General features: G+C 70.2%; 41 protein-coding genes. 22 read left to right on the top strand and 19 right to left on the bottom strand.

Going from position 1 to position 52,883, the window contains the following annotated elements:
• The first annotated feature begins 389 nt into the window (after positions 1-389).
• Positions 390-1,202, top strand: a complete 813-nt coding sequence (locus ADL03_RS35910; protein WP_053738072.1) for a hypothetical protein — start codon at positions 390-392, stop codon at positions 1,200-1,202.
• A 6-nt stretch (positions 1,203-1,208) separates the two neighbouring features.
• Here the strand turns inward: ADL03_RS35910 and ADL03_RS35905 are convergent, their stop codons facing one another.
• The 6 genes from ADL03_RS35905 to ubiA form a co-directional block, all read right to left on the bottom strand.
• Positions 1,209-1,712, bottom strand: a complete 504-nt coding sequence (locus ADL03_RS35905; RefSeq protein ID WP_197288941.1) for a VanZ family protein — start codon at positions 1,710-1,712, stop codon at positions 1,209-1,211.
• Between the two features lie 86 nt (positions 1,713-1,798).
• Positions 1,799-3,259 carry a class I adenylate-forming enzyme family protein gene (locus tag ADL03_RS35900; protein WP_053738070.1) on the bottom strand — a complete coding sequence of 487 codons (1,461 nt, stop codon included), beginning with the start codon at positions 3,257-3,259 and terminating at the stop codon, positions 1,799-1,801.
• A gap of 1 nt (position 3,260) precedes the next feature.
• The gene (locus tag ADL03_RS35895) at positions 3,261-3,650 is read right to left on the bottom strand and encodes a nuclear transport factor 2 family protein (protein WP_053738069.1); all 390 of its coding nucleotides are present in this window, start codon (positions 3,648-3,650) and stop codon (positions 3,261-3,263) included.
• Positions 3,647-5,029: an NAD(P)/FAD-dependent oxidoreductase gene (locus tag ADL03_RS35890; protein WP_053738068.1), complete on the bottom strand. Its 1,383-nt coding sequence runs from the start codon at positions 5,027-5,029 to the stop codon at positions 3,647-3,649. Before ADL03_RS35890 ends, ADL03_RS35895 begins: the two co-directional genes overlap by 4 nt.
• A 7-nt stretch (positions 5,030-5,036) precedes the next feature.
• Positions 5,037-5,576, bottom strand: coding sequence for a hypothetical protein (locus ADL03_RS35885; protein WP_053738067.1), 540 nt, complete (start codon positions 5,574-5,576; stop codon positions 5,037-5,039).
• Between the two features lie 17 nt (positions 5,577-5,593).
• The gene (gene ubiA / locus ADL03_RS35880) at positions 5,594-6,448 is read right to left on the bottom strand and encodes a 4-hydroxybenzoate octaprenyltransferase (RefSeq protein ID WP_053738066.1); all 855 of its coding nucleotides are present in this window, start codon (positions 6,446-6,448) and stop codon (positions 5,594-5,596) included.
• Between the two features lie 457 nt (positions 6,449-6,905).
• Here ubiA and ADL03_RS35875 point away from each other — a divergent pair, with 457 nt between their 5' ends.
• The 12 genes from ADL03_RS35875 (at position 6,906) to ADL03_RS35820 (ending at position 21,655) form a co-directional block, all read left to right on the top strand.
• Entirely contained in the window at positions 6,906-7,790 is an 885-nt protein-coding gene (locus ADL03_RS35875; protein WP_053738065.1) for a hypothetical protein, read from the top strand.
• Positions 7,791-8,044: 254 nt separating this feature from the next.
• Positions 8,045-9,259 (top strand): MFS transporter, encoded by a 1,215-nt coding sequence (locus ADL03_RS35870; RefSeq protein ID WP_053738064.1) that lies wholly within the window; start codon positions 8,045-8,047, stop codon positions 9,257-9,259.
• 13 nt (positions 9,260-9,272) lie between these two features.
• Positions 9,273-10,454, top strand: coding sequence for an acyl-CoA dehydrogenase family protein (locus tag ADL03_RS35865; RefSeq protein ID WP_053738063.1), 1,182 nt, complete (start codon positions 9,273-9,275; stop codon positions 10,452-10,454).
• Positions 10,447-11,646, top strand: coding sequence for a hypothetical protein (locus ADL03_RS35860; RefSeq protein ID WP_157529596.1), 1,200 nt, complete (start codon positions 10,447-10,449; stop codon positions 11,644-11,646). Before ADL03_RS35865 ends, ADL03_RS35860 begins: the two co-directional genes overlap by 8 nt.
• A gap of 8 nt (positions 11,647-11,654) precedes the next feature.
• Complete coding sequence (locus ADL03_RS35855) at positions 11,655-13,013, top strand: aminotransferase class I/II-fold pyridoxal phosphate-dependent enzyme (protein ID WP_231642695.1); 1,359 nt, start codon at positions 11,655-11,657, stop codon at positions 13,011-13,013.
• A gap of 277 nt (positions 13,014-13,290) precedes the next feature.
• Positions 13,291-14,316, top strand: a complete 1,026-nt coding sequence (locus tag ADL03_RS35850) for an iron-containing redox enzyme family protein (protein WP_053738060.1) — start codon at positions 13,291-13,293, stop codon at positions 14,314-14,316.
• A 40-nt stretch (positions 14,317-14,356) separates the two neighbouring features.
• A complete protein-coding gene (locus ADL03_RS35845; protein WP_053738059.1) occupies positions 14,357-15,064 on the top strand; it encodes a 2OG-Fe dioxygenase family protein in 708 nt (235 codons plus the stop codon).
• 5 nt (positions 15,065-15,069) lie between these two features.
• Positions 15,070-15,933, top strand: a complete 864-nt coding sequence (dapF, locus tag ADL03_RS35840) for a diaminopimelate epimerase (protein WP_053738058.1) — start codon at positions 15,070-15,072, stop codon at positions 15,931-15,933.
• 8 nt (positions 15,934-15,941) lie between these two features.
• Positions 15,942-18,059, top strand: coding sequence for a molybdopterin-dependent oxidoreductase (locus ADL03_RS35835; RefSeq protein ID WP_197288940.1), 2,118 nt, complete (start codon positions 15,942-15,944; stop codon positions 18,057-18,059).
• Positions 18,056-19,513 (top strand): aminotransferase class V-fold PLP-dependent enzyme, encoded by a 1,458-nt coding sequence (locus ADL03_RS35830; RefSeq protein ID WP_053738057.1) that lies wholly within the window; start codon positions 18,056-18,058, stop codon positions 19,511-19,513. Before ADL03_RS35835 ends, ADL03_RS35830 begins: the two co-directional genes overlap by 4 nt.
• Before the next feature lie 140 nt (positions 19,514-19,653).
• Positions 19,654-20,241 (top strand): N-acetyltransferase, encoded by a 588-nt coding sequence (locus tag ADL03_RS35825; RefSeq protein ID WP_053738056.1) that lies wholly within the window; start codon positions 19,654-19,656, stop codon positions 20,239-20,241.
• 184 nt (positions 20,242-20,425) lie between these two features.
• Positions 20,426-21,655: a hypothetical protein gene (locus ADL03_RS35820; protein WP_053738055.1), complete on the top strand. Its 1,230-nt coding sequence runs from the start codon at positions 20,426-20,428 to the stop codon at positions 21,653-21,655.
• Positions 21,656-21,671: 16 nt separating this feature from the next.
• On the opposite strand, the gene ADL03_RS35815 is transcribed toward ADL03_RS35820, so the two are convergent.
• From ADL03_RS35815 to ADL03_RS35785, 7 genes are all read right to left on the bottom strand, one after another.
• On the bottom strand, positions 21,672-22,547 hold the full coding sequence (locus ADL03_RS35815) for an SAM-dependent methyltransferase (protein ID WP_053738054.1): 876 nt from the start codon (positions 22,545-22,547) through the stop codon (positions 21,672-21,674).
• 84 nt (positions 22,548-22,631) lie between these two features.
• Positions 22,632-24,032 carry a glutamate decarboxylase gene (locus ADL03_RS35810; protein WP_082373760.1) on the bottom strand — a complete coding sequence of 467 codons (1,401 nt, stop codon included), beginning with the start codon at positions 24,030-24,032 and terminating at the stop codon, positions 22,632-22,634.
• A 31-nt stretch (positions 24,033-24,063) separates the two neighbouring features.
• Positions 24,064-25,044, bottom strand: a complete 981-nt coding sequence (locus ADL03_RS35805) for an aldo/keto reductase (RefSeq protein WP_197288939.1) — start codon at positions 25,042-25,044, stop codon at positions 24,064-24,066.
• A complete protein-coding gene (locus tag ADL03_RS35800; protein WP_053738052.1) occupies positions 25,041-25,352 on the bottom strand; it encodes an L-rhamnose mutarotase in 312 nt (103 codons plus the stop codon). The genes ADL03_RS35805 and ADL03_RS35800 overlap by 4 nt, the downstream gene beginning before the upstream one ends.
• A gap of 38 nt (positions 25,353-25,390) precedes the next feature.
• A complete protein-coding gene (locus ADL03_RS35795) occupies positions 25,391-26,278 on the bottom strand; it encodes a sugar phosphate isomerase/epimerase (protein ID WP_053738051.1) in 888 nt (295 codons plus the stop codon).
• 19 nt (positions 26,279-26,297) lie between these two features.
• Positions 26,298-27,629 carry a D-arabinono-1,4-lactone oxidase gene (locus tag ADL03_RS35790; RefSeq protein ID WP_157529593.1) on the bottom strand — a complete coding sequence of 444 codons (1,332 nt, stop codon included), beginning with the start codon at positions 27,627-27,629 and terminating at the stop codon, positions 26,298-26,300.
• 2 nt (positions 27,630-27,631) lie between these two features.
• The gene (locus ADL03_RS35785; RefSeq protein WP_053738049.1) at positions 27,632-28,663 is read right to left on the bottom strand and encodes an NAD-dependent epimerase/dehydratase family protein; all 1,032 of its coding nucleotides are present in this window, start codon (positions 28,661-28,663) and stop codon (positions 27,632-27,634) included.
• A gap of 396 nt (positions 28,664-29,059) precedes the next feature.
• On the opposite strand from ADL03_RS35785, the gene ADL03_RS48985 reads away from it, so the two are divergent.
• The 3 genes from ADL03_RS48985 to ADL03_RS35770 all read left to right on the top strand — a co-directional run bounded on the left by ADL03_RS48985 (position 29,060) and on the right by ADL03_RS35770 (position 36,865).
• Complete coding sequence (locus tag ADL03_RS48985; protein ID WP_053738048.1) at positions 29,060-29,599, top strand: NUDIX domain-containing protein; 540 nt, start codon at positions 29,060-29,062, stop codon at positions 29,597-29,599.
• A gap of 201 nt (positions 29,600-29,800) precedes the next feature.
• On the top strand, positions 29,801-35,884 hold the full coding sequence (adhE, locus tag ADL03_RS46105) for a bifunctional acetaldehyde-CoA/alcohol dehydrogenase (protein WP_197288938.1): 6,084 nt from the start codon (positions 29,801-29,803) through the stop codon (positions 35,882-35,884).
• 63 nt (positions 35,885-35,947) lie between these two features.
• Positions 35,948-36,865 (top strand): LysR family transcriptional regulator, encoded by a 918-nt coding sequence (locus ADL03_RS35770; RefSeq protein ID WP_231642692.1) that lies wholly within the window; start codon positions 35,948-35,950, stop codon positions 36,863-36,865.
• A 30-nt stretch (positions 36,866-36,895) separates the two neighbouring features.
• Here the strand turns inward: ADL03_RS35770 and ADL03_RS35765 are convergent, their stop codons facing one another.
• The 4 genes from ADL03_RS35765 to ADL03_RS35750 all read right to left on the bottom strand — a co-directional run bounded on the left by ADL03_RS35765 (position 36,896) and on the right by ADL03_RS35750 (position 41,307).
• A complete protein-coding gene (locus ADL03_RS35765; RefSeq protein WP_157529591.1) occupies positions 36,896-38,095 on the bottom strand; it encodes a cytochrome P450 in 1,200 nt (399 codons plus the stop codon).
• Between the two features lie 61 nt (positions 38,096-38,156).
• On the bottom strand, positions 38,157-39,395 hold the full coding sequence (locus ADL03_RS35760; protein ID WP_053738046.1) for a beta-ketoacyl synthase: 1,239 nt from the start codon (positions 39,393-39,395) through the stop codon (positions 38,157-38,159).
• Positions 39,392-40,381 (bottom strand): enoyl-CoA hydratase-related protein, encoded by a 990-nt coding sequence (locus ADL03_RS35755; protein WP_053738045.1) that lies wholly within the window; start codon positions 40,379-40,381, stop codon positions 39,392-39,394. Before ADL03_RS35755 ends, ADL03_RS35760 begins: the two co-directional genes overlap by 4 nt.
• Positions 40,378-41,307 (bottom strand): beta-ketoacyl-ACP synthase III, encoded by a 930-nt coding sequence (locus ADL03_RS35750; protein WP_053738044.1) that lies wholly within the window; start codon positions 41,305-41,307, stop codon positions 40,378-40,380. Before ADL03_RS35750 ends, ADL03_RS35755 begins: the two co-directional genes overlap by 4 nt.
• Here ADL03_RS35750 and ADL03_RS49990 point away from each other — a divergent pair.
• Entirely contained in the window at positions 41,195-41,467 is a 273-nt protein-coding gene (locus tag ADL03_RS49990) for a hypothetical protein (protein WP_231642697.1), read from the top strand. The genes ADL03_RS35750 and ADL03_RS49990 overlap by 113 nt on opposite strands.
• 610 nt (positions 41,468-42,077) lie before the next feature.
• A complete protein-coding gene (locus ADL03_RS35745; protein ID WP_082373752.1) occupies positions 42,078-44,939 on the top strand; it encodes a LuxR family transcriptional regulator in 2,862 nt (953 codons plus the stop codon).
• 13 nt (positions 44,940-44,952) lie between these two features.
• On the opposite strand, the gene ADL03_RS35740 is transcribed toward ADL03_RS35745, so the two are convergent.
• A complete protein-coding gene (locus ADL03_RS35740) occupies positions 44,953-46,245 on the bottom strand; it encodes a salicylate synthase (RefSeq protein WP_053738042.1) in 1,293 nt (430 codons plus the stop codon).
• Between the two features lie 571 nt (positions 46,246-46,816).
• Between ADL03_RS35740 and ADL03_RS35735 the strand changes: the two genes are divergently transcribed.
• Complete coding sequence (locus ADL03_RS35735; RefSeq protein ID WP_053738041.1) at positions 46,817-47,653, top strand: IclR family transcriptional regulator; 837 nt, start codon at positions 46,817-46,819, stop codon at positions 47,651-47,653.
• Between the two features lie 116 nt (positions 47,654-47,769).
• On the opposite strand, the gene ADL03_RS35730 is transcribed toward ADL03_RS35735, so the two are convergent.
• Positions 47,770-48,753: a hypothetical protein gene (locus ADL03_RS35730; RefSeq protein ID WP_053738040.1), complete on the bottom strand. Its 984-nt coding sequence runs from the start codon at positions 48,751-48,753 to the stop codon at positions 47,770-47,772.
• 368 nt (positions 48,754-49,121) lie between these two features.
• On the opposite strand from ADL03_RS35730, the gene ADL03_RS35725 reads away from it, so the two are divergent.
• Genes ADL03_RS35725 through ADL03_RS35715 form a run of 3 tightly spaced genes read left to right on the top strand, consistent with a single transcriptional unit; the run spans position 49,122 to position 52,687 of the window.
• The gene (locus tag ADL03_RS35725) at positions 49,122-50,801 is read left to right on the top strand and encodes an acyl-CoA dehydrogenase family protein (protein ID WP_197288936.1); all 1,680 of its coding nucleotides are present in this window, start codon (positions 49,122-49,124) and stop codon (positions 50,799-50,801) included.
• Positions 50,802-50,813: 12 nt separating this feature from the next.
• Positions 50,814-51,689 (top strand): alpha/beta fold hydrolase, encoded by an 876-nt coding sequence (locus ADL03_RS35720; RefSeq protein ID WP_053738074.1) that lies wholly within the window; start codon positions 50,814-50,816, stop codon positions 51,687-51,689.
• Positions 51,686-52,687 (top strand): zinc-binding dehydrogenase, encoded by a 1,002-nt coding sequence (locus ADL03_RS35715; RefSeq protein ID WP_053738038.1) that lies wholly within the window; start codon positions 51,686-51,688, stop codon positions 52,685-52,687. The genes ADL03_RS35720 and ADL03_RS35715 overlap by 4 nt, the downstream gene beginning before the upstream one ends.
• The last annotated feature ends 196 nt before the right edge of the window (positions 52,688-52,883 follow it).

Genomic DNA, 52,883 nt, shown 5'->3' with positions numbered 1-52,883 from the left:
GCGCTGTCGTACCAGGCGTTGTCGCCGCAGGCCCGATCGGTGTTCCGCCGGTTGGCCGTCGTGCCCGGCGTGCACTTCGACGACGATCTCGCCGCTGTGACGACCGGTGTGCCGGTGGCCGAGGTCGGTCTGGTGCTGGACGAGCTCGTCGAGATGTCCTTGCTCAACATCACGACCGAGTCAGTGCGCTTCCAGTTCCACGACCTGATCCGCATCTTCGCCCGTGAACGCTGGCTCGAGGAAGAGCCGCAGGACGTGCGCGACCAGCTGCGCGACGCTTTCGCCGCGCACGTTCTGGGGCTGGCGGGCGCCGCGGGCAGGTTGTTCTTCCCGGAGGTGCGGGACGTGCCGCCGGACTGCCCGTTCCGGTCGTACGAACAGGCGGCCGAGTGGCTCGCGGCCGGCACCGCCAGGTGCTCGACCTGGCCGGCTCGATCCACCGCTATGCCTTCGGCCGCGAGCAGAAGCACCGCTGGGACGAGGTCTTCGAACTCGGTCTGCAGGCTGCCAGGGCGCTCGGTGACCGGCGCGGTGAGGCCGAGATGCTCAGCCTGCTCGGCTGGACGCAGGACCGCTCCGCCGACGACCCCGAGCTCGCGCTCGCGACGCTGCGAGAAGCGGTCGCACTCGCAGAGGAAATCGGTCACCGCCGGATCGTCATGTCCGCCAACGCGTCCATCGGACTGGCGCTCACGCGCCTCGGCAGGACCGAGGAAGCGCTCGAACACAACAACCTCGCCTACGAGGGATCCGGGGAGTTCGCCTACTTCCAGCAACGGGTCTGGACGTCCCTCGCCCTGGGCACCTCCCTGCTGGGCGCTGGGAGGTTCTCCGACGCGTTGGAACTGTTCGCGAGCACACTGGAGCAGACGAGGCAGAACCGCGACCAGACCAACCCGGAAACGGCGCGCAGGGTCATGGCGCTGCTGTTGACGCTCATGGGCGACTGCCTGTCGGCGTTGGGGCGCTGGAGGGAGGCGGCGGACAGCTATCACGATGCGAGAACGACGATCGGTGCGCTCCAGATGAGCTACCGCACCGAAGCCGAACTGGCGCTCAGCGAAGGTGTCGCGCGGCGTCGCACGGGTGAGGTCGAGCAAGCTCGGGCCTGTCTGGTGTTCGCTCTGGGGAAGCTCGACGCTCTGGGCAACCGCGCGCAGCGGGACATCGCGGAAGCGGAGCTCGAGCTCCTGCCCGGCTGATGCGGGTCAGCTCCAGCGGAACCGGTCGATGAGAGCGGCAGCGGCCGGCACCTTGGACAACGCGGAGAACACGCCCATCCCCAGCGCAGCGCCGACCACGTTGAAGAACAGGTCGTTCACGTCGGTCAGGTGGCCGCCGCCCAGGAGGTTGCCGGTGAAGAACTGGGTCACCTCGATCGCCAGGCTGAACGCCGCCGCCACGGCCAGCACACGCCACCACGAAGCCTTGGCCAGGAGCAGCGGCAAAATCACCCCGACCGGTACGAAGACCACGATGTTCTGCAGCGCGTCTTCGACGCTGTAGCCGTGGACGAGTCCGAAGTAGACCTTCCACTGCGGATCGCCCGCGGGCATGTTCAGGAAGATCGGGAACACCGTGTTCGCCACTACTCCCGCAACGTACACGCAGAGCACGAGAGCGACGGCGGCACGAGGTGCCGTGAGGCGGTCGCGGCGGCGCAGGTGCGCCAGCAGGGCCAGGAAGACCACCGCTGCCAGGGGAATGACCACCGGGAGCACCGGCACCTCTCGAAACACTCCACACCACTTCCTCTCGTGAGTGAGCCGGAGAAGGACTCGACCGTCCCGGAGACCGCTCAGGCGAACTGGCCTCCTCGCTCGCGGAGCACCCGGCGCAGCAGCTTGCCGTTGGCGTTGCGCGGAAGCGCCTCCAGCCACACGACGTCCTGCGGCACTTTGTACCACGACAGCTCAGACCGGGCGAGCTCGACCAGCTCGTCCGCAAGTACGTCCTTTTCGGACTGCTCCGCCGTGGTCACGACGTACGCGCGCAAGCTGGTGTCACCCGCAGGGCGGCGTACCGAGCTCACTGCCGCCTCCAGCACACCGGGATGGCGCTCCAGCAGCCGCTCGACCTCGGCCGGTACCACGTTCTGCCCACCCACGACCTCGACGTCGTCGAGCCGTCCGTGCACGTGCACCACGCCATCGTCGTCCACGGACGCGAGGTCGCCGGTCGGCCACCACACGTCGGTCACGACGTCCGGTCCGCGGCTGCAGCGTTCGACACCTCGGGTGCCGAGCGGCACGAAGACGTTCAGCTCTCCCCTGTCACCGCGCGGGAGCTCACGTCCTCCAGCGTCGAGGACGCGCACGGGCTTGCCCGGCAAGGGCATGCCGACCGCGGAGGGTGAGCTGTGCGCCGCGGGCGCGCCGAAGGCGATCCCGCCGATCTCCGTGGCGCCGTAGATGTTCAGCAGGCGGTTTCCCAGGATCGGCACCAGTTGTGCGCGCAGCCGGGCGGTGAGGACCTCACCCGCGCACAGCACCAGGCGCACTCCCCCGAGCGCGTCCGGACCACCGGGTTCGAGCAGCATCCGCGCGAGGAAGCTGGGCTGGGCGAACAACACCGACACGCGGTGCCTGCCGACGAGCCGGACCGCCTCGGCCGGGGTCGCGCGCGGACGGGACAGCACCGCCACCTGACCGGTCGCCAGGGTCGTCAGGACCGAGGCGCTCAGCCCGCCGACGAAGTACATCCGCGACAGCGAGAGCCCGACGCTCTCCGGCCCGACCGGTAGCCCGCCCAGGTCCGGAGCGCCCAGGTCGCGATGCCGGAAGAAGCACAGCCTGGGCACGCCGGTGGTGCCGGACGTGAACATCGCCAGCGCGGGCGCGTCGCCACCGGCGGCGAACTCACCGCTGGGGTCGGCCGCGGACAGCACCCCGGCCTCGACGGCGTCGGGCAGGAGCCATCCGGCGGTCTCCGGATCCGCCACCACGAGTGCGGCTTCGGCCGTGCGCACGTCACGGCTCAGGTCGTCCCGGCTCATCTGCACGTTCACCGGGATCGCCACCAGGCCCGCCTGCCACGCGCCGAGCAGGCACCACACCAGTTCCACGCTGTCGGGCAGCGCGAGCAGCACCCGGTCGCCGGGACGCAGGCCGCGCGAGCGGTAGCCGGTGGCGGTTCTGGCCGCACCGGCGAAGACCTCGGCGAACGTCCAAGCCCTGCCGTCGGCGTGGAACGCCGTGCGGTCGCCCCAGTTCCGTTCGTGTGCGTACAGCGCCCACCGGCGCGTCAGGTTCTCGTGCACCTCAGCCGGACCTCTCCGTGCCGGTGGGCTCGAACTCGTTGCGCAGCGCGGTGATCAGCCCGCACGCGTCGACGGTCGCGTGCTCGGTCCCGGAAGCGGCCATCACCGCTCCCCCCGTTCGCCGGCCCGCCACGGCCCACCGCGCCCTGAGCGTGCCGTCCGCGAGGACCTCGGTGTTCCAGAAGTGCTTGGTCTCCTCGAAGGTCGCGGCGAACGTGCGGTAGAACTCGGTCAGCGCCTCGATGCCGACCACGTCCCGGTCGTGCAGCCGCACGACCGCGCCGGCCGCGAAGACCGTGCCCAGCTCCGCCAGTGCGGCGGGATCGGCCACCAAGCGGTCAGCGAGCTCCAGGTAGCGGTCGAGCGCCGTCGTAGTAGTGGGATCGTTCATCGGTCCTCCACGCCGTTGCCGTTCGCCGCTCGTGCCACCAGTTCCGGTGACAGCAGCGTCGCCGGATGAGCGGTCATGAACCCCACCGCCCGGACAGCGGTGGCGATCTCCACGTCCTGGGCCGCTGCCCGGTGCACCAGGCGCATTGCCCGTGCCTGGCGCTGCTCGGCCTCGGTCCGCGCGCTCCCGGCCACCCCCAGCCGGACGGCGTCGGCCGCCGTGGAGGTGCGCCACGCGGCTTCCGTGACGACGCCCTGCAGGTCGAAGAACGACCGGGCGGCGGCGTCGAGGTCCGTGTCGGAGCGCAGGAACTCGGAAAGGCAGGACGCGTGCAGTGCGGCCGAGGACATGCCCTGTCCGTACACGGGGTTGAAGGACGCGACCGCGTCCCCGACGACCGCGAGCCGGGCGGGGAGGCGTTCCAGCGCGTCGAAGCGCCGCCACCGGCTGTGCGGGTGCCGGTGCGGCACCACCTCCCCGATCAGCTCGCCGCGCACCGCCTCGGCGAAGACCGGTGGCAGCTCACGGCACCGCGCCGTCAACGCGTCAGCGGTGAGGCCGTCACCTCCGGCGCCGTACCGCGCGAGCATCACCGCCCACTGCCCCGCTTCGACGGCGTTGACGGCCGCTCCCGCGATGTCCGTCGGAAATCCCGGTGTGTACCTGGCGATTCCGCACAGCGGTCCGTCCCAGGTGGATGATCGGGAGAACCTCGCGGAGAAGTACCGGACATCCGCCGCCAGCCGGTCGGTCTCCGGGCGAGGCCATCCGCCGCGGTGCAGCCAGTCGGGGATCCTGCTGGCCCTACCGGTGGCGTCGACGACGAAGTCCGACGCCATCTCGGTCCGGTGGCCGTCCCGCGCCAGGTGCACCGCGTTCACCGCTTCGTGCGCGAAGCCGAGGGAGGTCACCCGGCCGTGGACCAGCGACAGGCCAGGCAGCGCCAGCACACGCCGCCACAGCAACGATTCCAGCAGTGGGCGGCTGCTCGCGAGGAACTCCGCGTTCGGTGTCGGGAGCTGCTCGGCGTCATCGAGGTAGGCGACCGTCCGCCGGGCTTCGCAGAGCACGGCCCCTGCGGCCACGGCCTCCTCGACGAAGCCGGGGAAGAAGCGTTCGACCTGCCTGCGTCCGCCGGGGAGCAGCAGGTGCACCTGGGAGCCCTGCGGGGCACCGGACCGGACCGCCCCGGACAGGAGTGACTCGCGCCGGTCGGGTTCCACCACCACGACCTGCTCCGCGTGGTCGGACAGGACCCGTGCCGCGAGGAGTCCCGCGACGCCACCTCCGAGCACGTGTGCGGTGCGCAGCCGGACCTTCGCACCCACCGGGGTGGAGCCGGTGCCCAGCCGGTCGAAGATCGTGATCGGTGAGTCCACTACGACCTCATCCCAGCGTCCGGCGCAGGAACGTCTCCCGCACGAGTGCGACGGGGACGGACTCGCGGCACAGCACAGCGGTCACGACCAGCACCGGGGCGTCGGCGGTCTCCGGCACGGTTCCCCTCGCCTGCGCGAGCTCGGGCGCGGCAGCCAGCCGACGCCGCACCCCACCCGCCGACAGGGCGAGCCCCAGCGGCGTGTCCGACGTGCGCAGCACCGCGACCTCGTCGGTGTTCACGCGGTCCAGCGCGACGACCGCCTCAGCCCTGACGAGGTCTCCCCCGCCCGCGCCGAGTCCGACCTCGCGGAGCTGCAGGTGCGCCCCGTCCGAGAGCCGGAGCAACCCAACCACCTCCGCGAGTGGGGGAAAAGCCGCGCTGACGACCGTGCCGAAGCCGGCCGCCGATGTGGCCAGCGACTCCTCCGAGCGGTGGCGGACCTCAGCGCGGACCGCTGTGCCGCACCAGTCTTCGAGAACGGTGGTGACCAGCCGGGAAGGATCCGCCAGGAGTGCGGTGAGGGTCGTCAGGCGTTCGACGTGCACAGGGGCACAAGACGCGCTCACAGCACCTGCCCGACGAGGATGGCGACGAACACGATCCACCCGAGGTAGCGGTTCGAGGTGAACTTCCGCCTGCAGTCGGCGGGGTCGTCGAGGTCCACCGTCCGCACCTGCCAGCAGAGCTGGGCAGCGGCCAGGCCCAGTACGGCGTAGAACGACCAGTGCAGCCCGGCGGCGGCCCCCGCGAGTGCGATCCCGGCGGTGGTGGCGGTGTAGAAGGCCAGCACCCAGACCTTGGTCGTGCCGCCGAACAGCAGCGCGGTGGACTTCACGCCCACCAAGACGTCGTCTTCCTTGTCCTGGTGGGCGTAAATCGTGTCGTAGCCCAAAGTCCAGAAGAACGCCGCACCGAAGAGCAGGACGGCGGGCAGCTCCACCGCTCCCGTCACCGCGACCCAGTTGGCGAGGACGTAGCCGTTGAAGACGACACCCAGCCAGGCCTGCGGCCAGTGGGTGATCCTCTTCATGAAGGGGTAGGCCACCACCAGCGGGTACGAAGCGGCCACCACCACGGCGGCCGGCACGCTGGTCGCCATCAGGACGCCGAGTGCTCCCAGTGCCTGCGCCACGGCGAACGCCACCGCCGCCCCGACACCCACCTCCCCCGCCGGGATCGGCCGCGTCGCGGTTCGCTCGACCTCCGCGTCGATCCGGTGGTCGACGATGTCGTTGACCGTGCAGCCGAACCCCCGCACGAGAACCGCAGCCACGGCGACCAGCAGCACCCGGCGCCAGTCCGGCAGCCCCGGCGTCGCGAGAGCGAGCGCCCACAGCCCGGGCAGGAGGTAGAGCCAACTGCCGATGGGAGCGTGAACACGCGCAAGCCTCAGGTAAGGGCGGGTGGCAGCGGGCATTCGCGGCACCAGTGCGGCAGCGAGGCTCGGCACCTCCCACACGGCCCGGCCGGTGCGCTGAGACGTTGAAGTGGAAATGTCGTTCACCCTGTCCGCTTGTGCACAGAACTCACCCGACGGCACTGCAGCGCCATCGCAGCACATGCGTGGTGGGTTCCGCGGTTCCTCGGCCCACCGGTTCACAGATGGCCACCCGATTCGGCACGACCGGCCACTGACGGCGCCCGGCACGTTCGAGCGGCGCCGGAGTTCGGTCCGAAGTGGACCGCGCACGGCCCCGTCGAACGCGCGAATGCTCGCCGTGTCGGCCGCGGCCGGGGTCGCCCGGTGCCCGAATCGTCACGGTCATCGGCCCGAAGGTGACACGGCGCGGGACAACACTTCGCCGCCGGACCTGCGGCGTGCTGTGATGCACGCCGTCCGCGGCACCTCTCCAGCCGAGCAGTCGGGATCCACCATGGCCATCACCGAACAACGCGCCCGGCCCCCGCTCGGCAACTTCGCCAGGACCCTGCGCATCGCCGTTCGCTGCGTCGACGCGGACCTCCGCCTCGCGACCGATCTCCGCACCGCCGGAGTGGCTCCCCCGTCGAGCGCCGAGCTCCTCAGGCAGGTGGAGCCGCCCCTGGTGTTCGCCCGGCTGTTCGCGGTCGTCACCGCGGCGGCCGCGGGAGGTTCTCCGCACAACGCCATGCCGGTGTCGGCGATCTCGGCGTTGTGGTGGGCCGGTGCGGACACGCGCACGGGCGCGGCGGCGGTCTGGTTGCCGTTGCGCTACCTGCGTTCTCTCGACATCGCGGAGGACCTCCGCAGGGGGTGGACCGCCGACCTCGAAGAGCCGGCGGTCGTTTCCGATTCGAGGTCAAGCGCTCGAAGCAACGCATACGCGCGCGAGGCGTTCATGGCGGCGCGGACCTGCGCGCCTTCGGACGGGCCGCAGTGGCGTGAGTTCGGGAGGCTGTACGGGTTGCTGGCCGACCAGGCCGCCGCGAACTCCGCCGGTGACGACCGCACACCACCGCTGCTGCTCGCCAACGCCTGCAAGATCGCGAGCACGCACCTCAGGCACCACATGATCCAGCTCGGCGAGGAGGCCGGCCGGAACGCCACCGCGAGGATGGTGCTCCGGGACCTCTCCAGCACCCCTGGTGCCGTGCGGCTGTACGACCGCGAGGTCCACGACATGCACTCGCGAGCCGTGACCACCCTGGCGGGTCTGTGCGGGCCGAACCCGTACCGCCTGTTCCTGCGTTCCCGGCTGGACGGACTGTTGCAGCACTCGCTCGTGCGCCCGCGCGAGATGGTGGGCTCGCCCGCCCCGCAACGCCCGGTCGCCCCTTAGCTCCGGGTACCGGCCGTCAACAACGGGCCGAAGAGGTTTGCCCGTTCGTCTTGGCGAGCTTCCCGTTCGGACACGGGCGGCACCATCACCGGCCTATTTCTCACAAAACCGTCCCGCCAGGCGAAACGAGTCTCGCATTCGCGACCACCCGCGGTGCACAGTGTCGGAGCGCTGCGGCGACGTGATCTCCCCGAGCGCGGTGAATTGTCGCTGTCTTGTTCAGCACCTCGTCCGACCGCCCCTGGAGGTCCGCTGTGTTCGCCGGTTATCGCAGCGCCTTCGCCAAGCGCGGTGCCACGTCCTTCTGCGTCGCGGGCGTGCTGTCGCGCCTTTTCGTCGGAATCTACCCGCTCGGCTTGCTCCTGTTGCTGGCCCTGCCCACCGGCCAGTACGGGAAAGCCGCGTTGGTGAGCGGCTGCTGGACGATCGGCAACGCATTCGGCAGTCCCGTCGCCGGGATCATCGCAGACCGTTTCGGGCAGAGCAGAACGCTGCTCCTGTCCATTTTCGCGCATTTCGTGCTCGCCACGGCGATGCTCGGATCGGTGGCGCTGAGCGCACCTCTTCCGGCAACCCTGCTCCTGGCTCTTCTCCTGGGCGCCTCAGGGGTCAACACCGGCCCGATGACGCGAGCGCGATGGGCGACCATGTGGCCGGACGACACCCCTGAGAGATCCGCCGCCTATTCGGTCGAAACAGTTCTGGACGAGGTCGTCTTCGCGATCGGCCCTCTTCTGACAGCGGCTCTCGCGATCCACGTCTCACCGTCCCTGGCCGTCGCTTCGGCGTTCCTCACCGCCTCCGGCGCGACCTGGCTGCTGTTCCAGCGCCACACCGAGCCGCCCAGGCGGCCTCCCGTCGCCCGAGTGGATCGACGCCTGGCCGCACGGTATCCGGGCATGCCGCTGCTGCTCGTCCTGCTCCTCGTGGTGGGAGCCACCTGCGGCGCAGCGGAGGTGCTGCTCGTCGCACGGTGCGCCGAGCTGGGGCAGCCGGGTGGCGCCGGCCTCGTTCTGACGTGCTTCGCGGTGGGCAGTGGCGTTTCGGCCGTCGTGTACGGCTCGCGGACGCGAAGCGGGCCGACGTCGCTGCGGCTTGCGTTGAGCGCCTCGGCGTTCGGCCTGCTCCCCGCCCTCTACCTGACCGCGGACAGCCTCTTCGTCCTCATGGCTTGCTCCGCGGTCAACGGTCTCAGCATGGCGCCGACCGTCATCAACGCCTTTCACCTGCTCGACGAGCTCGTTCCGGTGGCGATCCAGACCGAGGGGCTGAACTGGGTGTGGTCCAGTCTCTCGCTCGGCTTCGGTTCGGGCACCGCCACCGTCGGCAAGATCGCGGATGAGCTGGGTGCCCGGCCGACCTTCTTCCTCCCGGTCATCTGCGCGTTGTCGGCGGCCGCGACCGCACATCTGCTGCATTCGCGGCTGAAGCTCCGAACGAAGACAGAAGCACTCAACACTTCACGATGAAGGACCATTTCACATGGTGACCGATGTTCTGGAGAAGATCGAGGGTTCACGTGTGCAGCTCGGAACCCAGGCGGCTGAAGCAGAGGAGCTGGGGGCACTTCCCGCGCACACCGCGGACATCCTGCGGAAAACCGGTGTGATGAGAATGCTGCAACCCGCGAAGCACGGTGGTTTCGAGGCCGACCCGAGAGAGTTCCTGGAGGCGGTGATCCTCACGGCCGAGTCGTGCGGCGCTGCTGGTTGGGTCGCGGGCGTTCTGGGTTCCCACCCGTGGCAGCTGGCCCTGATGCCGGAGTCCGTTCAGGACGACGTGTGGGCGGCTGATCCGGACACCTGGATGGCGTCGCCGTTCTCACCGTTCGGCAAGGCGCGAAAGGTCGAGGGAGGCTACCTGCTGACCGGCAGGTGGGCGTTCTCGTCCGGCACGGACCACTGCGACTGGGCCTGGCTGGGTGCGACCGTGGTCGATGCCGACGGCAGCCCCGCCGGTTCCGACGGAACGCTGCACATGCTGCTGCCGCGCAGCGACTACACGATCATCGACGGGTCGTGGAACGCGGTCGGGTTGCGGGGCAGCGGAAGCAAGGATGTCGCGGTGAGCGGCGCGTTCGTCCCCGCCGAGCGCGTGATAGCGGAGCAGAAGGTCGTCAGCGGTGTCGCGGCCCGGGAAGCGGGCAGGAGCGAGACCCTCTTCCGCATGCCCTGGTCCGCCATCTTCCCCAACGCGATCACGGCATCCATCATCGGCATGTGCCGTGGCGCCCTCGCCGCGTCCTTCGACTACCAGCGCGATCGGGTCGACGAGTCCGGCCGGCTGGTGCGCGAGGACAGCTTCCTCCTGGCGCAGCTGAGCGAGTGCTACTCCGAGGTCGAGTCGGCGCGCGTCCAGATGATGGCCAACGTGGGCCGGATGTGGGACATCGTCGACTCCGGGGACGAAGTGCCGTTCGAGCTCCGCGCGGCGGCCCGCGTCGATCAGGTCCGCGGCAGCCGACGCGCTGTGGAGGCGCTCGACCGCCTCTACACCCATTCAGGCGGAAACGCGCTGCGGTCGGATCGGCCCATGCAGCGTTTCTGGCGTGACGCGCACGCCGGGTTGAACCACGCCATCAACGTCTACTCCGGACCGTACCAAGCCTATGCGCTGGCCAGGATGGGCGCGGCGGTTCCGCCCGGTCTCCAGCGTGATGTCTGAGCCACGGGGCACGACGGTGAGCGAGCGCGCGGCAGCCTCCGTCATCGACGCACAGCCGGCCGGAACGACACCGGACCTGGCGAGCGCGATACGCCTGCAGATCCTGCGGCACGGCAAGGACAAGCTCGGGAACGAGGCCCTGGACCAGGTCAGAGCGAGCCGCGCCGACACCGCGACCGGGCCGGTGGTCGCGGACTTCTACCACTGCGTGCTGGACAAGGCAGAAAACCGGTACTCCTACCGGAGCTACCTGGCCCTGGACGTCCTGAAGCCCCTGCTGCCGACGTCAGCGGACATCCACACCGGACAGATCCTCGTCTCGCACCTCCTGCGCGACCTGGCCGAGTTCGAGTGGACGACCTTGGAGAACGCGGACAGCACGGTGCTCCCGAGCGGCCGGCCAGGTCATCAGGTCGCCCTCAGGAGGATCCGCAAGGCAGCCGCGCTGAGCGAGATCACCGGCCCACCGAGCACAAGCCCTGGTTTCGCGGGAGAACTGGTCGAGGAAGTCGTCCGCTTCAGCGTTCTTCCCGTCTCGGACCACCACGACGAGTACCTCTTCATCCGAGTTCTGCAGTGCTACGAGACGGTTTTCACGATGATGGCGGCCACGCTGGAGGATGCGGTTGTGGTCGCGGCGTCCGGGTGCGTCTCCGAGGTCGCCGCCCGGATCGAGTCGGCCGCGACGGCACTGGACCAGGCGTCAGGGCTGTTCAGCCTGCTGGCCACCATGCCGCCCGCCCACTTCCGGGCCTTCCGCGCGCAGACCGACGGATCGAGCGCGATCCAGTCTGAGGCGTACAAGTTGGTGGAGATCTTCTGCGCGTTGCCGAGAAGAGGTCGTCTCGACTCCCCCGCCTTCCTCTCCGTTCCCCGCGTGCGGCTGCGCGCCTTGTCCGGGCACGACTCCCTGTCCTCCTGGCACCGTCGCCGGCACCGCAGCTGGAGCGACGCGGAGAGCACGATGGTGACGAACGCGTTGCAGCTGCTGGAACAGAGTCACCAGAGGTGGAAGCGCACCCACCACTCCGTCGCGAGATCGATGATAGGCAGCAGCAACGGAACCGGTGGCACAGACGGCATCGAGTACTTGCAGCAGTGCACGGAGAACCGGCTCTTCTGGCCGATCGGCGAGCAGCGCCCTCAGCACGATTCTTCCTTCGACGGAGGCCGACGATATCCGTGGATCTGATGAAGTGGATGACCCGGGCACTTGAGGAGAACGCCGAGTGGCAGGACTCCTTTCCACCGTTCTCACCCCATCCGTCGATGGAGGTCGACGAGGACGCGTTCACGACAGCCTTCGCCGACTTCGCGGAGAGGCTCAGGAAGAACTACCCCTTCTTCCACCCGTCGTACGCCGGGCACATGATGCGCCCGCCGCACTTCGCTGCCACCATCGGCTACCTGGCGACGATGCTGATCAACCCGAACAACCACGCGTTCGACGGCGGCCCGGCCACCGTCGAGATGGAGAGGGAGGTCGTCGCCCAGCTGTCCGGCATGTTCGGGTTCGGGACCTCGCTCGGCCACCTGACCTCCAGTGGCACGATCGCGAACCTCGAAGCCCTCTACGTCGCGCGCGAGCTCCGGCCGGGCCGGGGCGTCGCCTTCAGCGAAGAGGCCCATTTCACGCACAGCCGCATGTGCCGCGTCCTGGGCTTGGAAAGTCACGTGGTGCGGGCAGACCGCCGGGGCCGGATGGATGTCGAGGCGCTCGAGGAGCTGCTGCGGACGCAGCGGATCGGCACGGTGGTCCTGACCGCCGGCACGACCGGTCTCGGCGCGGTCGACCCGATCCACGAGGTCCTCGCGTTGCGGGAGCGCTACGACCTCCGCATCCACGTCGATGCCGCTTATGGCGGCTTCTTCACGCTGCTCAAGGGTGTGGACACCGCGGAGGCGCTGCCGTCAGAGCCGTGGCACGCGATTTCCCGGTGTGACTCCGTGGTCGTCGACCCGCACAAGCACGGGTTGCAGCCCTACGGCTGCGGCGCGGTGCTCTTCAACGACCCGGACGTCGACCGGTTCTACGCCCACGACTCCCCGTACACCTATTGCGCTCCCGCGGAGTTCAACCCCGGCGAGACGAGCCTGGAGTGCTCGCGGGCCGGTGCGGCCGCGGCGGCTCTCTGGCTCACCTTCCAGGTCCTGCCGCCGACGCCCTCAGGCCTGGGCCAGGTGCTCGGCGCCGGCCGGCGGGCCGCCCTGGACTGGTCGGCCAGGATCGCGTCGTCCGAGGCCCTTGAGCTGTACCAGGAGCCGGAGCTGGACATCGTGACCTACTTCCCGGTCGTCCGGCCCGCGAGCATGCGGAGGATGGACCAGGTCTCGGCCGCAATGCTGGAAAGCGGTACCACAGAGGCAGATCCGGTGTTCCTGAGCACGTTGAAGGTGCGGTCCGATGCGTTCGTCAGCCGGCATCCCGGTGTCGCCGCCGATGCCGCGGAGGCGCGGATCATCCGCAGTGTGCTGATGAAGCCGGAGTTCGAGCACTTCATCCCGCAGCTGCACGACCGGGTGGAGGCGCTGGCCGTCTCCCACACCAGGCTCAGATGAGCGCGGCCTGCCGTCGAACCACTCCGCTTCCGGCCCGATTTCGGACCCGCGGAGAACTCCGAATCCTGACATTCACCCGCAAAGCATTTGGGGCCACACAATTCCATGTGATTTTTGGGGCCGATCCGCAGGTCCGCAGGGGCAGTCCGCCTGTGCCGAACGCCACCCCGACCTGTCCGGGTGGTGTTCTGTCCTCGCCTGGGACGGCGGTCGGTGTCCGTCTACACCGGAAGGGCGCTCGTAGTCGTTCAGACCTGGCCTCCGGAAAGGGTTTCAAATGAGCGATGTGGTGGAGCGGGTGTCGGGTTGGCTCGGCCGATCCGCGGACGAGATCGATCGGTTCGTGCACCCGGCGGAGCTGGAACGGGTGCTCGGTGAGGTGCACGAGCTCAACCTCCGGGCCGCCACGGGCGACCGGGAGATGTTCTACCGGCAGCAGCTGTTGCTGTCGAGGATCTACAACGTGCAGCTGCGGGTCGCGCCGGGCGAACCTTCTGCCGAGGGCTCGACCGCAGTGCACCAGGTGACCCGCGTGCTGGAGCGGGCGACCGCGGCGGCGGAGGACTCCAGGATCGAAGCGGGCTCGCTCGACGACGCACCCGCGGAACCCGCCGAGTTCCTGTCCTGGCTGAAGAAGGTGGCGCGGCAGCACACCGTCTTCAAGCACCCGTATTACACGGACTTCATCCGCGATCGGGCCGACCGCGAGGCGATCCGCCGTTACATGATCCAGGAGTCGGTGATCGACGGGCGGTTCGACGACCTCCTCGCGATGATGCAGGTGGGTACGAGCGGTCCCGCGAAGATGGAGATCGCCCAGAACTTCTGGGACGAGATGGGCAACGGCAACCCGGCCGAGGTGCACACCCACCTGTTCAGGCAGATCTTCGAGGTGTTCGACATCACCGAGGACGAGCTGGAGAGCGCCCTCACCGCCAACGCGTTGCTGTCCGGCAACCTCGCGGTCATGCTGTGCCGCTACCGTTCCAGCTACGCCGAGGCGGTCGGTTTCCTGGGCATGACCGAGTGGCTGGTCCCGGACCGCTTCGTCCAGGTGGTGCACGCCTGGGAACGGCTCGGCCTGCCGGACGTGGGCATCGTCTACCACCGCCTGCACATCACCGTGGACGCCCAGCACGCCGCCGGGTGGTTCCACAACGTCATCAAGCCCGCGGCCACCTCACCCGCCATGCGCAAAGGAATCGCCCGCGGCACGCTGTGGCGGTTGAACTCGTCGCAGCGCTACCTCGACGAGCGGATGTCCGAAGTGGACCTGACCGCGAGCCTCTCGACCGCCGGATGAGCCGGCCGTCTCGCACCCTGTGAGGAAGGGGATTCCCAGCGTGGCACTCAACGAAGCAGGCTTCAGCATCATCGACCTCCCGGCGGCGCCGGCTGACCTGCTGGCCAGCTATGACGACCTGCCGGTGGACGAGTACATGGGCAACGGCACGAGGTTCAAGCGGTTCTGCCAGTACCGCCTGTCCCAGGACCAGGACGGCGGTTGCTCGTTCGAGCTGCTGCCGCAGCGCGACTACACGACGTTCGTCAAGTTCAACCCGGTGGCGGGCGGCATCCGGCGGCGGTACGAGCCGGTCGAGGCCGACTTCACCGATCTGCTCCGCGCGGGCGTGCAGGGGTTCCCGCTCGACCCCACCGAGGACTGGTCGATCAACCTGCACCAGAACCGGTCGCGGGCGAGCAGTGCGACGACCGCGCCGCTCACCCCGGAGGGCGTGCACCACGACGGCCACGACTACGTGATGATCGGCGTGCTCCGGCGGGCCAACGTCGGCGGTGCGTTGACCAGGCTATGGAAGCCGGGTGCCGACGAACCGTTCTGGAGCGGCACCATCGAGGAGGGTCAGGCCGTTCTGCTGGACGACCGAGCTATCCAGCACGACGTCACGGACGTGGAGTCGATCGACGGCGGCCCGGCCAACAGGGACATCTTCATCGCGGCGTTCTCGCGGTGGAGCAGGAAGTGGTACGGCGACGAGCACGACGCGGAGGCGCTCGCCGGCGGCTCCTCCGGTGCCGCGGCGGGTTGACCGGGGTGGTGGCGTTCGCGAAGTACCACGCGATGGGCAACGACTACCTGCTCGTCGAACCACAGGACGATGTGGCGGCGGGTCCGCTCGCCGCACGCGCCCTGTGCGATCGCCACTTCGGGATCGGCGCCGACGGGGTGGTGTTCGGGTCGTTGGAGCGACCGGCCGCGGCGGGTGCGGTCGAGGTGCGCATCCACAACGCCGACGGCTCGGCGTGCGAGCGCAGCGCGAACGGCTTGCGCGCCTTCGCACTCGAGCACGCCCGGCGGCACGGCACGAGGCAGCTGGTCGTCGACACGGGGTTCCGCACGTCGATGGTCTCCGTCGACGACCTGGCCGCCGGGATCGTGTCGATCGAGCTCGGCCGCCCGGACTTCACCGCGGCGGCGGTGCCCCTGCTGGACTGCGCGGGCGAGGCGGTGGACGTACCGATCGAGGTCGGCGGCGGCCGGTGGAAGGTCACCGCGCTGAACAACGGCAACCCGCACGCCGTGCTGGTGGTGTCCGCTGTGGATGATCGGCTGCTCGACACGATCGGTCCCCTGCTGTCCGCGCATCCGCGGTTTCCCGGCAGGGTGAACGTCGAGTTCGCCGCGCTCGCCGGTCCGGACGTGCTCCGCGTGCTGGTGTGGGAACGGGGGGCGGGCCGCGTGCTGGCCTCCGGCAGCGGTGGCTGTGCGGCCGCCGCTGCCGCGCACCGCCTCGGTCTGGTCGGGGACCGGGTCGAGGTGGTCATGAGCGGCGGTGCCCTCACCACGCGGTTCGACGGCCGGGGCACCGTGTTCATGACCGGTGCGGTCGAGCAGATAGCCGTGGGCCGCGTGGCTGCCGGGATCACAGCGCGGATGAGAGAACCGCAACCGTCCTGAGGAGTGCCGTGCCCCGCCAGAACCTGTTGATCACCGGCACGACGAGCGAGGTCGCCGGAGCGTGCCCGCTCGACTGTCCTGACTGCTGCAGCTGGCTGGTCACCGTCGAGAACGGGGTGGCGACCAGGCTGCGGGGCAACCGGGACCACCCGGTCACCCGGGGCTCCCTGTGCGTCAAGGTGAACCGCTACCTGGAGCAGGCCTCGCACCAGGACCGGATCCTGCACCCGATGCGCCGCGTGGGGGCCAAGGGCGAGGGCCGGTTCGAGCGGATCGGGTGGGACGAGGCGCTGGACGAGATGGCCGCGAAGCTGTCCGGCATCGTCGACGAGTACGGCGGTGAGGCGCTGTGGCCCTACCAGGGCACCGGTGCGCTCGGGTACCTGCAGGGGGTGCAGGGGCGAGCGGGCACCAGGCTGTGGAACGTGCTCGGCGCGTCCCACCACGACATGACGATCTGCTCGATCGCGGGGCTGACCGGGCTGACGTACGCGCTGGGCACCAGCAGGGGCATGGACCCGGAGGACTTCGCGCTGTCCAAGCTCACCCTGCTGTGGGGCACGAACACCCTGACGTCGGGGCACCACCTCTGGCGGTTCATCGAGGCGGGGCGCAAGAACGGTGGTCACGTCGTCGCCATCGACCCGATGCGCACCCGGACCGCGGCGGCCGCGGACGAGCACCTGGCACCGATGCCCGGTACCGACGGCGCACTCGCGCTCGGCCTGATGCACGTCATCGTCGCGAGTGGCCGCGAGGACAACGACTTCCTGTCGCGGCATTGCCACGGCTGGGAGGACTTCCGTGAGCGCGTGCTGGCCTTCACGCCCGAACGCGCCGCGGCCATCACCGGTGTCCCCGCGGAGCAGATCCGGGACCTGGGTGATCGCATCGCGCGGACCAGGCCCACCGCCATCCGCACCTCGCAGGGAATCCAACGCCACGCGGGCGCGGGCGCCACACTGCGAGCGCTGGCCTGCATTCCGGCCGTCACGGGCGACTGGCACCGGCCCGGCGGTGGGCTGATGTTCTCCACCGACACCTACTTCGGCGGAAACCGCGAGGCGCTGTTCCGCGACGACCTGCGCCCCAAGCCGGTGCGCACGCTGTCGATGACCCGGTTCGCCGAGGGGCTGCTCGAAGCGAACGACCCGCCGGTGATGGGGCTGGTCGTGTACGGCGCGAACCCGGTGGTCAGCACCAGCGACCAGAACCGGGTCCGTGCGGGTCTGTCCAGAAAGGACCTGTACACCGTCGTGCTCGAACACTTCCCGACGGACACCGTCGACTACGCCGACCTGGTCCTGCCCGCGACGATGCAGCACGAGCACACGGATCTGATGGACGCGTACGGCCACCTCTACCTCGCGTGGAACGAGCGTGCCGTCGAACCGCCGGGTGAGTGCAGGTCGACCACGGACACGTTTCGCGACCTGGCCAGGCGGATGGGGTTGAGCGAGCCCAGCCTCTACGACTCCGACGAGCGGCTCGCCGAGCAGCTCCTCGACTCCGACCACCCCTCGCTGCACGGGATCACGCTCGACGGTCTGCGGGCCAGCGGGTGGGCCCGCCTCAACTACCCCAGCCCGCTCGCGCCGTTCGAGCACGGGTTCCCCACCCCGTCCGGGAAGTTCGAGTTCGTCTCCGCCACGGCGGCCGCCGACGGCCTCGACCCGATGCCGGGGTACACGCCGCCGCTGGAGGTCGTGGACGACGAGATGGCCGCACGTCATCCGTTCGTGCTCATAGCCGGGGCATCGCACTTCGCGATCAACACGATCTTCGGCAACAACGAGGAACTGCGTCGCAGGGCAGGGCCACCGACCGTGGTCGTGCATCCCGATGACGCTGTCGTGCACGGGCTCACCACCGGCAGCCGGGTGCGGGTGTTCAACAGCCGCGGTGAGTTCACCGCGGACGTGCTGGTCGACGCACGGGTCCGCCGCGGTGTCCTCAGCACGACCAAGGGGCATTGGCTCAAGCTCACCGGCGGCGCGACGGTCAACGCCACCGTGGACGAACGGGACGCGGACATGGGCGGTGGTGCGGTGTTCCACGACAACCGGGTGTCGGTCGAGGCCGTGGAGATCCCGGCAGCGCAGATTCGAGGAGGAGCGTCGGCATGAGCGCACACGACGATGTCCAGCTGGCGAGCGGGCCGCAGGGCGCTGAGCAGCTGGGCGCCCTGCTCGGGGTGGCCCTGCGCGGCATGGAGAACGGCATCCTCGAACGTGGCGGCCCGCTGCCCGCGGGAGGACCCGCGGTCGTCGCGGCCGCCCTCGCGGCGGCCGGAGGAGGAACGGGCCGGCTGCCCCGAGAGGGCGTCGGCGAGGAACGGGCGCTGGAGGAGATGAGCCGGCTCCTCGGTCTCGGCTCCGCGGATCCGGCCCACCCGCTTTGCGCGGCCCACCTGGTCTGCTCGTCACTGGCGGTGTCCGTCGCCGCGGATGTCGTGGCGAGCGCGCTCAACCCGTCCATGGACGTGTGGGAGCTGGCGCCGATGGCCAGTGAGATCGAGCGGGACTTCACCACGGGCATCGCCGGTCTCTGCTACCCGGCCGAGCCCTCGCCCGACGCCGTGGTCACCTCGGGAGGGACCGAGTCGAACCTCCTGGCGCTCCTCCTCGCGCGCACGCTGCTCGGTGCCGACCTCCGGGTGGTGTGCGGCGCGAACGCCCACCACAGCGTGACGAGGGCGGCCTGGATCCTCGGTCTGCCCACCCCGGTCGTCGTCGCCTGCGAGGACGACCGGATGGTGCCGGCGGCCCTGGAGGCCGCTCTGGAACCGCTCGGGTCGTCCACCCTCGTCGTCGCCACCGCGGGCACCACGAACACCGGCCGGATCGACCCGCTCCCCGAGATCGCCGGGCTGTGCCGCCGGTTCGGGGTGCGGCTGCACGTCGACGCGGCCTACGGCGGACTCGCGTTGTGCAGCGAGGAGCTGAGCCGGCTCCTGGAGGGCATCGAGCTGGCGGACTCGGTGACCCTGGACATGCACAAGTTCGGCTGGCAGTCCATCGCGGCCGGGCTCCTCGCGATGCGCGACGCGGGCGACCTCGGTGCGCTGCAGATCAGCGCCGACTACATCAACGCCTCCGACGACGTCGACGCCGGCCTGCCGGACCTGCTCGGGAGGTCGATCTGGACCTCACGGCGTGCGGACGCGTTCCGGATGGCGGTCACGGTGTCGGCGTTGGGCACCAACGGGATCGGGCGCCTGGTCGAGCACTGCTGCACGACCGCGCAGGAGGTCGCGGCGCAGATCGACCGCCATCCCGGTCTGCGGCTGTGGAAGAGCCCCTCCCTGTCCACCGTGCTCTTCCGGCCCACCGTCCTGGACGACCTGCCGATCACCGCGGGGGACGCGCTCGTCGGCCGCATCCGGCGCGAACTGCTGGCCGGCGGGACCGCGATCGTGGGGCGGGCCGCGTTGCCGGACGAAGAGGACGGTCAGCGGAAGTTGTGGCTGAAGCTCACCCTCCTGCACCCGAACGCGTCCGGCGCCGACTACGGCCCTCTGCTCGACCAGATCGTCGCCGTCGCGGCGGAAGAACAGGCAGTACTGGTGGAGTCCCGGTGAACCGGCCGGGGCGGTGTGCACCGACGGGCGGACGATCGAGCGCGTTCGGGCAGGAGGACCAGCGGGCCGAGGTAGCCGCTGTGAAGATGCATCTCGCGGCCATCCCATCAGCCGCCCGGCTTTGACCTAGGAGTTCTGCCATGCAGATCGTGCTCGCGACCGAGTCGGACGCTCCCGCGCTCGGCGAACTCATCACGGAGTCGTTCCGCGACCTCGACCTCACCGGCTGGCTGGTGGACGACCTGGAGGACTGGCGGAAGATCGGTCCCCACTACCTCGAACGTGAGGTCCGGGACGCCATCGCCTGCGGTGTGGTCTACACCCTGCCCGACCTGTCCGCCGCGCTGGTCGCGTTCGACCACGCGGTCGAGCCCGAGCCGTCACCGGAGCGGGAGAGCTGGCTGCGTGACCTCACCGGTCCGTACTTCGAACGGTTCACCCGGTTCGAGGCGGCTTTCCTCTCCGCGCATCCGCACGAGTCGCACTACTACGGCGCATATCTCGCCGTGCGCCCGACCGAGCAGAACAACGGTGCGGCCACCCTGCTGCTCAACCACCACCACCAGGTCCTGGACGAGCTGGGGCGCGATGCCTACGGCGAGGCGTCGAGCAGGCGCCTGGTCGACTTCTTCGGTTCCCGCGACTACACGCCGATCGGCCCACCCGTCGTCCTCGACGGCCAGGAACTGCTGCAACCGATGTGGCGCACGGCCCGTCGCCCGAGCTGACCGGCTCCGGTCGAGTCCGGCGAACGCGGCCCGCGTTCCGCCGAACCGTTGGCCGATCGCCCACGCGACGGATTCCACACCGGGCCGACTTTCTTGCGCTGCAACAGTTTCCGGCCCGCCGACGATAACGGGTGACCCAGCCGAGCAGATCCTCGGTGGTTGTCCGACAGGCGGGAGACGGATCATGAAGATCGAACGGCGCAAGTGGGTCCAGGCTGTGGGCGCGGATGCCGCTCCCGTGCTGCTCACGTTGCTCGAAGCCGGGGGCGTTGCCTTCGACCCGGTGGAGAACCGGGTCAACCCCGTCTACCGCGAGTACACCGACGAGCTGTCAGAAGAGGACTTCCGCAAGGTCCTGGCCGTGTTGAGCCAGGCGAACCCGCAGTTCCTGCCCAAGGCCGACTACGAGAAGGTCGAGAACGACTTCAAGCGGCGCACCGACAAGCAGTGGCAGCTCGAACAGGCCCGGCTGGCCGAGCAGCGCAGGCAGACTCAGGCCGCGACCGAGCAGCGGCTGCTGAAGGCGGGACTGGACGCCTTGGGCGGCTCCGGTACGACGTGGGCCGCGCGTGCGGCGGAGATCGAGGCGTGGTGGAACGGGGTGAAGCGGCGGGAGGCCGCGGAGACCTGGGAGAGCGTGTTCACCGGCAACCGGATGACCGCTCGCCAGGTCAACGCCAAGGGCCGGGGCGGAACGTTCACCATCGTGAACCGGCACGACCGCAAGGACGCCGCGAAGGAGCGGGAGCTCTACCTCGACCGCGGCCTGGGCGGCATCCTCGCCCGAGTCACCCCGGCCAACTTCTTCTCCGGCCCCGGTAGCGCCAACCGCAAGTACGAGCTGGGCCTGCACGACCTCAGCGGCACCCTGCTGACCTCGGCTCGCCCCGTCCTCAAGCAGCTCAAGCCCTATGACGAGGCCGTCGTCGTGTTCACGCCGGCACCCGCCGAAACCGACGCCCAGGTCTTCGCCGCCATCTCGGAGCTGGAGAAGCCCGACGCCGACAAGCTGCGGGAGTACCGCAGCAAGTTCACCCGCCTGCGCTTGGCGCAGAGCAGCGACATGGGCTCGGTGTTCGTCGACGACAACACGGACCCGAAAGCGGAGCTGCGCGCCCGCTACGGCATCAACGGCCGGGTCCTGCTGCCCGGCGGCGCCATCATCGCCATCGACGAGACCATGCTGGCCAAACGCCGCACCGACGCTCTGGAGCACAGCACGATCCTCAGCGGCGACGCCAAGGCCCTGGTCAACGAGGTCGTGATCGTCTACCGGCAGCACGCGGCGACCGACCTGTTCCCCTTGTTCGCCCGGTGGGACCGGGAGACCACCAGCTACCGCGTCCTGAACCGGACGACGTCGGCGCCCACCGGCGCCTGGATCTCCGACGCCGGGGCCTGGCACCCGGCCTAGCCGCGGCGGAGCCGCCTCACTTCCGGGCGGTGCCGACCAGGAGCAGCGACCCGCTCGGATCGCTGAACTCCGGTGCCTGGTCGTGCTCGCTCGCCTCTTCCGGGTGCCAGTCGGGCGCCCAGGTGACACCGGGTTCCAGGAGGGTGAAGTCACCGAAGAGCGCGGTGATCTCCTTGCGGTCGCGGAAGATGGCGGGGCTGACCGAGTTCGCGTACATGCTCTTCAGCTCGCCGAGCATCGCGGCGCTGCGCGGGGAGATCTCCGTGTCGGTGACGTGGGACAGGGAGAGGTACGACCCCGGCACGAGCAGGTCGCGGTACGTGGCGACGAGGCGGGGGCCGAGGTCTTCGGTGCTGTCACTGCCCGGCGGGGGTGGCTGCTGGATGTGCAGCACGGCCATGAGGAGCACCGCCACCGGTTGCCGCAGATCGATCACCCCGGTGTCCGCGACTCGCGACCAGAGACGTTGCGGGTCGCGCAGATCCGCGTGGACGGCCGCATGCCGGCTGGGGTCACCGTTGCCTTTCAGCAGCAGGTTCGCGTGGTCGACGGCCACCGGCTCGTGGTCGACGTAGGCGACCCGCACCTCGCCTGGCGCGACCTGCTCGCCCACCTCGTGCACGTGCCCCATCGTGGGCACGCCGGACCCGATGTCGATGAACTGGCGGATGCCCAGCCGGATGAGGTGCCGCACCACCCTGCGCTGGTACATCCGGTTGGCGTACGCGACCGACCTGATCACCGGGTAGTCGCGCAGGACGCGTTCGGCGAACTGCCTGTCGACCTCCCAGTTGGTGGTGCCGCCGAGGTAGTAGTCGTAGATCCGGGCGACGCTCGGCCGGGTCAGGTCGACGCCCGGCAGCGGGAAGGGTTCGTCGTTCGGGTGCGACATCACAACTCCTCGGCGGCCCGCGCACCCCGGGAAGCCGGGGTGCGCGGCAGATCATCGGACAGCGTGCTTGCGGTGCGGCGAACGTCAGGGCGCGAACGCGGCGACCGTGGTGTCGAGCTCGGTGGATGCCCTGCGCTCCAACGTGTTCCCCGCGGCGATCGTCAAGGCGACCTCCGAGCTCAACGGCGCCACGTCGCGGCGGCGCTGGGAGCGCGCGCCGGCGCGGAGTGCGGTGATCGCGGTGGCGATGTCGTCCGCGAGCCGGCGGGCGAGGACGTCGGAGAGGTCGTTGCGGCAGACGATCCGCGCGACGGTGACGTTCGCCTGGTTGGCCGGGAGTGCGTAGGTGGGCACGAGCCAGCCGCGCTGGCGGAGGCGGTCGGCGACATCGGTGACGCTGAAACCGGCGTCGTCGTGGGTCGTGAACGCGACCACGGGCAGGTGGTCCGCGGAGGAGACCACCCGCAGCTCGGGGAACTGGCCGAGGTGGGCGGCCAGCGACTGGGCGAGGTCGCGGCAGCGCCGCATGACCGCCCGGTAGCCTTCCGCGCCCAGGCGGAGGAACTGGTAGTACTGCGCGATGACCGGTGCGACGGGCCGGGTGAACGAGAGGGTCTGCGTGGACATGCGGCCACCGGTGTAGTCGGTCGAGAACCCGAGCTCGGCGGGCACCACGCTCGGGTCGCGCCACACGAGCCACCCCAGTCCTGGAGCGACCAGGCCGTACTTGTGGCCGGACGTGTTGATCGAGCTCACCCTGGGCAGCCGGAAGTCCCAGACCAGCGCGGGATCGAGGAACGGCGCCACCATCCCGCCGGAGGCCGCGTCGACGTGCACCGGCACGTCCACGCCGTCACGGGCGCACCGCCGGTCCAGCGCGGCGCACACCTGCTGCACCGGTTCGTAGAAGCCGTCGTAGGTGCTGCCCAGCACGGTCACCACGCCGATGGTGTTGCTGTCGCACGCCTCGGCCGCGGCGTGCGGGTCGATGCCGGAGCCGCCTTCCGCCACCGGGATCTGCCTCGCCTCGACGTCCCAGTAGGCGCAGAACTTGGCCCAGCAGACGTGCACCGCGGTGCTCATGACCAGGTTGGGCCGCTCGCGTGAGCCCCTGGTGCGGGAGCGCCACAGCATCAGCATCGCCAGCCCGGCGAGCATGCAGGCCTCGCTGGAGCCGCCGGTCGACGTGCCGACCGCGCTGTCCGGGTCGGGGGCGTGCCACAGGTCAGCGAGCGCCGCGACGCACCGCTGCGCCAGGTCGGCCGTGTGCAACGGCTGCAGGCCGTCGACGGTGTTGTTGTACAGGAAGTCGGTCATCAGCCGTTCGGCCTCCGGTTCCATCCCGGTGGTGATGAACGTCGCCAGGTTCAGCTGCGGCCGCACGTCGGGGCGCAGCTCGTCCTGCACCGCCTGGTACGCCGCACCCGCCGCCGTCGACTCCTGCGGCAGCCGCCAGCCCGTCGGATTCCCTTGCAGCTCAAACATCACCACACCCCAAAAGAAGATCGAAGGAACATCAGCCTGCCGCCTTCTCGAAAGCCTTCGGCAGCGGCACGGGAACGGTCGGGGAGATCAGGTTCTCGGCGCGCAGGTCGGACCAGACGCCGGCGGGCACCTCGGCCGCGGCCATCGCGGCGTTCTCGGTGACCTCCGCGGCCGACCGGGCACCGACCGCGATCGCCCGCACCGCCGGGTGGCCGAACGGGAAGTGCAGCGCCGCCTGCGGGAGCGCGACGCCGTGCCGCCGGCAGATCCCGGCGATCCTGCGGGCGCGTTCGACCAGGGCGGCCGGTGCCGTCGTGTAGTCGTGCGTGGCGTCGGCCGGGACCTCGCTGCGGGCCAGCAGTCCGGAGTTGAAGACACCGGCTGCCACAACGGAAACGCCCCGTTCCGCGCACCGCGCGAGGAAGTCCGCGGTCGTGGCGTGTTCCAGCAACGTGTACCGGCCGGCCAGCATGACGTGGTCCAGCGGGAACTCCGGCACGAACCGCTCCGCCACCTGCCAGCGGTTCACGCCCACGCCGATACCGCGGATCACGCCCTGGGCCTTCAGCTCCGCCAGGGCCGGCAACGCCTCGCGGAGCGCCTGCTCGCAGTGGTCGTCCGGGTCGTGGACGTAGACGAGGTCGACCCGGTCGAGGCCGAGCCGGGTCAGCGAGGCCTCCAGCGACCGGCGCACCCCGTCCGCGCTGAAGTCCCACACCCGGCGGTGGGTCGCGGGCACCGCGAAGCCGTTGGCCAGGTCGTCGCCGCCGCTGTCGCAGGGCTCCAGCAGCCGGCCGACCTTGGTGGAGATGACGAACTCCGAGCGGGGCCGATCCGCCAGTGCCGCTCCGAGCCGCCGTTCCGACAGGCCGAGGCCGTAGTGCGGAGCGGTGTCGAAGTACCGGACGCCGGCTCGCCACGCGGCGTCGACGGTGGCACGGGCGTCCACTTCGGACACGGCACGGTACAGGTTCCCCAGTGCGGACCCGCCGAGGCCGAGTCCGCTGATCACGGCAGCTCCCACACGAACTTCGCGGCCGAGCTGCCCGAGTCGTAGTCCAGTGGGGCGTCGAGGAACTCGTCCATCTTCTCCTGCCACGGGATGTCGGCCGGGTGCCCGTGCATCTTCTCCATCATGGCCGCGTAGTCGTCCACCTCGACGACGTGGAACAGGTCGAGGCCGCTGCGCCAGATCCGCCACGAACGCACGCCCGCCGCGCGCAGCGCCGCGTCGAGGTCGTCCGGGATCCGGGCGTGCGCGGCCTCGTAGGCCTCTTCCTGGCCCGGCTTGAGCCTGGTGTGCAGGGCGACTGTCTCCATCGTGCCGGTACCTTCCGATCGGGTTGCTGGGCCGCGGTTCAGGCGTTGGGGTCCGTCGCGGCGGCGCGTTCGGCGAGCTTTCGTTCGACCAGCGGCTTGAGGAAGCCGAGCCCGGCCCGCGCGTCGTGGTCGGGGTCGATCCCGCGGCGGTGGAACCCCGTCTCGGCCGTGAGGTAGCCGTCGAAGCCCGTGTCGAGCAGGGCGTCGACGAGGCCTTCCCAGTCCTCGTCCCCGTGGCCCGCCGGCAACCGCGTCTGCGTGCCCCTCGTGTCGGAGATGTGGATCTGGTGCAGGTCCGCGCCCATCAGGTGGACGTGGTCGGTGAGCGACTCACGCCGGTAGCGGACGTGGTTGCAGTCGAACATCACCTTCACGTTGGACCGCTCGATGTCCTCCATCAGCTCCATGGCGTCCTCGCCGCTCTCGCACAGGTTCGAGTTCTCCGCGAGCGGCTCGATCACCACGGTGAGGCCGTACTGCGCCGCGTCGTCGGCGACCTGGGCCAGGCATTCGCGCGACCAAGCCCAGGCTTGCCGCCGCCGGGTGCCGAACACGGTCCAGCCGGGCAGGTAGACCATCGATCCCGCACCCCAGTCGGCGCACAGCTCGCTGATCGCGCGGTAGTGCTCCACGGTCGCCGCGCGTTCTTCGGCCACGGGAGAGCTCGGGTTGTAGCCGGGTCCGCCGGAGGGCGCGGGGCCGATGCCCGAGACCTCGATGCCGTGGTCGTCGAGCAGGGTGCGCACCTCGCGCCGCCTGGCCTTGCTCAGGTACGGCGGAAAGGCGTGGGGTGCGGCGGCACCGAGCTCGATGCCGTCGTAGCCGATCCGGGCCAGCCGCTTGATCGTCTCGTCCAGGGTGTACGCGGGGACCCAGCTGCCGAAGCTGGAGTAGGACCAGGTGTGGTAGCCGAACTTGATCGCCATGAGCTTTCGCCTCTCGGGGTCAGCGCTCGAAGAGTTCTCGGAGATGACTTCCGAGGAAGACACCGTCGGGGTCCCAGGCCCTGCGCAGGTCCTGGAAGCGGTCCCACTCGGGGTAGCGCGCGGCCAGCTCCTGGCCCGTCCTGTGGTGGACCTTGGCCCAGTGCGGGCGGCCTTCGAACTCCCACAGCACCGAGTCCACGGCGCGAAGCGGCGCGATCCACGCCTCGGGATCCCGTGCTGTCACGGGGTGCGTCACGCCGATGTGGCAGGTGATGTCCTGCCTGCTCGGGCTGAGCCAGGCGGTGTCCGCGGCGGTGAAGCGGATGTCCACCGGCGCGCAGACGCGCAACCCGCCTCGGCGCACCTCCTTGGCCAGGGCGCGGATCGCGTCGGCCGCCCGGTCGAACGGGACGCTGTACTCGGTGCCCTGCACGGGCGGTGGGAGGTGGTGCAGCAGAGCGTCGTCGCAACGCATGACCTGCGCACCGCCCCGGCCGGCTGCCCAGGCGGCCGCGTGGTGCGCGGCGCCCGCCACGCGCGGCGACCAGGAGTTGTTGCACAGCGCCGAAAGCAGGGCACCGGGCGGTCCCGGCGCCGGGGTGGGTGGCTCGTTCGTCGGCGCGGCCTTCCAGACGATGGCCTGGGAGGTGTGCGGGTACCACCAGAAGCCACCGAAGTGGACCTCCCGGAACTCGTCGAGACCGGCCAGCACGTCCGGCAACGACCGGCGGTGGACGACCTTGCGCAGCCGGTGGCCGGGCACGATGGTGAAGGTGAGGTCCAGCACCACACCCAGGCACCCCAGGTGCACGCGGACGCCGTCGAGCTCCGGGTCGTCCTGCGTGACCGTGCGCACCTGGCCGTCCGCGGTCAGGATCCGCGCCGCCACGACGTGGCTGGAGAGCGTGCCCTGCCTCGGGCTGCTCCCGTGCGTGGCGGTGGCCACGAGACCGGCGACGGTCTGCTCGTCGATCGCGCTCTGGTTCGGCAGCGCGAAGCCCGCGGCGGCGAGCTCCCGGTTCAGCTCGCGCATCGTCGTGCCCGACTTCACCGTGACCGTCATGGCCGCCGGGTCGACGGCGACGACGCCCCGGTGGCCGCGCAGGTCGATCAGCGTCCGGCCGGACGGCGCGACGAGGTTCGCGTAGGAGTGCCCCGACCCCACCACGCTGATGCCGCGTGCGCGTGCGGTGTCGTCGAGCACGATCTCGCGCAGTTCTTCCGTGGTGCCGGGAGCGAGGAGGCGGTCCGCGATGCCGCGGACCGCCCCGCTCCAGTTGGACCACGCCGTGCGCCGGTGTTCCCCGGTCGTGACCGCCGGGCCTGGTGTCAACCGCGGTGCGTCGGTCATCACTACCTCGTGGTCAGGCGCTCGGCGAACTCGTCCGTCGTCATCCGCTCGGCCTGACGCGACTCGAAGTACCACTCGGTGAGCCTCTTGAGGCCGGTGTGGAACGGCACCTCGGGCGTCCAGCCGAGCCGCTCGAACGCCATGGCCGCGGACGCGACCCGGTTGTAGGGGCCGGTCGGCTTGTCCGGCAGCGGCTTGATCTCCGTGTCGGCCTGGCCGGTGAACTCCAGGATCATCCTGGCGGCTTCCTTGACCTGGATCGGCTCCTCGGTGCCGAGGTTGATCGCGCTGCCGTCGTGGACGCGTTCCCCGGCGAGGACCAGGCCGCGCACGATGTCCGTGACGTAGGTCCAGTTGCGGATCTGCGTTCCGTCACCCCAGACCTCGAAGGGCTTCTGCTGGATGAACGCCCGGCCCACCATCGCGGTCAGGGCGTGGCTCTCCGGGCAACGCTCGCCGTAGACGGTGAACAGGCGGCACGACACCGACGGGAACCCTAGCTCGGCGTGGAGCGCGGCGAGCCGCTGCTCCGTCATCAGCTTGGCCCAGCCGTAGATCCCGTCCGCGTGGAAGGGCGGGCCCACCTGCGGTTCCGAGAGCCGGACCTCCTCGGTCACGTCGGCCTGCAGGTCGACCGGGTAGACGCAGCCGGAGGAGGCGAACACGAAGTTCTCCACGCCCGCGTCGACCGCCGCCTGCGAGACCACGCCGTCCAGGACGAAGTTGCGCGAGCACGCGGCCTGGTGCAGCTCGATGAACCCCCTGCCGCCGTGGATCGCGGCGAGGTGGAAGACGACGTCGATGCCGCGCATCACCTCGGCGGCGAGCCGCGGGTCGCAGAGATCGCCCTCCACGAACTCCCAGGCGGACTCCGGAACCTCGCTGAGGTTCTCCAGGCGTCCCGAGCTGAGGTCGTCGGCGACGCGCACCCTGGCGCCGGCCCCGACCAGGTGCTCCACCAGGTGCGATCCGATGAACGAGCAGCCGCCGGTGACCAGCACCCGCTTGCCGCGCCAGAATTCCTGCTGGGTCATGAAGGATTTCCATTCGTGAGATCGGGCAGTCGGGTTTTCGGACAGCTGCCGATGGGCTTGACCGATGACCGGGAGAACTGTCCGCGACGCCGCGGTGCCGGTCGGAGGATGCGAGTATGTGACAGCCGCTATCGGTCATCCACAACCCGTTCCAGTGCTCGGGACGGAATTCCGGGCAGGTCCACCTGCCCGAAGTTCGTCCCAGCGAATGGGACGGGAGGTGGCCCGGCGCAGAACCGGTCCATAGCTTCCACCGCGAATGCGCGCAAGGCGGCCGACTTCGTCGCAGTCGTCGGCAGGAGCCGGAGCTCCCCATCCGCTGACCGAATGCGATGCCCGGCCGCGGCCGTGACCACCATCGGAAGGCGGAGAACGATGCCCGGACCACTCACCCCCGTGCGATCGGACAAGTTGCCCACCTCACCCGCGCTCGACTGGCGTGACGGTCCCGGTGCGACGGGCCACGCCTGGGTGCCGGAGCAGCTGTACCGCGAGATCCTGGAACGGATGCCGGTCGTCTGCGTCGACACGCTCGTCGTCCGCGGCGGCGAGGCGCTGCTCACCCGGCGCAGCCAGGAACCGCAGGCAGGTTCGCTGTGGCTGCAGGGTGGCCGCATGCGCAAGGGCGAGCAGCTCGCCGAGGCCGCGTTGCGCACGGCCGAGCAGGAGTCCGGGCTGAACCTGACCCTGCGCGGTGTGCTGGGCACCTTCTCCACCGTCTTCGAGGCCTCGGCGCACGGTGACTCCCCCACCCACACCGTCAACGTCACCTTCCTCGCCTCCGCCGAGCACGACGCCCGGCCGCGGGTCGACAGCACGCACGACGACTTCGTGTGGTGGCCGCTGACGAAACCCACCGGGAACTCCTACCTCGACCAGCTCCTCCTCCTGGCGGCGGAGCAGCCGGGCGGAGTCGGCGCGGTGTTCACACAATGATGCGTTGTGAAATAACGCGGTGGCGGGGAGAACTCGAACCAAGACCGAGGTGAAGCCGCATTGCATTTGAATCTCCGGTAACCACGATTCCATCGCCGACCCAAGGGGTGGAACGCGGGCTTCTTGCTCTGCTTCGACGTCAATAGCGTGGCCGTCAATCCTGCTCTGTCCGTTCACGGGCGCGTCGAAATGGAGTTCTCGGTGCACGCAGTACACGTCGATCCACGCGATCTCGGCCGATTCGCTGAATCGAGCGGCGATCTCAACCCGTTGCACCTGGACGCGGACTACGCGTCCAGGAGCGGATTCGGCGCGGAGGTGGTGCAGGGCGCGCTCACCGTCCTCCACGCGTTGGCGGCCCTGTCCGCGGAAGACGCCGCGGCGGTGCGGCGGGTCCGGGCGCGTTTCCACGCCGCGGTCTACTCGGCGCAGTCCTGCTCACTGGACGTGGGACGCGCCGGGAACGGCGGTGTCCGCCTCGAACTGTCGGACGGCGGGCAGCCGGTCACGACCGTCGACGTCGAGCTGGGTGACACCGGCGGCGCCGAGGTCGGCGCGGTGCGCGTGGGGTCGGGAGAACGCAGGCGGCAGGCCGCTGACCGCAGGCCGGCCGAGCTCCACGCGGGACAGCGCCTCCCGGTCTCCTACCGCAGCGACCCCGGCGACTTCGCGGACCTGCTCGGCCGCATCGGCAGCGGTGTGCGGGAAGAGGTCGCACGGCTGCTCGGCTGGGCGAGCTACCTGGCGGGCATGGAGGTTCCCGGCCGGCAGTCGCTCATCTCCTCCCTGACCGTCGAGCTCGACCCGGCCGCGACCGGCGACGGCTCGATCCTGGTCACGGCCGTGGACGAGCGCCGCGACATGGTGCGGTTCAGCGGCGCCCTGCCCGGTCTCGGGCGCGTCGAGCTGGCCGTCGTCGCGAGGGCCGTCCCGGCCGAACCGGACGCGCACGTCCTGGCCGCCGCCCTCGCCGGTCAGGACGTCGACCTGGCGGGCAAGGTCGCCGTGCTCACCGGTGGCAGCCGCGGCTTCGGTGCCGCGTTCGCCGCCGCCCTGGCCCTGCACGGTGCGCACGTGTACGTCACCCACCGCCGGGACCCCGGCTTCCCGCCGGAGCTGCTGGCCGGGCTCGGAACGGCTGCCGAGCGCGTGCACGCCGTGCGTTCCGACGCGGCCGATCCCGCCGGGTGCGCGCTGCTGCGCGAACAGGTGCTCGCGCGGGAGGGCAGGCTGGACCTCCTGGTGCTCAACGCGTTCCCGAGCTTCCAGCCGCTGCTGCCGGGCCCGGACACCGCCGATCGCGCCGCCGAGTACGTGACCTCGGCCGTCGGCGCGGTGTCCGCACCGCTGTCCGCCCTGGCCGAGCCGCTGTCGGCGGCCGGTGGCCGGGTCGTGCTCGTGTCCAGTGACGTGGTCTCCGGCGCCGCGCCGACGTGGCAGCACTACGTGGACGCGAAGCGGCGTTGCGAGGAGCTGCTGCACGCGACGGTCACCGAGCACCCCGGCCTGGGCGGGCTCGTCCTGCGGCCGCCGAGGATGGACACCGGGTTCTCACCGACGGTGCGCGGGGTCGTCGACGGGCTCGCCGTCGAGGGCGTCGCCGCGGCCGCGGTGGCCGGGCTCGGCCGGGTGAGCGCCGGTCAGGTCGAGGTGCTGGAGACGTTCGCACCCGAGGTGCCGGCGGCGAATCCCGAAGCAGCGGCGGACGGCGCCGTGCTCGCCATCGCCGCGACCTTCACCACCGACCCGCTGGCGGAACCACTCACCGCGTGGTGCCGCGACCTCGGTTTCGGCCTGCGCCCGGTGTTCGCGCCGTTCGGCCAGGTGTTCCAGGAGCTGCTCGACCCCGCGAGCACCCTCGGGTCCGTGCGGTCCGGGTGCGCGGTGGTGCTGGTGCGCTTCGACGACTGGCCGGCGCAGGAGACCGACCGCAACCTGCGCGAGCTCGCCGCGGCCGTGCGGTCGTTCGCCGCTCGGTCACGCGTCCCGCTGCTGCTGCGCATCTGCCCCAGCCCGTCGGCCGCCGGCGTGGATCCGCGCCAGCACAGGCTCTTCGACGAACTGCGCGACACCTCGGGCGTGCACCTGCTCGGTGCCGAGAACTGGCACGGTGGCACCGATCCCGGCGACGTGCACGACGAGGTGCGCTACCGCATGGCGCACCTCGCCTACACGCCGGCGGGCTACGACGCCCTGGCCACGGGGATCGCCCGCTCGGTGCACGCGCTGCTCGCCCGGCCGTTCAAGGTGCTCGTCCTCGACTGCGACAACACGCTGTGGGCGGGCGTGGCCGGCGAGGACGGTCCCGCGGGGGTCCGGCTGACCGACGGTCACCGCCACGTGCAGGAGTGGGCCGTCGCGCTGCGCGAGCAGGGTGTGCTGCTGGCCCTCGCGAGCAAGAACGACCCGGAGACGGTGGCCGAGGTCTTCCGCGTCCGCTCGGAGTTCCCGTTGCGGTCCGAACACGTTGCGGCGCAGGCGATCGGGTGGGACCCCAAGCCGATCGGCCTGACGCGGCTGGCCGCGGAGCTGAACCTCGGCCTCGACAGCTTCGTCTTCCTCGATGACAACCCGGTGGAGGTCGCTCAGGTCCGTGCCGCGTGCCCCGGCGTGCTGGCGCTCACCGTGCCCGCCGACCAGGAGGCCATCAAGCCGTTCCTGGACCGCGTGTGGGCGTTCGACCGCCTGGTGGTGACGGAGGAGGACCGCGGCCGCGCGGCCGCCTACGACGCCAACCGGGACCGCGGTGAGCTCCGCCGGTCCTCGCTGACCTTCGCCGACTTCATCGCGGGCCTGGACCTGGTCGTGACCAGCACGCCCGCCACGGAGGCGGACCTGCGCCGTGTCGCTCAAATGACCCAGCGCACCAACCAGTTCAACTTCAGCACCGTGCGCCGACAGGAGAACGAGCTGCGCGCCCTGCTGGCGGAACCGGGCATGCGCTGCCGGGTGGTGCGCGCGACCGACCGCTTCGGTGACCACGGCGTGGTGGGCGCGGTGATCAGCAGGCAGGACGCCGACGAGCTGGTCGTCGACACGTTCCTGCTCAGCTGCCGGGTGCTCGGCAGGGGCGTGGAGCACCAGGTCCTGGCCGCGCTCGGATCGGACACGTCCACGAAGATCCGCCTGCCCTACGTGCCCACGGCCAAGAACGAACCCGCCCGGCGCTTCCTCGACAGCGTCGCCGACGCAACACCATCCGCCGAGGGCACGGACTACCTGCTGACGGCGGAACAGGCCGCCGACGTCCGCTTCGACCCGGAGTCGGCCATCGCGACGGACGACGCCCCGGCGGCTCCCGCTGCCGCGGTGGTCGACGCGGGGCCGCGCCTGAGCACGCTCGTGGCGCTGGCCGAGAACGCGGCCGGCGCACGCGAACCCGGCGAGACCGCGGGTGCCGGTCAGCGCGACGCTCTTGACATCGTTGTCGACGCGCTGACCGACGTGCTCGCGCTGCCGCAGGGGTCGTTGACGGCGGACAGCGCGCTGGCCGGTCTCGGTGCCTCGTCGCTCGCGCTGGTCGAGGCAGCGGTCGCGTTGCAGGCGCACTTCGGTGCCCTGGAGCTGGAGGTGTTCTACGAGCACCGCACCGTCGGTGATCTCGCCGCCTCCCTCGGCCCGGTCGTCCACCGTCCGTCGGCGCCCGCCACCGGTCAGCCGGAGGACGTGGCACCCCTCGTGGACGGTCTGGTCCGCGGTGCGCGAGAGGCGCTGGACGCGTTCCACGCGCTCGGGCAGGAGCAGATCGACCACATCGTGGCGAAGGCCGCGCGTGCCGCCGCCGCGAGCCACCTGGACCTCGCCGTGATGGCGGTCGCCGAGACGGAGCGCGGGGTCGTCGAGGACAAGGCGGTGAAGAACCTCTTCGCCGCGGAGCACGTCACCAACAGCATGACCGGCCTGCGCACCGTCGGCGAGATCCGCCGCGACGAGCTCACCGGCCTGGTCGAGATCGCCGAACCCGTCGGCGTGGTGTGCGCGATCACGCCCGTGACCAACCCGACCTCGACCGTCGTGTTCAAGGCGCTGATCGCGCTCAAGACCAGGAATCCCATCATCTTCGCCTTCCACCACCTCGCTCCGCGCTGCGGTGCCGAGGCGGCCCGGATCGTGCGCGACGCCGCCGTCGCGGCCGGTGCGCCCGCGCACTGCGTGCAGTGGGTGGAGACGCCCAAGCGCGCGATCACGCAGGCGTTGATGAACCACGACGGCGTCTCGCTCGTGCTGGCGACCGGCGGCAACGACGTCGTGCGTGCCGCGCACTCGGCCGGCAAGCCGGCGATCGGCGTGGGAGCGGGCAACGTGCCCGCGTTCATCGCCGCCGACGCCGACCTGGCCCGCGCAGCGCACGACATCGTGCTGTCCAAGAGCTTCGACAACGGCATGACGTGCGCCGCCGAGCAGACCCTGCTCATCGACACCCAGGTGTACGACCAGGCCATGTGCAACCTGCGCGCACGACACGCGTACGTGCTCTCCGCGCAGGAGAAGCGCGCGCTGGAGGACTTCCTGTTCGGCCCGGACGCGCGCAGGGACGGCAAGGTGGGCGTCAACCCGGCCGCCTCCGGCCGTTCGGCGCACTGGATCGCCGGCCGCGCCGGGTTCAGCGTCCCCGAGCACACCACGCTCCTGCTCGCCGAGGTCGGCGGCATCGGCCCGGACGAGCCGCTGACCAGGGAGAAGCCGTGCCCGGTCGTGGCGGTGCTGCGGGTGGCCGACGCCGAGGAGGGCGTCCGGCGGGCCGCGGAGGTCGTCGAGTTCCACGGCAAGGGCCACACCGCGGTCGTGCACACCGCCGACGAACGGCTGGCCGAGGACTTCGGCAAGGGTGTCAAGGCCGTGCGGGTGGTGTGGAACTCACCGGCCGCGCAGGGCGGCATCGGTGACCTCTACAACGCCTTCCTCCCCTCGATGACCCTCGGCTGCGGCAGCTACGGCGGCAACTCGGTCTCCGGCAACGTGACCGCGGCGAACCTGCTCAACATCCGGCGCATCGCCCGCCGCAACAACAACATCCAGTGGTTCAAGGTGCCGCCCAAGATCTACTTCGAGCCGAACTCGATCCGCTACCTCGGTGAGATGGCCGGGGTGCACCGGGTGAGCATCGTGACCGGTCGCACGGTGGCCAAGCTCGGCTACGCGGACAAGGTGCGGTCCGTGCTGGCCGGCCGCTCCGAGCCGGTGGCGGTGCAGCTGATCGACTTCGTCGAGCCCGAACCGTCGTTGCAGACCGTGCAGCGCGGTGCGGAGATGATGCGCGAGTTCCAGCCGGACACCATCATCGCCATCGGTGGTGGGTCCTCTTTGGACGCCGGAAAGCTCATGTGGCTGTGGTATGAGCACCCCGAGGTCGACTTCGCGGAGGCGCGGGGGCGGTTCGCCGACATCCGCAAGCGCCTCTACCGCTTCCCCGAACCGGAGCGCGCCAAGCTCGTGTGCGTGCCGACGACCTCGGGCAGCGGGTCGGAGGTCACCCCGTTCGCGGTGGTCACCGACCGGGAGACGGGCCGCAAGTACCCGCTGGCGGACTACGCGCTGACCCCGAGCGTGGCCATCGTCGACCCGGTGCTCGTGCGTTCGCTTCCGGCGGAGCTGGCCGCGGACTCCGGGTTCGACGCGCTCACGCACGCCACCGAGGCGTACGTCTCGGTCTACAGCAACGACTTCACCGACGGGCTGTGCCTGCAGGCGATCAAGCTGATCTTCGAGAACCTTGAGGACTCCGTGCTGCTCGGAGCGGAGAAGGCGCAGGAGGCGATGCACAACGCGGCCACGATCGCCGGCATGGCGTTCGGCAGTGCGTTCCTGGGCATCGTGCACGCCATGTCGCACACGCTCGGTGCGACGTTCGGCCTGGCACACGGCCGGACCAACGCACTGCTGCTGCCACACGTGATCCGCTACAACGGCCAGCCCCCGTCGAAGCTCACCGGCTGGCCCAAGTACGAGAACTACCAGGCACCGCAACGGTTCCAGCACATCGCCCGCACCCTCGGGCTGCCCGCCGCAACGCCTGAGGAGGGGGTGAGCTCCTACGCCGCCGCGATCGAACGGCTGCGCGCGGCCGTGGGGCTGCCCGCCTCGTTCGCCGAGGCCGGGGTGCCCGCGGCGCCGTTCATGGACTCACTGCCGCAGCAGGCCCTCAACGCGTTCGACGACCAGTGCGCACCGGCCAACCCCAGGCAGCCGGTGCTGACCGACATGGAGGAGCTGATGCGCACCGCCTACGCCAACCGGGCGGTGGACCCGGAGACCGTGCGCGCCGCAGCCCACAGCCGCCGCTGAACGAGTTCCGGTGGGGCCGCACCCGCGGCCCCACCGGATCGTGTTGTTCCTTGATGTCGCGACATGAGACGAGCGAGGTTCTTCATGGTCAACAAGGTGGAGCTGCGGCATCTCAGGTACTTCGCGACAGTCGCCGAGACATGTCACTTCGGTCATGCCGCGAAGCGGCTCAGCATGGCCCAGCCCGCGCTGTCGCACGCGATCAGGCAGTTGGAGAAGGAGCTCGGCGTCTGCCTCCTCGCGCGGACCACGCGGCGGGTGGAGCTCACCGAGGCGGGCAAGTTCTTCCTCGACGAGGCGCTGCACACGTTGAACCGGCTCGACGCCGGGATCCAGGGCGTCCGGCTGTTCGACGGAGGGCGGTCGGGCCTGGTCCGCGTCGGCTTCACCGCCGCGGCGGCTTTCGGCCACCTCCCGCTGATGGTCCAGGCGATCCGGAAGAAGCTGCCGGGACTCGAGTTCGAGATCCACTCGGACCTGTCGTCGCAGGAGCAGTGCGACAAGCTCCGGGAGGAGACGCTCGACCTCGGTGTGGTGCACCCTCCCCTGCACCACACCGGCGTGGAGCTGCTGCCCCTGTGCGAAGAGCCCCTGATCGCCGTCTTCCCGTCAGGACACCCCCTCGCCGAGAAGGCGTCGCTGGACGTCGACGACCTGCGGGACGAGTCCTTCGTGACAGAGGTGAAGCCGGATCCCGGAATCGACGACGAGGTGATGAAGATGTGCCTCAACGCCGGTTTCAGCCCGAGGAGGAAGCACGTCGCACCGAACCTGCCGACCCTGCTCGCGCTGGTCGCGGCCGGCCTCGGCATCGGGCTGGTGCCGGAGTCCGCGCGGGCGGTTCCCATGCCGGGCACGGCGTGCCGCCACCTCCGCGGGGCGGCAACGGTGACGATGGCGCTGGCCTGGCACAGGTCGCAGCGCTCCCAGGTGGTGGCCAACGTCGTGAAGGCGTTCGACGCCTATCTTCCGGCGTTCTGAGCGCCTGGCCGCACGACACCGCTTCAACGCTCAGGCTCTGGCTCCGACCTCCAAGCTGATGATGTCGGTGAAGGTCGGACCGGGTTTGCGGACCACAGCGCCGGTCTGCCGCATGCGCGGCACGTGGGAGGCAATCGCTCGGACACCGGCGTCGAACTGCACCTTGGCCAGGAACGAGCCCACGCAGTAGTGCATCCCGAACCCGAACGCCAGGCTCCTCTCGCTCGGCCGGCCCGGGGCGAACCGTCCCGGTGCCGGGAACTTCTCGCTGTCCCGGCTGCCCGCGCCGACCCCGATGTGCACGAACTGGCCGCGTGCGATCGGGTAGCCGTCGACAACGGTCGGTTCGGCCGCGTACCGGGAGACCAGCTTCACCGGCGGGTCCCACCGGAGCACCTCGTCCGCGAAGGCGGTGCGGTAGGCGGCGTCGGAGGCCAGCAGGCCGATCCGGGCCTCGTCGCTCGACAGCATCTCCACCAGGGCGGACGACAGCAGCGCGCTCGACGTCGTGATCCCCGCTTCAACCAGGGTGTAGCAGTTCATGACGACTTCTTGGCTCGGCCGGCCCCTCCACTGCTGCAAGAGGCCGTGCGTCCCGGAGTCGTGGTCCTCGGCCACCTTCTCTTCGAGGTACGACTTCAGCTCCCGCGCGGAGCGGTCGGCCTGCGCCATCTCGGACGGACGCCGCGCGATGTCACCCACCGCGATCACCTGCTGCGCCAGCAGCCCGAGACGCCTCGCGTCGGCGACCGGCAGGCCGATCAGCCGCGCCGCCGTCTCGCCGGCCAGCAACCGGCTGAAATCGGCCACCAGGTCCTCCTGTTCACCGCGCCGGAGCCGGTCGGCCACGTCTGCCGCAAGGCGTTGGGCGATGCCGTCGATCGTGCCGGACAGTTCGCGGGTCCGACGTGCCGTCAGGCCGGCCGACAGGGGGCGCCGGCTCGCGGTGTGCAGCGGCGCGTTCTGCTGGATCGTGCTGTCGCACATCGCGACTGTGGCGAAGCTCCTGCGCCAGTCCACCGTCTCCCGGTCGCGCCAAGCCGCGTCCGGGAGCAGGAGCCGCTCGTCGGCAAACGCTTGCTGCACCCCGCGGTGGGACAGGACCAGTGCTCCGCCCCACGGCAGTTCCACGACCGGACCGTAGCCGCGCAGTTCGTCGTAGTGGACCTGCACGTCGTCCGGGTCCGAACACCTGATCCAGTCCTTGACCGACTGAGCGGGCGGTCGCACGAGCTGTGCATTGGAGTTCGACCACACAGGAGCACCTGTTCTCGTTGACAGTGCGGGTGGTTCACGGTTTTTCGAGCAGTACCGTCGAGTTGTGGCCGCCGAAGCCGAAGGAGTTGCTCATGGCCAGCCGGACGTCGGCCGCCCGCGGCCCTCCGCGCACCAGGTCCAGTGCCGCGGCCGCCGGGTCGGGTTCGTCGAGGTTGGCCGTCGGCGGCACGACGCCGTGCCGGACGGCGAGCGCCGTGAACGCGGCTTCGACCGCTCCGGCGGCGCCCATCATGTGCCCGGTGACACCCTTGGTGGAGCTCACCAACGCGGTGGAGCCGAACACCTCCGAGATCAGGCGGGCCTCGACGGCGTCGCCTTCCGGCGTGCCGGTGGCGTGCGCGTTGAGATAACCGACCTCCTCCGCCCTCACGCCGGACCGGTCGAGCGCCTCGCGCACCGCGAGTGCCGCGAACCTCCCGCTCGGCTCCGGCGAGGTCAGGTGGTAGGCGTCGCAGGTGGACGCATGGCCGAGCACTCTGGCGTACGGGACCACGCCGCGTGCCTCGGCAGCGGACTCGCGCTCCAGCACCAGCACCGCCGCACCTTCGCCGAGCACGAACCCGTCCCGTCGCCGGTCGAACGGTCTCGACGCGGACCCGGGACTGTCGAGCCTGCACGAGAGGGCGCCGATCTTGCTGAACGCGGCGGCCACCACGGGCGTGATGGCGGCGTCCGCACCACCGGCCAGCGCGACGTCGCACTGGCCCAGGAGCAGGGCGTCGACAGCCGCGCCCAGGGCGGTGGTCCCCGCGGCGCACGCCGTCGCCACGGCCTGTACCGGCCCGTGCAGGCTGAAGTGCGCGGCGATCGCCGACGCGACGCTGCTGCCGATGCCCATGGGGATCGTGAGCGGGTGAACCGCCCGAGCACCTCGGTCCGCCAGCCTGTGCGCCTGTTCCTCCCAGCTCCCCACACCGCCGAAGGCCGTGCCCATGACCACCCCGACCCGCAGGCGCCCGCCGAAGTCGGGGTGGTGCCCCGAGTCTTCGACCGCCTCCTGCGCCGCGGCGACCGCGAACTGGGTGCAGCGGTCCATGCGGCGGGCTCCTGAGCCCAGCCGTGCCACGGGGTCGAAGTCCGGCACGGCGCAGGAGAGCGGAACGGGTGAAGAGGCCAGCCGGGGGTCGTGTCCCGCGCTGGTGGCGCCGTCGCGGACGGCCGCCCAGCTGCTGGTGGCGTCGGCCCCCGCGGGGGTGATCATCCCGATGCCGGTGATCACGACGCGGCCGGAGGCCGGGACCGACGGGATCATGGCGCTGCGACGCCCGCCGCGGTGAGCAGTGCGGCGAGGTCCTCGATGGTGGTGTCACCGGTGATGGCCCGGTCGTCGATGGTCGCGCCGAGGTTGTCCTCCAGGTAGGCGCCCAGCTCCGCGCGCGTCAGCGAGTCGACGTCGAGCTCTTCGAAGGTGAGACCGGGCTTGGTCTCGGCCTCCAGGTCGAACCGGTTCTTGAGGAGGTTGCTCAGGTATTCGTACATCTTCGCTCCTTGAGGCATGGTGTGGAACCTGTTCACGAGTGCCTGCTTTTCGAGTGCGAGGCTGCCCTCCGGCGAGAGGCCACGCCGGCAGGCGTCGACGTGGCGCTTGAACTCGGCCACGGCGGAAGGGGAATAGCGGCTGCACCGCGCGATCGCGCCGTTCACGACCTTCTCGGCCTCGTCGGCCGTTCCCTGGAAGTGCAGGACGTTCCTCCCCACGGCTTCCGGCGCGCTCATCTCCCGTCCGAGGAGAACCAGCTCCTTGACGGTGGAAGGGCCCAGCTCGGCGAGGAGGCGCGGGAGCGCACCGCCCCAGGCGACGGGGAAGTTGAGGGCGAGCTCGGGCAACCTGCACGTCGAGAGCTCGTGCGCCACCCGCAGATCGCAGCACAGGGCCAGGACGAGACCGGCGCCGATGACCTTGCCGTGCAGGTGGGCGATGGTGACGCCCGGGAACTGCTCGATCGCCCGGCAGAGCCTGGACGCGGTGTCCGAGACCCGCTGGGCCGTCGAGTCGGCGCCCTGCACGCGAACCACGTTCTTCATCTCCCGGCGGTCCGCGCCGAGGCAGAACGAGTCGCCCGCCCCGCTGAGCACCAGGACGCGAGCGGACCTCTCCGCGGCACCTTCGACCGCTCGCGTCAGCTCCGCGACCGTGGCCAGGTCGAGCACGGTCCCGGCGGGGCCGCCGTTCAGGCGGATCCGCACGACGCCGTCGGCCTCGGTCACCTCGACGCGGTCCAGGACGTCGCGGATCACAGCTCGACCTCGGCGAGTCCGACCTCTCCCCAGCGGAGCGCGGTGGACGCCCAGGTGAGGCCACCGCCGAAAGCGGTCATCACCACGCGGTCGCCGGCGCGCACCATCCCGGTGGTCATCGCGTGAGCGAGGGCGAGGGGAATCGAGGCCGCCGCCGTGTTCCCGGTCTTCTCCAGCGACACCACGGCACGGTCCGCCGGCATCGACAGCTTCTTCGCGACGGCCTCGATGATGCGCCTGTTCGCCTGGTGAGGAACCAGAACGTCTATTTCGTCGGTGTGCCACGAACAGCGCTCGGACACGGCCCTGACCGATGTGGACATGGTTTCTATGGCGCGCAGATAGACTTCTCGCCCGCTCATGCTGAAGTAGTTCCGCACATCGCCGCCGGCCGGTCCTACTTGGAGCAGGTCACACCCGTCGCCGTCGCTGCCCCAGTCCTCGGCCAGGACCTCGCTGCCCGAGGCGGTTCCTCCCGCGACCACGAGAGCCGCTCCCGCTCCGTCTCCGAAGATCACGGAGGTCGCCCGGTCGTCGGGGTCCACGATTCGGGAGTACGCCTCGGAGGCGACGATGAGGATGCTCCTGAACGCACCGGACCGTATCAAGGAAGAAGCGATGTTGGTGGCATAGAGGAATCCACTGCACACGGCGGAGATGTCGAAAGCGGGCACGAAGCCCAGCCCCAGCCGGCTCGCGAGCTGCGGCGCCACGGCGGGACTGGGACGATCAGGGCTGGACGTCGCCACCAGCACCAGGTCAACCGTCCGGTGGCCGGCCACCTCCAGCACGGCGGCGCCCGCGGACGTGGCCATGGCGAGCACCGGGCCTTTTCCGTCGGCCCGCCGCCTCTCCGCGATGCCCGTTCGGCTCCTGATCCACCGGTCGGTGGTGTCGAGCCGCTGCGACAGCTCGGCGTTGGTCACCCTCGTCGAGGGAAGGCAGGTGGCTATGGCGGTGATCGCCGCAGTCGGTGAAGGCACAATCGTGGTGTCCTTGATGTCGAGTCTTCTTTTCGATTCGAGGACCCGGCACATCCGGCTGGGACGGTCGAGTGACATCAGTCTGCTTTCCGGGTTCACCTGATGTCCAAGACCGTTTTCCGATGGACTTATAGACCTTGTGTCTCAATGAGTCGCGATGCGGACCGGCCCTCGCTCATGCGCAGCGTCAAGGCGATCGCGTCCTCCCGGGTGGACCGCCGGAGTCAGGACGTCCTGGCAGTGCGGCCCGCGAACCGCGGTCGTGGTGGCGGTGGCCGTGGCTGTCCGCGGCCGGTCCCACGCCGTGGACGAACCCCGCGCAAGCTGCTCAGGGTGGGTGCAGGCGTGCCAGATCGCCCGACCGGGTGAGATAACGGGCAGCGATCTGTGGACGGCAGGGCATCCGTAGTCGCTGGCCAGCAACGACTCGTCCACGCCAGATAAGTTCGGCGCAGCGAAGAACTCGGTGGATGGAGGAGGGGACTCCGAGCCTGGGAGTGCAGCGCCGGCCGCGAAGTGCGCTGTCCCGGGGATGACGAGGGCGTGACGCCTGCCGTGTCGTCAGGACAGATCGGTGCCCGGGACACCCCGGTAGGTCTCGCCCGGGTCCAGCGCGAGCAGTCCGATCGCGGTGGCGCCGGTGATCGGGCTGCGTCGGATGAAGGTGTCGCTGGTGCTCAACAACCGGACCGACTTGCAACGGAGCTCCGCAAATGGCTCAGCAGCGCAACGAAACCCACAAGATTTCCACTGACGCGCCTGGGTTGGTACAGCGGAGCAACGAACTGGGTCGCCTGGTCAGCGCGCTCAACGCGGCGGAGATGGGCACGCCGGCGGTGGTGCTGATGGAGGGCACCACCGGGATGGGCAAGACGACGCTGTTGAGCGAGGTGGCCGAAGCCGCCGGTGCGCGCGGGTTCCAGGTGGCCGGCGCGGTGACGTCCACTCTCGACAGGTTCATGTCGTTCTCCGTCGTCCGGCAGTTGTTCGAGAACCTCGCCGCGGGGCCGGAGGCGGACGCCCTGGAGTCGATCATCGGCACGGGTCCCGGCGCGACCGACGGGTCAGGAGCGGGCAACCGCGCCGCGGCCGACTTCGACGAACCGGCGATCCACCAGCGGTACAACGAGCTGTACCAGCTCGTGAGCGAGCTCTCGGGCCGCGGACCGGTCTGCTTCATCGTCGACGACCTGCAGTGGGCCGACACCTCGTCGCTGCAGTGGCTCAACTACCTCATGCGGCGAGCGACCAACCTGCCGCTCGCCGTCGTGCTCAGCTGCACGACCGGGGTGTACCCCGCGGACCCGCTCCAGATCGCGGAGATGCAGATCTACGCCACCCGCGTGCGGATCGGCGGTTTCACCGCGCAGGACCTGCCGGGGTTCGCCGAGCTGGTGCTCGGCCGTCAGCCCGAACCCGAGCTCACCAAGGCCAGTCACACCGCCACCGGTGGAAATCCGCTGGTTCTCCGCCACCTGCTGTCGACGCTGGAGGCGTCCGACGCCGGCGTGCCGGAGATCCCGGCCTCGTACGGGGTGCAGGAGCTGGGCGAGTCGGCGCTGGCGCAGCTGCACCGCGAGTCCGCGCAGCTGGTCCAGCTGGCCAGGACGATCGCGGTCGTGGAACCCGCGGAACTGGGCCTCGCGGCCGAGGTCGCCGGGATGACGTTGCCCGAAGCGGCCGACGGCGTTGGCCGGCTGGCGCGGCTGGGGTTGATGGCCGACGCCGGGAAGCCCGCGTTCACCCACTCCGTGTTCAAGGACGCGATCACGAGCTCGATCACCCGCGCGGCCAGGGACGACCTCCACGCACGGACCGCCGCGAGCCTGCACGCGTCCGGGGCACGAGCGGCGCTGATCGCGCGTCACGTCCAGTGCACCGCTTCGAAACTCGGCCGGTGGGCCGCCGACGCGTTGTTCCAGGCAGCGGGCGAGCTGCTGGACGACGGTGACGCGACCACCGCCGCGAGCTTCCTCACCAGGGCGCTGCAGGAAGACGTGCCGGCCGAGGTCAGGACGAGGCTGCTGGTCAAGCTCGGTCACGCCGAGTCGTTCTTCGACCCCGACCAGGCGGCCACGCACCTCAAGCAGGCGCTGGAGGACATCGAGGAGCCCGAGCTCCTGCTCGACGTCACCTCCCTGCTGTCCCGGGCGCTCTACCTCGACGGGCGTTACGAGGACGCGCGCGGAGCGTTGAGCGAGTCCATCGCCAGGATGTGCGCCTCCGCGCCGGAGTACTCCGCTCAGCTGCGCCTCGCGCTCCGCGTCACCCTGCCGACCGAGCAGTCCGGGGAGCACGACGTCGCCGCGGACCGCTTCCCCGTCGACTGGCGGCGCGGGGACGCCCGTGGCCGTGCGCTGGCCGCGCTGGTCGCGGAGGACCTGAGCAACCGCGGCGAAGACCTGACGACGTCCCGCGAGGCCGCGCTGGTCGCGTTGTCCGCGGGCGCGGTGTCGATCGCGCAGGACCCGCAGCGGATGATGGCCGCCATCAACTCGCTGATCCGGACCAACGAGCTCGACCTGGCCCTGAGGTACTCCAGTGAGGCGATCCTGGCAGCCCATCGCCACAAACTGGACCTGATCTTCGTGCTGGGCCACACCCTGCGGTCGCGGGTGCACTTCCAGCGCGGGGCGCTGGCCCAGGCCGTCGTCGACGCCCGGCTCGCACTGGCCAAGGCCCAGCGGATGAACCTGCACCAACGCCACCCCGCTCAGATCTGGCCGATGGACGCACTTCTGTCCGCGCTGCTGCACCTCGGTGACGTCGAAGCGGCACGGGAGCTGGTCGAACCCATCGGCCTCACCAGCCCGTTGCCGGACAGCTGGCACCACACCAGCCTCCTGCACGGGCGCGGTCACCTCCGCATGCGGCTGGGCGACAGCGCCGGCGCACTCAGGGACCACCTGGAGTGCGGGCGACGGCTGAAGTCGTGGGGTGCCACCGGTCCCGCTGTCCTGCCGTGGCGGTCGTACGCTGCTGTTGCGCACCTCCACCTGGGTCAGTCGCTGGAGGCGGTGCAACTGGCACTGGAGGAGCTGGAACTGGCCAAGAGGTGGGCTTCCGCGCCGAGCCTGGCCCGCGCGATGCTCACCGTCGGCATGGCGACCGGCGGTGCCGCGGCGCTGCCGTGGCTCATGGAGGCCGAGCACGTTCTGCGTGGCGCACAGGCACTGCTGCTGCGCGCGACGATCCTCGTGGAGCTCGGGACGACGAGGTGGCACCACGGGCAGCAGAAGCTCGCCCGGGAGGAGCTGGCTCAGGCGAAGGCCGCCGCCGAGCGGTGCGGATCGCGGCCGTTGCTCAGCAAGCTCGCCGCACTGCCGCCGGAGGCGTTGGGGCGTTCCGGCCTCCGGCCGGCCACCCCCGTTCCCGCGGACTCCCCGCTGACACCGCAGGAGCACCGCGTGGCCAGCATGGTCGCCGCGGGCGCGTCGAACGACGAGGTGGCCCGCAAGCTGTCCGTGTCGCGGCGGGCTGTCGAGTTCCACCTCACGCACATCTACCGCAAACTGGGAATCCAGCGACGCACGCAGCTGGCGGCCATGCTCTACTCGACCGGCAGCAGCAGGTAGAAAACCGCGGTCGTCACGCCGGAGCCGCCACGAGGTGCGATGAGATGCTGCGCAACTTCACGCAGGTCTCCTCGAACTCCCGTTCCGGCCGCGAGGACGCCACGATTCCGGCACCCGCGCGCAACCACCGCTGTCCCCTGCTCTCGTACACCGCGCGCAGGACCAGGCCGGCGTCCAGGAAACCGTCGTCCGACGCGACCAGCACGGCACCCGAATAGATGCCCCGCGGCGTTTCTTCGGATCGGAAGATGAATTCACACGCCGCCTCTTTCGGCGCACCCGCGACCGTGACGCCCGGGAACAGCAGCTCCAACGCGTCCCAGGAGGTCTTCCCCTCGGCCAGCTGACCGCACAGCCGTGGCGCGGAATTCCGCGCACCACCCCGGGATGTGACCGCCATCAGTTCGTCGACCACCACCGAACCCGGCTCGCACACCTCGTTCAACTCGTCGAACGCGCATTTCACGGCGATCGCGTGCTCGTCCAGCTCGTCCGGATGCGGCAACAGCGCGTTCCCCATTCCCGGTGAACGGGTCCTCACGCGCGGCCGCGTCGACACCTTTCCGTCCGGACCGGCCTCCAGCACCGTCTGCGGGCAGAAGCCCGTCGTCGTCAGACCGCCGATCGACAACAGGAACGACCGCTCCGGCGCGGTGGCCGCACGACCGGCCAGATACGTCTCCACGAAATCGACCGGCCCGTTCACCGGCACGCTGCGGGACAAGGTCACCTTGCGCAGCTCGGTCGTGCGGATTTCCTCCAACGCCCCCAGCACCGCGTCGTGGTACCGATCGCTGCCCGCGTCCAGGTCCACCGGCACGTCGCCACGCCCCAGAACGGGCTCGTCCGCAAACGGCGCCGTGCGCAGGTGTTCGAGCAACGCGCCGAGCCGCAGGTCGCCGCCCCGTACGACCCTCGCCCGCCCGCGTTCGATGCGCACCTCCACCTCGGGCACCACGAGGTGCACGACCTCCGCGTCCCCGGCGAGGTCCGAGCGGTCGTTCAGCACGTGCGCGGCCTCGAACGCGATCCAGCCGCACACCGCCCATTCCCGCAGGGACAGGCGTTCCAGCGCCTCCCGTGCTGCCCGCACGGGCCCGCCGACGGCTGGCCACGACTCCTCCACCGAGTCACGCCGCACCCGCACCCGCGTCGCGTTCACCACGATCTCCGCACGCACGCCCCAGGCGACCGTCCACACGTTGCCGCGCTCGTAGACGAAGTACGAGTCGAAGAACCCGGTGCGGATCAGCGAAGCGGCGAGCTCGGCGGACGACCTCGTGGAGGGTTGGGTGTGCACGGTCATTACAGGCTCCTCAGCGAACATGTGAACGACGAGCAGAAACTAGGCCGCCATCGACGCCCCGCCAAGAAAGCGTGCCACACCAAAGGATGTCCCAGGGGCTGATACACCGAGTGCATTACGAGCCGAAAGGCTGGTATGGACAACTCGAATTCAGCCCATTGGAAAGATTGCGGAGAACCCGCGACTTCGACGACCGGTTTCCGGTTCGCGCCGGCCACCCTCTTCCACGCGCGCCGCTCATCCCACCACTTCGGCGTCAACCGCATTCTCACGGTTTCACGAGGATCCCCCGCCCCACCCGGCACTAAAATTGGCCCCAAACGAATCTATTCACGCCGGATGCGTCCGGTCAACCCGCCGTGCCAACCGGTGGGATTCGCCGGATGTCAACCACCCGTTCACCATCCGCAGCGTTCCGAGCCGGCCTGCGGCCCCTGACCCGGATTGCACGGTCCCAAACCACCGATCCGCAGATTCACCCTTTTGCCATCGGCTTTGTGGAACTCCGTAGCTACACAAAGCTATGCCCTCAATACGGTGTGGTGGAACCCACAGGCGAAAGAAGACAACCGTGATCACCAAGCAGAACACCGCCTTGGAAGCCCCTGCGACCGTGCCGGCCGCGCGAGCCCCCCACCCTTCGCGGCGCACCGCGGCCACGAAGGTGCTGTCCGTGCTCCAGGCCTTCGGCGCGTGCGACGGCGCGGCGTCGCTGACCGAGCTCACCCGCTACTCCGACCTCCCGAAGTCGACCGTCCACCGCATGGTCGGCTTCCTGAGGGCGGAGGGCTTGGTCGAGATGATCGACAACAGGTTCCTCCTCACCACCAAGATCACCGAGTTGTCCACCTCCGTTCCCCTGGAGATCTCCGACCACACCCGCGAACGACTGCTGCCGGTCCTCGCGGACCTCTACGAGTCCACCCGCGAGGCCGTCCAGCTCTCCGTCCTGTGCGGCGCCACGGCCCGGGTCGTCGAACGCCTGCACGGCAGGCAGTCGAGCGAGCTCGCGACACGCCTGCGCGGTCCCCTCCCCCTGCACTGCACCGCGCCGGGCAAGATCCTCCTGGCCGGCAACCCGAGTCTGTTCTCCGTCCTGTGCGCGCAGGGGCTGGAGGCACTCACCCCCGCCTCCATCACCACCGCGGAGATGCTCCAGTCCACGCTGACCGGTGTGCGCAGGTACGGCGTCGCCTTCGACCGCAGCGAATGGCTTCCCGGCTTCACCGGCGTCGCGGCACCCGTCTGGGGACCTGGCCCGACCCTCATCGGCACGATCTCCGTGTTCGGTCCCGTGCACCGCCTCAGCCCGGACGCCGTCGCGCGCCGCGTCCACCACGCCGCCGAGACCGCGTCCAGGGAGCTCCGTTCCGCTCCCCCGGCCCCGAGCCACCGGCTCGCCGGATGACCACCGGCATCAGCCGGTCCACAAAGGAGTGACCGGCGATGCCGGACGGTGCGGCCGCGCGGCTGTCCTCACGACCGAGCCGCGTCGCGAGGAGAGCCGGACCGCACCGCTGACCGTCAGACCGCTCGTGCGATGGCGATGTTGCCCGCCAGCCGGTCCCCGGCCTCGTAGATCATGTACTCGCGTCCCTGGTAGGTGCCGAACGAGGGCGCGGCCGACCGGCCGTTGTCCGGCGCACCGGACAGCGAGTCGTGGAACACGCCCAGGTGCCTGCGCAGGGAGAAGTCACGGCCCACCTCGGTGATGAGGATGTTGCCGCCGCTGCCGATGTCGGTGTTGTAGACGACGTAGACGCTGTTGTTGCGGAACAACAGGTGTGGCCCGCCGACGTTGACCGCGCCCACGTCCTGGTGCCGGATCAGCGGGGTCTGGGAGAACGTCCAGTCACGCGCGTTCGCCGACCAGCCCCAGCCGATGTCGCGCCGGTTGGTCCGGTTGTTGATCATGAACACCATCACGTACCGGGCGCCGCGCGAGGGCAGGTCGTGGCGGAAGACCCTGGCGTACGAGGTCTCCGTCGTGCCCTCCGGCTGCAACCGCGTGGACAGCACCTCCTTCTCGTAGCGGAAGTTGATGCCGTCGGCGGAGCTGGCCAGCCGGGTCACCGTGTTCCCGCCGTGGAAGTACAGGTACATGCGCTTGACGTCGTCGTTCCACATCGCGTGCGGTGACGACACGTGGTTCACGTTGTACTCGCCGGGCCAGCTCCGGGAGATGATCGGGTTTCCCGGGTACTCGGTGAACTCCTCGTCGAGGGTGTTGGCGTACGCCAGGCAGATCCCGCCGGGTGCGTCGTGCGGCGCGTAGTACAGGTAGTAGGCGGCCCGCGCGCCGGAGATCCGGTCCTTGGTGCCCCGGATCGTCGGGAAGATCAGCTCACCGGTGGGGTTGTAGCGCAGCTTGCTCTTGACCAGGGCCAGCCTGCGGTACCGGTAGTCCGGGAACCCCGCGGGTGCCGCGGCGGCGGTGCCGGCCGCACCGGCGGTGCCCGCCAGCAGTGCCGCGCTTCCCAGCAGTAGCCGACGACGGTTGACTGTCATGGAACGCTCCTCGACGCTGAAGAATCCGTTGTGGACCGAATGTTCTCGACGGGCGGGAGTTCTTTGCCGCGCAGCACATCGTTCACGCGTTCGTCATCGCGTGAAGGCGTGCGAATGCTGTATGCGCGGCCGGGATGACGCTACGCCTCCGCCTTCGAAGCCCTGGCCGGTGCATACCAGGCGGTGGGACGAGAACGTGATCAACCTGCGGAACATCGGTAGCTTCGCCTCGGAAGCTCCGACGTGGACAGCCCGGCACTGCGATGAGGTCACTTCACCGCACCTCGGTCGACCGCGGGCCGGAGATTTCCCATCGGCACGTGCCCGTTGCGCTGCGCGCTGCCCGCAGATCGAGAGGATCCGATTACATGACCGCCACCGCAAGTTCCTATGTGGAACAGGACCTCTCCAGCCGTCGGCAGGCGATGCGCGACCTGTTGCAGGAGGACCTGTTCGACCCGCGGCAGCGGCACGACCTGCCCCTGCGGGAGTACATGGACCTGACCATCGACCGGATGAAAGCGATCTTCCGGCACGGTCTGGTCGACAACGACATGTGGATGGGCCGGCCCCAGGAGCACGCGTTCCGGTCCATGTGCGACGTGATGGGCCTGACGGGCGCTTTCGACTTCGCGCTCACGTCGACCATCACCGATCACCTCATCGCGGGGAGCGCGCTGTTCAACCACGGCTCTCCCGAGCAGGTCGACCGGTACCACGACGAGATCACGCAGATGCACGAGGTCTACGCCTTCTGCTGCACGGAGATCGGCGGCGGCACCAACCTGCGGGAGATCCGCACGACGGTGTCGTGGAATCATGCGGAGCAGTGCTTCACGCTCGACACCCCGACCGACGCCGCGTGCAAGTTCTGGATCGGGAACATCAAGCACGCCGCGACCGTCGGAATGGTGTTGGCCCGCCTCGTCATCGACGGCGAGGACCTCGGCCACCACTGGTTCCGCGTCCCGCTGCGCAACGAGGAGAACGGTCCCGCCCTTCCGGGCATCACGATCCTCTCCTGCGACCCCAAGGGCGGCATCCAGGCCAACCAGGTCGGCGGTGCCCGCTTCACCGGGGTCCGGCTCCCCCGCGAGGCGCTGATGGGGCGGTACTCGAGCGTCGACGCGGACGGCCGTTTCTCCAGCACGCTTCCCGATGCCGGCACCCGCTTCGTGAAGTCCATCGAGACCTTCGTCCAGGAACGCATCTTCCCGCTCAGCGCCGGAGCACGGGCCTGCGAGCTCGCCGCCCACCTCACCTGGCGGTTCGCCGCTCACCGCGAGACCCGCGGCGCGCCCCGGCGCAGGACCCTGCTGGACGAGCCGCTGTACCTGGAGCGCCTGTACCAGGTTCAGCTGCGCAGCCTCGCGCTGCGGTTGCTGGAACGCGCCGTCGTCAGGGGCGTCGAACGCGACTGGCACACCGACCCCGGCCGCAAGAACATGCACGTCCTCACCGCGACCGGCAAGTGCGGTTCCTGGCTGGTCCTGGACGTCCTGGCCGCGTGCCGGGAGATGTGCGGCTCGCAGGGCTTCCACGGCCTCAACCAGATCGTCACCCTGCGGACCGACTTCGAGGTCAACGTGACCTTCGCGGGCGACAACTCCGTGATGGCCTACCAGGTGGCGCGCAATGCCATGAGCTCCGACCGGTTCGCCACGCGCACGCCGGTGACGTTGCCGCAGCGGGTCGAGAAGGACCTGGTCGACACGTGGCGCGGCCGTCAGGGCGGATCGTTCAGCCACGCCGACGCCGTCGTGCTCGTCCACGCGCGCATGCTCGACCTCATCTTGGCCGAGCACGACGCCGAGCCGATGGTGCCGCAGCAGGTCATGGACGACCTCGTGGCCGACTTCGCCGCGCACAAGCTGCGGGAGCCGCACCGGCCCGTGGCGGCTGACCGGGAGAAGATCGACTTCCTGGCCGAACTGCTCGCGCCCCTGCCGGAGCTCGTCACCGCCCCCATGGTCGACGACAGCTACCTGACCGAGCTCACGTCGTCGGCGCGGTCCGTGAGCATGACCCTCCCGGTGCAGGGCAGGTGAGCCGCTGTGGCGATGCGTGTTCATGAGGAGACCCGTGCGGTGGGCGGCCTGCGGTTCCGCGTGCGGCGTGCTGGAGAGGGTCCGCTGATCCTCCTCCTGCACGGCTGGCCGCAGACCGGGCACGCCTGGCGCCACGTCCTCCCCGCTCTCGCGCGGGACCACCTGGTGGTCGCGCCGGACCTGCGCGGGTACGGGGCGTCCAGCCGGCCCCGCACCGGGTACGACAAGCGGACCATGGCGGCCGACATGAGCGGGCTCATGCACGGGCTGGGGCACACGCAGGCCGTCGTGGTCGGGCACGACCGGGGCGCACGCGTCGCTCACCGGTGGGCGCTGGACCGGCCGGAGGAGATCGGCCGTCTGATGCTGCTCAGCGTCGTGCCGACGCGGGAGATGTGGCGGCACATGGACGCACGGGTCGGGTCCGCTTACTGGCACTGGCTCTTCCACCTCGTTCCCGACCTCCCCGAGTTCCTCACCGAGGGAAGGGGCGGGGAGTACGTCCGGTTCATGCTGGCCGCCGGAGCGTTCCGGCACGAGGCGTTCACCGAGGCGGACCTGCGGCACTACGCGGACACGTACGACCGGCCCGGGGCGCTTCGCGCGAGCTTCGACGACTACCGGGCCGCTCGCCACGAGGACCTGGAAGCGGACGAGGCCGACGCGGCCGCGGGCCGCCGCCTGACGATGCCCGTGCAGGTCGCCTGGGGCGCCGAGGGACTCGTGGGGACGCTGCCCGTGCTCGACCTGTGGCGCGACTACGCCACCCGGATCGAGGGGGCGCAGATCGACTCCTGCGGGCACTTCCCGGCCGAGGAGCAACCAGAAGTCCTGGTCGCGCGGATCCGGGCATTCCTCACCGATGAGAAGGCTGTGGTGGAAAAATGAGGGCGCTGGTTGTCACCGAGGAGCGCGAGCTGTGCCTCACGGAGGTCCAGGACCGCGAACCGATGCCCGGCTGGGTGCGCGTGGACGTGGCGTTCTGCGCCATCTGCGGTTCCGACCTGCACCTGCGGGCCATGCCGCACGTCGTCCCGGCCGGTGCCGTGCTCGGTCACGAGATCTCCGGGCACGTCGCCGCACCCGGCGGGGAGCGGCTGAGCGAGGGACAGGCCGTGGTGGTGTGGCCGAAGGCGGGCTGCGGGGACTGCGACGTCTGCCATGCGGGCGACAACCACCTGTGCGCCGTGCAGCCCTGGCAGCTGAGCTCGCTCGGCCTGGGCACGCGTCCCGGTGGCTACGCCGACAGCATCGTCGTCCCCGAGCACACGGTCTACGCGGTGCCGGACGGTGTCCCGCTGGAGCACGCCGCACTGACGGAACCGCTGTCCTGCGCGGTCCACGCGGCCGACCGCTCCGGGGTGTCCAAAGAGGACAGGGTCACGGTCCTCGGCGGCGGCACGGTCGGCTTCCTGCTGGCACACGTGCTGCGGCTGCGCGGGATCGAGGACGTGTGGGTGGTGGAACCCAGCGCCGTCCGGCGCGCACGCCTGGCCGAGACCGGGATCACCGCGGTCGACGTCGACGAGCAGACCGCGGACGCGGACGTGGTGTTCGAGTGCGTGGGTTCGGTGACCGCGCTCGCCGAATCCGCCCGGCGCCTGCGGACGCGGGGAACGATCGTCGCGCTCGGGGTGAACGAGCGGCCCACCGAGCTGGACTCGGTCGCCCTCATCACCAAGGAGATCCGGATCGTGGGCAGCTTCGCCCAGAACAGGGGCGCGTTCGAGGAAGCCCTGGCCCTGCTCGCGGACGGCAAGGTCCCGGTCGAGCGGATCATCACCGACGTCGTCCCGCTGGACGGTGGATCGGTCACAGCGATGATGGACGCCCTCACCGGACGGCCGGGAGACCACCAGGTGGTCATGATCGCTCCGGGCGGCTGACGCAACGTTTGCCGGGCACGTCCAGCACCGGGTGATCACGACGCCGGTTCGAGTCGGTTCTGAGGTTGACGATGGCTGAGTCCTCCCGCAAACTCTCTGCCAATTCGAATTGGCAGGTGCTCATGGCCAAGCGGCTCACCCAGCAGGACATCGCCAGAATGGCCGGCGTCAGCCAGGCCACGGTGTCGCTGGTGCT

Origin of the sequence: Nocardia sp. NRRL S-836 (assembly GCF_001279525.1) — a bacterium.
GTDB lineage: Bacteria > Actinomycetota > Actinomycetes > Mycobacteriales > Pseudonocardiaceae > Lentzea.
The sequence above is the reverse complement of the archived record's forward strand: the minus strand, read 5'-3'. Positions and strand labels throughout refer to the sequence as shown.

Coding starts and splice junctions, on each gene's coding strand:
- ADL03_RS35895 (WP_053738069.1), bottom strand. CDS start 3,650: ATGAACGATCCCACTACTACGACGGCGCTCGACCGCTACCTGGAGCTC.
- ubiA (WP_053738066.1), bottom strand. CDS start 6,448: ATGCCCGCTGCCACCCGCCCTTACCTGAGGCTTGCGCGTGTTCACGCT.
- ADL03_RS35875 (WP_053738065.1), top strand. CDS start 6,906: ATGGCCATCACCGAACAACGCGCCCGGCCCCCGCTCGGCAACTTCGCC.
- ADL03_RS35865 (WP_053738063.1), top strand. CDS start 9,273: ATGGTGACCGATGTTCTGGAGAAGATCGAGGGTTCACGTGTGCAGCTC.
- ADL03_RS35860 (WP_157529596.1), top strand. CDS start 10,447: ATGTCTGAGCCACGGGGCACGACGGTGAGCGAGCGCGCGGCAGCCTCC.
- ADL03_RS35855 (WP_231642695.1), top strand. CDS start 11,655: ATGACCCGGGCACTTGAGGAGAACGCCGAGTGGCAGGACTCCTTTCCA.
- ADL03_RS35850 (WP_053738060.1), top strand. CDS start 13,291: ATGAGCGATGTGGTGGAGCGGGTGTCGGGTTGGCTCGGCCGATCCGCG.
- ADL03_RS35830 (WP_053738057.1), top strand. CDS start 18,056: ATGAGCGCACACGACGATGTCCAGCTGGCGAGCGGGCCGCAGGGCGCT.
- ADL03_RS35825 (WP_053738056.1), top strand. CDS start 19,654: ATGCAGATCGTGCTCGCGACCGAGTCGGACGCTCCCGCGCTCGGCGAA.
- ADL03_RS35820 (WP_053738055.1), top strand. CDS start 20,426: ATGAAGATCGAACGGCGCAAGTGGGTCCAGGCTGTGGGCGCGGATGCC.
- ADL03_RS35815 (WP_053738054.1), bottom strand. CDS start 22,547: ATGTCGCACCCGAACGACGAACCCTTCCCGCTGCCGGGCGTCGACCTG.
- ADL03_RS35810 (WP_082373760.1), bottom strand. CDS start 24,032: ATGTTTGAGCTGCAAGGGAATCCGACGGGCTGGCGGCTGCCGCAGGAG.
- ADL03_RS35800 (WP_053738052.1), bottom strand. CDS start 25,352: ATGGAGACAGTCGCCCTGCACACCAGGCTCAAGCCGGGCCAGGAAGAG.
- ADL03_RS35795 (WP_053738051.1), bottom strand. CDS start 26,278: ATGGCGATCAAGTTCGGCTACCACACCTGGTCCTACTCCAGCTTCGGC.
- ADL03_RS35790 (WP_157529593.1), bottom strand. CDS start 27,629: ATGACCGACGCACCGCGGTTGACACCAGGCCCGGCGGTCACGACCGGG.
- ADL03_RS35785 (WP_053738049.1), bottom strand. CDS start 28,663: ATGACCCAGCAGGAATTCTGGCGCGGCAAGCGGGTGCTGGTCACCGGC.
- ADL03_RS35770 (WP_231642692.1), top strand. CDS start 35,948: ATGAGACGAGCGAGGTTCTTCATGGTCAACAAGGTGGAGCTGCGGCAT.
- ADL03_RS35760 (WP_053738046.1), bottom strand. CDS start 39,395: ATGATCCCGTCGGTCCCGGCCTCCGGCCGCGTCGTGATCACCGGCATC.
- ADL03_RS49990 (WP_231642697.1), top strand. CDS start 41,195: ATGGCGAGCACCGGGCCTTTTCCGTCGGCCCGCCGCCTCTCCGCGATG.
- ADL03_RS35745 (WP_082373752.1), top strand. CDS start 42,078: ATGGCTCAGCAGCGCAACGAAACCCACAAGATTTCCACTGACGCGCCT.
- ADL03_RS35740 (WP_053738042.1), bottom strand. CDS start 46,245: ATGACCGTGCACACCCAACCCTCCACGAGGTCGTCCGCCGAGCTCGCC.
- ADL03_RS35730 (WP_053738040.1), bottom strand. CDS start 48,753: ATGACAGTCAACCGTCGTCGGCTACTGCTGGGAAGCGCGGCACTGCTG.
- ADL03_RS35725 (WP_197288936.1), top strand. CDS start 49,122: ATGACCGCCACCGCAAGTTCCTATGTGGAACAGGACCTCTCCAGCCGT.
- ADL03_RS35720 (WP_053738074.1), top strand. CDS start 50,814: ATGCGTGTTCATGAGGAGACCCGTGCGGTGGGCGGCCTGCGGTTCCGC.
- ADL03_RS35715 (WP_053738038.1), top strand. CDS start 51,686: ATGAGGGCGCTGGTTGTCACCGAGGAGCGCGAGCTGTGCCTCACGGAG.